General features: G+C 61.7%; 55 protein-coding genes and 3 tRNA genes (1 of these 58 running past the window's edge). 39 read left to right on the plus strand and 19 right to left on the minus strand.

Annotation, left to right across the window (positions count from 1 at the left end; all coding sequences use genetic code 11):
- Positions 1-23: 23 nt before the first annotated feature.
- The 5 genes from G0P99_RS01515 to acs all read right to left on the minus strand — a co-directional run bounded on the left by G0P99_RS01515 (position 24) and on the right by acs (position 6,863).
- Positions 24-1,847 carry a DUF294 nucleotidyltransferase-like domain-containing protein gene (locus tag G0P99_RS01515; protein WP_164127028.1) on the minus strand — a complete coding sequence of 608 codons (1,824 nt, stop codon included), beginning with the start codon at positions 1,845-1,847 and terminating at the stop codon, positions 24-26.
- A gap of 109 nt (positions 1,848-1,956) precedes the next feature.
- Positions 1,957-3,741 (minus strand): sodium:solute symporter family protein, encoded by a 1,785-nt coding sequence (locus tag G0P99_RS01520; protein ID WP_164127029.1) that lies wholly within the window; start codon positions 3,739-3,741, stop codon positions 1,957-1,959.
- Between the two features lie 6 nt (positions 3,742-3,747).
- Positions 3,748-4,032, minus strand: a complete 285-nt coding sequence (locus G0P99_RS01525) for a DUF4212 domain-containing protein (RefSeq protein WP_164127030.1) — start codon at positions 4,030-4,032, stop codon at positions 3,748-3,750.
- A 172-nt stretch (positions 4,033-4,204) separates the two neighbouring features.
- Complete coding sequence (locus tag G0P99_RS01530; protein WP_164127031.1) at positions 4,205-4,888, minus strand: adenylate kinase; 684 nt, start codon at positions 4,886-4,888, stop codon at positions 4,205-4,207.
- Positions 4,889-4,898: 10 nt separating this feature from the next.
- Positions 4,899-6,863: an acetate--CoA ligase gene (acs, locus tag G0P99_RS01535; protein WP_164127032.1), complete on the minus strand. Its 1,965-nt coding sequence runs from the start codon at positions 6,861-6,863 to the stop codon at positions 4,899-4,901.
- 463 nt (positions 6,864-7,326) lie between these two features.
- Here acs and dctP point away from each other — a divergent pair, with 463 nt between their 5' ends.
- The 6 genes from dctP (at position 7,327) to G0P99_RS01565 (ending at position 13,622) form a co-directional block, all read left to right on the plus strand.
- On the plus strand, positions 7,327-8,340 hold the full coding sequence (gene dctP / locus G0P99_RS01540) for a TRAP transporter substrate-binding protein DctP (RefSeq protein WP_164127034.1): 1,014 nt from the start codon (positions 7,327-7,329) through the stop codon (positions 8,338-8,340).
- A 72-nt stretch (positions 8,341-8,412) separates the two neighbouring features.
- Positions 8,413-9,048 (plus strand): TRAP transporter small permease subunit, encoded by a 636-nt coding sequence (locus tag G0P99_RS01545; protein ID WP_164127035.1) that lies wholly within the window; start codon positions 8,413-8,415, stop codon positions 9,046-9,048.
- Complete coding sequence (locus G0P99_RS01550) at positions 9,041-10,444, plus strand: TRAP transporter large permease (RefSeq protein WP_164127037.1); 1,404 nt, start codon at positions 9,041-9,043, stop codon at positions 10,442-10,444. The genes G0P99_RS01545 and G0P99_RS01550 overlap by 8 nt, the downstream gene beginning before the upstream one ends.
- Before the next feature lie 127 nt (positions 10,445-10,571).
- Positions 10,572-11,078: a sulfopyruvate decarboxylase subunit alpha gene (comD, locus tag G0P99_RS01555; RefSeq protein WP_164127039.1), complete on the plus strand. Its 507-nt coding sequence runs from the start codon at positions 10,572-10,574 to the stop codon at positions 11,076-11,078.
- Positions 11,075-11,629, plus strand: a complete 555-nt coding sequence (gene comE / locus G0P99_RS01560; RefSeq protein WP_164127041.1) for a sulfopyruvate decarboxylase subunit beta — start codon at positions 11,075-11,077, stop codon at positions 11,627-11,629. Before comD ends, comE begins: the two co-directional genes overlap by 4 nt.
- Positions 11,630-11,777: 148 nt before the next feature.
- Positions 11,778-13,622: an adenylate/guanylate cyclase domain-containing protein gene (locus tag G0P99_RS01565; RefSeq protein WP_164127043.1), complete on the plus strand. Its 1,845-nt coding sequence runs from the start codon at positions 11,778-11,780 to the stop codon at positions 13,620-13,622.
- A 42-nt stretch (positions 13,623-13,664) separates the two neighbouring features.
- Here the strand turns inward: G0P99_RS01565 and G0P99_RS01570 are convergent, their stop codons facing one another.
- The gene (locus G0P99_RS01570) at positions 13,665-13,937 is read right to left on the minus strand and encodes an NfeD family protein (RefSeq protein ID WP_164127045.1); all 273 of its coding nucleotides are present in this window, start codon (positions 13,935-13,937) and stop codon (positions 13,665-13,667) included.
- On the minus strand, positions 13,937-14,827 hold the full coding sequence (locus tag G0P99_RS01575; RefSeq protein WP_164127047.1) for an SPFH domain-containing protein: 891 nt from the start codon (positions 14,825-14,827) through the stop codon (positions 13,937-13,939). Before G0P99_RS01575 ends, G0P99_RS01570 begins: the two co-directional genes overlap by 1 nt.
- A 176-nt stretch (positions 14,828-15,003) precedes the next feature.
- Here G0P99_RS01575 and tgt point away from each other — a divergent pair, with 176 nt between their 5' ends.
- The 12 genes from tgt to G0P99_RS01635 all read left to right on the plus strand — a co-directional run bounded on the left by tgt (position 15,004) and on the right by G0P99_RS01635 (position 27,376).
- The gene (gene tgt, locus G0P99_RS01580; RefSeq protein ID WP_164127049.1) at positions 15,004-16,134 is read left to right on the plus strand and encodes a tRNA guanosine(34) transglycosylase Tgt; all 1,131 of its coding nucleotides are present in this window, start codon (positions 15,004-15,006) and stop codon (positions 16,132-16,134) included.
- A gap of 262 nt (positions 16,135-16,396) precedes the next feature.
- Positions 16,397-17,473 (plus strand): alkene reductase, encoded by a 1,077-nt coding sequence (locus G0P99_RS01585; protein ID WP_164127051.1) that lies wholly within the window; start codon positions 16,397-16,399, stop codon positions 17,471-17,473.
- A 308-nt stretch (positions 17,474-17,781) separates the two neighbouring features.
- Positions 17,782-20,193 carry an endopeptidase La gene (gene lon, locus G0P99_RS01590; protein ID WP_164127053.1) on the plus strand — a complete coding sequence of 804 codons (2,412 nt, stop codon included), beginning with the start codon at positions 17,782-17,784 and terminating at the stop codon, positions 20,191-20,193.
- 147 nt (positions 20,194-20,340) lie between these two features.
- Positions 20,341-20,844, plus strand: a complete 504-nt coding sequence (locus G0P99_RS24635) for an HU family DNA-binding protein (RefSeq protein WP_239059633.1) — start codon at positions 20,341-20,343, stop codon at positions 20,842-20,844.
- A gap of 19 nt (positions 20,845-20,863) precedes the next feature.
- Positions 20,864-20,938, plus strand: a tRNA-Val gene (locus G0P99_RS01600).
- A gap of 90 nt (positions 20,939-21,028) precedes the next feature.
- Positions 21,029-22,606 carry a DUF6538 domain-containing protein gene (locus G0P99_RS01605; protein WP_164127055.1) on the plus strand — a complete coding sequence of 526 codons (1,578 nt, stop codon included), beginning with the start codon at positions 21,029-21,031 and terminating at the stop codon, positions 22,604-22,606.
- Positions 22,607-22,692: 86 nt separating this feature from the next.
- A complete protein-coding gene (locus G0P99_RS01610; RefSeq protein ID WP_164127057.1) occupies positions 22,693-23,871 on the plus strand; it encodes a phage portal protein in 1,179 nt (392 codons plus the stop codon).
- Positions 23,868-24,173 carry a gene transfer agent family protein gene (locus G0P99_RS01615; RefSeq protein WP_164127059.1) on the plus strand — a complete coding sequence of 102 codons (306 nt, stop codon included), beginning with the start codon at positions 23,868-23,870 and terminating at the stop codon, positions 24,171-24,173. The genes G0P99_RS01610 and G0P99_RS01615 overlap by 4 nt, the downstream gene beginning before the upstream one ends.
- Entirely contained in the window at positions 24,173-24,856 is a 684-nt protein-coding gene (locus G0P99_RS01620) for a tail assembly protein (RefSeq protein ID WP_164127061.1), read from the plus strand. The genes G0P99_RS01615 and G0P99_RS01620 overlap by 1 nt, the downstream gene beginning before the upstream one ends.
- On the plus strand, positions 24,853-26,406 hold the full coding sequence (locus G0P99_RS01625) for a phage major capsid protein (protein WP_164127063.1): 1,554 nt from the start codon (positions 24,853-24,855) through the stop codon (positions 26,404-26,406). The genes G0P99_RS01620 and G0P99_RS01625 overlap by 4 nt, the downstream gene beginning before the upstream one ends.
- Before the next feature lie 62 nt (positions 26,407-26,468).
- Complete coding sequence (locus G0P99_RS01630) at positions 26,469-27,041, plus strand: hypothetical protein (RefSeq protein ID WP_164127065.1); 573 nt, start codon at positions 26,469-26,471, stop codon at positions 27,039-27,041.
- Entirely contained in the window at positions 27,038-27,376 is a 339-nt protein-coding gene (locus G0P99_RS01635; RefSeq protein WP_164127067.1) for an HNH endonuclease, read from the plus strand. The genes G0P99_RS01630 and G0P99_RS01635 overlap by 4 nt, the downstream gene beginning before the upstream one ends.
- Positions 27,377-27,378: 2 nt before the next feature.
- Here the strand turns inward: G0P99_RS01635 and G0P99_RS01640 are convergent, their stop codons facing one another.
- Positions 27,379-27,870 (minus strand): hypothetical protein, encoded by a 492-nt coding sequence (locus tag G0P99_RS01640; protein ID WP_164127068.1) that lies wholly within the window; start codon positions 27,868-27,870, stop codon positions 27,379-27,381.
- Between the two features lie 92 nt (positions 27,871-27,962).
- Here G0P99_RS01640 and G0P99_RS01645 point away from each other — a divergent pair, with 92 nt between their 5' ends.
- The 7 genes from G0P99_RS01645 (at position 27,963) to G0P99_RS01675 (ending at position 32,091) form a co-directional block, all read left to right on the plus strand.
- Positions 27,963-28,580, plus strand: a complete 618-nt coding sequence (locus G0P99_RS01645; RefSeq protein ID WP_164127070.1) for a hypothetical protein — start codon at positions 27,963-27,965, stop codon at positions 28,578-28,580.
- Positions 28,581-28,848: 268 nt separating this feature from the next.
- Positions 28,849-29,145 (plus strand): head-tail connector protein, encoded by a 297-nt coding sequence (locus G0P99_RS01650; protein ID WP_164127072.1) that lies wholly within the window; start codon positions 28,849-28,851, stop codon positions 29,143-29,145.
- Positions 29,132-29,566, plus strand: a complete 435-nt coding sequence (locus tag G0P99_RS01655; protein WP_164127073.1) for an HK97-gp10 family putative phage morphogenesis protein — start codon at positions 29,132-29,134, stop codon at positions 29,564-29,566. The genes G0P99_RS01650 and G0P99_RS01655 overlap by 14 nt, the downstream gene beginning before the upstream one ends.
- Positions 29,563-29,982, plus strand: a complete 420-nt coding sequence (locus tag G0P99_RS01660) for a DUF3168 domain-containing protein (protein WP_164127076.1) — start codon at positions 29,563-29,565, stop codon at positions 29,980-29,982. The genes G0P99_RS01655 and G0P99_RS01660 overlap by 4 nt, the downstream gene beginning before the upstream one ends.
- Positions 29,983-29,984: 2 nt before the next feature.
- Entirely contained in the window at positions 29,985-30,305 is a 321-nt protein-coding gene (locus G0P99_RS01665; RefSeq protein WP_164127176.1) for a phage head closure protein, read from the plus strand.
- On the plus strand, positions 30,302-30,691 hold the full coding sequence (locus G0P99_RS01670) for a phage terminase small subunit P27 family (RefSeq protein WP_164127078.1): 390 nt from the start codon (positions 30,302-30,304) through the stop codon (positions 30,689-30,691). Before G0P99_RS01665 ends, G0P99_RS01670 begins: the two co-directional genes overlap by 4 nt.
- 2 nt (positions 30,692-30,693) lie before the next feature.
- On the plus strand, positions 30,694-32,091 hold the full coding sequence (locus tag G0P99_RS01675; protein WP_164127080.1) for a terminase large subunit: 1,398 nt from the start codon (positions 30,694-30,696) through the stop codon (positions 32,089-32,091).
- A gap of 34 nt (positions 32,092-32,125) precedes the next feature.
- Here the strand turns inward: G0P99_RS01675 and G0P99_RS01680 are convergent, their stop codons facing one another.
- Positions 32,126-33,136 (minus strand): IS30 family transposase, encoded by a 1,011-nt coding sequence (locus G0P99_RS01680; protein WP_164127082.1) that lies wholly within the window; start codon positions 33,134-33,136, stop codon positions 32,126-32,128.
- 71 nt (positions 33,137-33,207) lie between these two features.
- Between G0P99_RS01680 and G0P99_RS01685 the strand changes: the two genes are divergently transcribed.
- Both G0P99_RS01685 and G0P99_RS01690 read left to right on the plus strand, forming a co-directional pair.
- Complete coding sequence (locus G0P99_RS01685; protein WP_370462677.1) at positions 33,208-33,477, plus strand: terminase TerL endonuclease subunit; 270 nt, start codon at positions 33,208-33,210, stop codon at positions 33,475-33,477.
- The gene (locus G0P99_RS01690; RefSeq protein WP_164127083.1) at positions 33,474-35,954 is read left to right on the plus strand and encodes a hypothetical protein; all 2,481 of its coding nucleotides are present in this window, start codon (positions 33,474-33,476) and stop codon (positions 35,952-35,954) included. Before G0P99_RS01685 ends, G0P99_RS01690 begins: the two co-directional genes overlap by 4 nt.
- 5 nt (positions 35,955-35,959) lie before the next feature.
- Here the strand turns inward: G0P99_RS01690 and G0P99_RS01695 are convergent, their stop codons facing one another.
- Positions 35,960-37,489 carry a hypothetical protein gene (locus tag G0P99_RS01695; protein ID WP_164127085.1) on the minus strand — a complete coding sequence of 510 codons (1,530 nt, stop codon included), beginning with the start codon at positions 37,487-37,489 and terminating at the stop codon, positions 35,960-35,962.
- 1,169 nt (positions 37,490-38,658) lie between these two features.
- On the opposite strand from G0P99_RS01695, the gene G0P99_RS01700 reads away from it, so the two are divergent.
- The 4 genes from G0P99_RS01700 (at position 38,659) to G0P99_RS01715 (ending at position 40,971) form a co-directional block, all read left to right on the plus strand.
- Complete coding sequence (locus G0P99_RS01700) at positions 38,659-38,865, plus strand: hypothetical protein (protein ID WP_164127087.1); 207 nt, start codon at positions 38,659-38,661, stop codon at positions 38,863-38,865.
- Positions 38,866-38,913: 48 nt separating this feature from the next.
- On the plus strand, positions 38,914-39,420 hold the full coding sequence (locus tag G0P99_RS01705; protein WP_164127089.1) for a hypothetical protein: 507 nt from the start codon (positions 38,914-38,916) through the stop codon (positions 39,418-39,420).
- A 98-nt stretch (positions 39,421-39,518) separates the two neighbouring features.
- Positions 39,519-39,923, plus strand: coding sequence for a hypothetical protein (locus tag G0P99_RS01710; RefSeq protein WP_164127091.1), 405 nt, complete (start codon positions 39,519-39,521; stop codon positions 39,921-39,923).
- Between the two features lie 160 nt (positions 39,924-40,083).
- Positions 40,084-40,971, plus strand: coding sequence for a hypothetical protein (locus G0P99_RS01715; protein WP_164127093.1), 888 nt, complete (start codon positions 40,084-40,086; stop codon positions 40,969-40,971).
- A gap of 275 nt (positions 40,972-41,246) precedes the next feature.
- On the opposite strand, the gene G0P99_RS01720 is transcribed toward G0P99_RS01715, so the two are convergent.
- Positions 41,247-41,960: a porin gene (locus G0P99_RS01720; protein ID WP_164127094.1), complete on the minus strand. Its 714-nt coding sequence runs from the start codon at positions 41,958-41,960 to the stop codon at positions 41,247-41,249.
- 272 nt (positions 41,961-42,232) lie between these two features.
- On the opposite strand from G0P99_RS01720, the gene G0P99_RS01725 reads away from it, so the two are divergent.
- Positions 42,233-42,970: a gamma-glutamylcyclotransferase gene (locus G0P99_RS01725; protein WP_164127096.1), complete on the plus strand. Its 738-nt coding sequence runs from the start codon at positions 42,233-42,235 to the stop codon at positions 42,968-42,970.
- 108 nt (positions 42,971-43,078) lie between these two features.
- Here G0P99_RS01725 and G0P99_RS01730 read toward each other — a convergent pair whose 3' ends face one another.
- From G0P99_RS01730 to G0P99_RS01760, 7 genes are all read right to left on the minus strand, one after another.
- Positions 43,079-44,224: an iron-containing alcohol dehydrogenase gene (locus G0P99_RS01730; protein ID WP_164127098.1), complete on the minus strand. Its 1,146-nt coding sequence runs from the start codon at positions 44,222-44,224 to the stop codon at positions 43,079-43,081.
- Positions 44,225-44,229: 5 nt separating this feature from the next.
- Positions 44,230-45,606 (minus strand): aldehyde dehydrogenase family protein, encoded by a 1,377-nt coding sequence (locus G0P99_RS01735; RefSeq protein ID WP_164127100.1) that lies wholly within the window; start codon positions 45,604-45,606, stop codon positions 44,230-44,232.
- 103 nt (positions 45,607-45,709) lie between these two features.
- Positions 45,710-47,065: a glutamine synthetase family protein gene (locus G0P99_RS01740; RefSeq protein WP_164127102.1), complete on the minus strand. Its 1,356-nt coding sequence runs from the start codon at positions 47,063-47,065 to the stop codon at positions 45,710-45,712.
- 91 nt (positions 47,066-47,156) lie between these two features.
- The gene (locus G0P99_RS01745; protein ID WP_164127104.1) at positions 47,157-48,191 is read right to left on the minus strand and encodes a TRAP transporter substrate-binding protein; all 1,035 of its coding nucleotides are present in this window, start codon (positions 48,189-48,191) and stop codon (positions 47,157-47,159) included.
- Between the two features lie 54 nt (positions 48,192-48,245).
- Positions 48,246-49,571 (minus strand): TRAP transporter large permease subunit, encoded by a 1,326-nt coding sequence (locus G0P99_RS01750; RefSeq protein ID WP_164127106.1) that lies wholly within the window; start codon positions 49,569-49,571, stop codon positions 48,246-48,248.
- 1 nt (position 49,572) lies between these two features.
- Positions 49,573-50,109 carry a TRAP transporter small permease subunit gene (locus G0P99_RS01755; RefSeq protein WP_164127108.1) on the minus strand — a complete coding sequence of 179 codons (537 nt, stop codon included), beginning with the start codon at positions 50,107-50,109 and terminating at the stop codon, positions 49,573-49,575.
- Between the two features lie 16 nt (positions 50,110-50,125).
- Positions 50,126-50,911 (minus strand): N-formylglutamate amidohydrolase, encoded by a 786-nt coding sequence (locus tag G0P99_RS01760; protein WP_239059634.1) that lies wholly within the window; start codon positions 50,909-50,911, stop codon positions 50,126-50,128.
- 104 nt (positions 50,912-51,015) lie between these two features.
- Between G0P99_RS01760 and G0P99_RS01765 the strand changes: the two genes are divergently transcribed.
- From G0P99_RS01765 to G0P99_RS01790, 6 genes are all read left to right on the plus strand, one after another.
- A complete protein-coding gene (locus G0P99_RS01765) occupies positions 51,016-51,888 on the plus strand; it encodes a MurR/RpiR family transcriptional regulator (RefSeq protein WP_164127111.1) in 873 nt (290 codons plus the stop codon).
- A 99-nt stretch (positions 51,889-51,987) separates the two neighbouring features.
- A complete protein-coding gene (locus G0P99_RS01770; RefSeq protein ID WP_164127113.1) occupies positions 51,988-52,926 on the plus strand; it encodes a pirin family protein in 939 nt (312 codons plus the stop codon).
- 21 nt (positions 52,927-52,947) lie between these two features.
- Positions 52,948-53,466 (plus strand): GNAT family N-acetyltransferase, encoded by a 519-nt coding sequence (locus tag G0P99_RS01775; RefSeq protein WP_164127115.1) that lies wholly within the window; start codon positions 52,948-52,950, stop codon positions 53,464-53,466.
- Positions 53,467-53,530: 64 nt separating this feature from the next.
- Positions 53,531-53,607 (plus strand) — tRNA-Asp (locus G0P99_RS01780).
- Between the two features lie 52 nt (positions 53,608-53,659).
- Positions 53,660-53,736, plus strand: a tRNA-Asp gene (locus tag G0P99_RS01785).
- Positions 53,737-53,851: 115 nt separating this feature from the next.
- Complete coding sequence (locus tag G0P99_RS01790; protein ID WP_164127117.1) at positions 53,852-54,739, plus strand: glycosyltransferase family 2 protein; 888 nt, start codon at positions 53,852-53,854, stop codon at positions 54,737-54,739.
- Positions 54,740-54,757: 18 nt separating this feature from the next.
- On the opposite strand, the gene G0P99_RS01795 is transcribed toward G0P99_RS01790, so the two are convergent.
- Entirely contained in the window at positions 54,758-56,149 is a 1,392-nt protein-coding gene (locus G0P99_RS01795) for a M20/M25/M40 family metallo-hydrolase (protein WP_164127119.1), read from the minus strand.
- Positions 56,150-56,461: 312 nt separating this feature from the next.
- Here G0P99_RS01795 and hemA point away from each other — a divergent pair, with 312 nt between their 5' ends.
- Positions 56,462-56,809, plus strand: the start of a protein-coding gene (gene hemA, locus G0P99_RS01800) for a 5-aminolevulinate synthase (protein WP_164127121.1). Its footprint extends 876 nt past the window's final position; 348 of the gene's 1,224 nt are visible here — the first part of the coding sequence; the start codon lies at positions 56,462-56,464; its stop codon lies off the right edge, out of view.

The following is a 56,809-nucleotide window of genomic DNA, read 5'->3' on the forward strand; positions in this document are numbered from 1 at the left end:
TCCAGCCTTCCGGTCCCCTCCGGTCAGCTCAACATGCCTTTGCCATGGCCCACGGCCGATTGCATCGTCTTTACCACCACGAAGGCGTCGCGCAGATGACTTCGCTCAAAGTCCGAGAGCGATGTGGGGGCCAGATAGTTGTCCGGCGCCTCAGCGCGCCGGACCAGCGCGGCCTGATGCTCCAGCCGGGTCTCGGCGATCAGGTCATAGGCGTCCTTGAGATCGCGCGCGCCGGACGGGCTGAGCACGCCCGCCGCCTCGGCGGCTTCGAGCCGGGCACGGGTGCCGACCTCGGTCAACTCGCCTTGCAGCGCATAGATGCGGCCCAGATCGACCACCGGCACCACGCCATTGTGTTTCAGATCGAGCGTGTTGCGGTGCTCGCCCGAACGGATGGTGGCGAAACCGCGCAACAGGCCCAGAGGCGGGGTGTGTTTCAGCGAGTTCGAGATCATATGGGCGACAAAGATAGAATTGGCGCGCGCAGCGCGCAGGGTTTCGGCCTGAAGATCGGTGAACAGCGCCTGATGCCCGCCGATCGGGCGCAGGTCGAACATCACGCTGGCCAGCATCTGTGCCTCGGGGTTCGGCCTGGCGATCCAGCCGCGGAAATAGTCGCGCCAGACCCTGACCGGCTGGCACCAGCGCGGGTTGGTGGCCATCATGTCGCCCGGGCAATAGACATAGCCGCAAGTATTCAGCCCGTCGCAGACGAACCGCGCCAGGTCCTGGAAGTAGGGCATCTGCGGCTCTGTCACCGCATCGTCCAGAAGCAGGCAGTTGTCTTGATCCGAGACGCCGGTCTGTTCCTGCCGGCCCTGGCTGCCGCAGGCAAGCCAGAGATATGGCACTGGCGGCGGTCCCAGCTTCTCCTCGGCCAGCGCTAGCAGGCGGCGGGTTGCGGTGTCGGCGATATCGGTGATCAGGCGGGTGACCACTTCGTGCCGGTTGCCGCCCGCCACCAGTTGCACCAGCAGGCGCGGGATCTCGGCGGTGACCTCGGCCATCTCACCGGCGCTGGTGGCGCGGGCGAGGCGGCTGACCAGCTCGGCGGAACTGACCGCCTGGAACCGGGTCAGGTCGGTCTGGGTGACCATGCCCACCAAGCGCCCGGCCTCGACAATCGGGATATGGCCGATATGGCGCTCCATCATCGCATGCAGCACGTCCGAGCCGATGGCCGAGGGGGCCAGCGTCAGGGGGGCAGGGGTCATCACCTGGGCCACGGGCGTGTCGGGGCTGCGCGCCTCGGCCACCACCTTGCCCGAAAGGTCGCGCTGGGTGAGAATGCCGACCAGCGCGTCCCCCTCGCAAACGCAGAGCGAGGAGATGCCGCGCGCGCGCATGTCCTGCGCGGCGGCCTGCACCGTGGTACCGGGCGCGCAGGTGGCCGGATCGCGGGCCATCAGGGTTTCGACCCGGCTGGTGGCGAGGCTCTGCACTTGCGGGCGGGGCGCGCGGGCGCGGTTGAAGAATTTCGCCACCACCGGATGGGCGGCCATGAGTTCGGAGAACAGTTCGGGCGGCAGCACCAGCAGAACCGAATGGGCATCGGCCCGGGCCGAGGTGACGGCGTGCCCGTCCCGCATCAGGCCGCGTTCGCCGAAGGAGTTGCGCAGGCCGAGGTGCGAGACCACCGCGTCGTTTTCATCGCGGATCTCGACCTGGCCCTCGTAGACGATGAAGAGGCCCGGCAGTTTCTCGCCCAGATCGTAGACGGCGAAATCGCGCTCCACCTCCCAGGCGTCGATGCGGGGGGCGATGCGTTCAAGCTCGGCCAGCGGCAGCGCGTCATAGGGGTGGACGGATTTCAGGAACCGGGTGATCTGTTCGGGCGAAAGGGGCATGGGGCACCAGTGTAGCGGAATTAAAAAGTCCCGCCAGGACAAGGCCTGGCGGGACCGTGGTCAGTAAGGGCGGCCCAAAAGAGGGAGGGAAGCAGGACCGCCCGTCAACTCAGTGATCCTGAGCTGCGCCTGCGCCTCGGGGGATGCGCACGCTTTCGACCAGGTCTTTGATCTCCTGCGGAGTTTCCTCGGTCATGCCGGCAACGATATAGGCGACCGCGAAGTTGACCAGGGCACCGATTGCGCCGAACGAGGTCGACTTGACCGTGCCCAGAAGCGGGTCGGCATCGGTGAAGGAGTTGGTGTCGGGAATGAACATCCAGCCCTTGTGCAGGAAGATGTAGACCAGCGTCACGATCAGACCGGCCAGCATACCGGCCACGGCGCCCCGGTTGTTGATCTTCTTCGAGAAGATCCCCATCATCAGCGCCGGGAAGATCGAGGCCGCGGCGAGACCGAAGGCGAGCGCCACTGTCTGGGCGGCAAAGCCCGGCGGGTTCAGACCCAGATAGGTGGCCACCGCGATCGAGACGGCCATGGCGATCCGGGCGGACAGAAGTTCACCCTTTTCCGAGATCGAGGGGTTGATCGAACCCTTGATCAGGTCATGGCTGACGGCCGAGGAGATTGCCAGCAACAGACCGGCGGCGGTGGACAGCGCGGCGGCGAGACCACCGGCGGCGACCAGACCGATCACCCAGCCCGGCAGGTTGGCGATCTCCGGGTTGGCGAGAACCAGGATGTCGTTGTTGAACTTGGTCAGTTCGTTGCCGGCCCAGCCCTTTTCGGCAGCCTTGGCCTGCATGGCCTCGGACTTGTCGTTGTAGTACTGGATCTTGCCGTCGCCGTTCTTGTCTTCCCAGCCCAGAAGGCCGGTCTTTTCCCAGGTTGCCATCCAGTCATAGCGCGGATCGGTTTCGATCTGCTCCAGCGAGACGGCTTCGGCGTCGGTGCCATTGGGCCACATCATGTCGGTAATGTTGAGCCGTGCCATGGCGCCCACGGCGGGGGCGGTCAGGTACAGAAGCGCGATGAACACCAGCGCCCAGCCCGCCGACCAGCGTGCGTCCGACACCTTGGGAACGGTGAAGAAGCGCATGATGACGTGGGGCAGACCGGCGGTGCCGATCATCAGCGACAGGGTGAAGAGCACCATGTTGAACGTGTCGCCGTTATGGGTGGTGTATTCGGCAAAGCCCAGCTCGCGCAGGATCGCGTCCAGCTTGGCCAGCAGAGGCTCGCCGGAAGCGGCATGGTCGCCGAACAGGCCCAGGCCCGGGATCGGGTTGCCGGTCAGTTGCAGCGAGATGAACACGGCCGGGATGGTATAGGCCATGATCAGCACGACATACTGGGCAACCTGGGTATAGGTCACGCCCTTCATGCCGCCGAACACCGCATAGGCGAAAACGACCACGGCGCCGATCAAGAGGCCGGTGGTGTTCGACACTTCGAGGAAACGGCCGAAGGCCACGCCGACGCCGGTCATCTGGCCGATCACATAGGTCACCGAAGCGACGATCAGACAGATCACGGCCACTAGGCGCGCGGTCGGGCTGTAGAAGCGGTCGCCGATGAATTCCGACACCGTGAATTTGCCGAACTTGCGCAGGTAGGGAGCAAGCAGCAGCGCCAGCAGCACATAACCGCCGGTCCAGCCCATCAGGAAGGTCGAGTTGTCATAACCGACAAAGGCGATGAGACCGGCCATCGAGATGAACGAGGCCGCCGACATCCAGTCGGCCGCCGTGGCCATGCCGTTCATGACCGGGTGCACGCCGCGACCGGCGGCGTAGAATTCCGATGTGGAACCCGCGCGGGCCCAGATCGCGATGCCGATGTAGAGCGCAAAGGAGGCGCCCACGAACAGCAGGTTGATGGTAAACTGATCCATGGGTGATTACTCCTCTTCCACGCCAAATTCGGCGTCGAGCTTGTTCATGCGCCAGGCGTAGAAAAAGATCAGTGCCAGGAACACCAGGATCGAACCTTGCTGGGCGAACCAGAAGCCCAGATCGGTGCCGCCCACGGCGATACCGCTGAGCATGGGGCGCAGCACGATGCCGAACCCGAAAGACACCAGCGCCCAGATGACGAGGCTGATGAGAATGATCCGCACATTGGCCTGCCAGTACCCTTTTTGGGCATCGCTGACCTGTGCGGAGGTTGTGGTATGGTCCGCCATCGCGGGTCCTCCTTGTTTCCTCCTGAGGCGCCCGGCTGCGGTCCGGGCGGTCTCACTCCTGAACCCCGCCGGTGGGCGGCGGGCATGACTCCTCCGATCCGCCAGGGCGGTCCGTCGGCATTCCATTTCGGGGGCAGGGGCGGCGCGGGCCGCGCGCCCCGGTCTTTCCCGCCTAGTCCATCGCCCCCTTGACGATGGTGGCGAGGCCCTGGGCGATCTCGTCGATCCCGCCCATGGCGTCGATCCGTTGCAGCACGCCATGGCCTTCGTAATAGGCGATCAGCGGCGCGGTCTGCGCGTGATAGGCCTCGAGCCGGCTGGCCACGGTTTCAGCATTGTCATCGGCGCGGCGCTTCATCTCGGTGCCGCCGCACTTGTCGCATTTGCCCGCCTGGACGGGCTGCTTGAACGTGTCGTGATAGCCCTCGCCACAGCCGCCACAGGTGTAGCGGCCCGAAATGCGGGTCACCATCTCGGCATCCTCGACCTCGAGGCTGACGGCGGCGTTGATGCGCTGACCGCTCTCGGTCAGCAGCGTGTCCAGCGCCTGTGCCTGCACGGTGGTGCGGGGAAAGCCGTCGAGGATCACGCCCTTGGCACAGTCAGGCTCAGCCAGCCGGTCGCGCAGGATGGCGATGACGATCTCGTCGCTGACCAGGTCGCCCGCCTCCATCACTGCCTTGGCCTGTTTGCCGGCGGGGGTTCCGGCGGCCACGGCGGCGCGCAACAGATCGCCGGTCGATAGCTGCACAAGCCCGAACTTTTCTTCCAGCATGCGGGCCTGGGTGCCCTTCCCGGCGCCCGGAGGCCCGAGAAGGATCAGAACGGCGGGGGTGGTCATCGTGGCAGCGTCCATGTCCATCCTCTTACTTGCTGGCGCGATTGGCGATCAGGTCATCGACGACCGAGGGGTCGGCCAGGGTCGAGGTGTCGCCCAGCGAGCCGAAGTCGTTCTCGGCGATCTTGCGCAGGATGCGGCGCATGATCTTGCCCGAGCGGGTCTTGGGCAGGCCCGGCGCCCACTGGATCACGTCCGGGCTGGCAATCGGGCCGATTTCGGTGCGCACCCAGGTGCGCAGCTCCTTCATCAGCTCGTCTGACGGCTCGCGGTCGTTCATCAGGGTGACGTAGCAATAGATGCCCTGACCCTTGATCTCGTGCGGGTAACCCACCACGGCGGCCTCGGCCACGGCGGCATGCGCCACCAGCGCGCTTTCGACCTCGGCGGTGCCCATGCGGTGACCCGAGACGTTGATCACGTCATCGACGCGGCCGGTGATCCAATAGTCGCCATCGGCATCGCGGCGGCAGCCGTCACCGGTGAAGTAATAGCCCTTGTAATCGGCGAAATAGGTCTTCTGGAACCGCTCGTGATCGCCCCAGACGGTGCGCATCTGGCCCGGCCAGCTGTCCTTGATGCAGAGCACGCCCTCGACCCCATTGCCATTGATCTCGACACCCGATTGCGGGTCGAGCACCACCGGCTGGATGCCGAAGAAGGGTTTCATCGCCGAGCCCGGCTTGGTCGCGTGCGCCCCCGGCAGCGGCGTCATCAGGTGGCCGCCGGTCTCGGTCTGCCACCAGGTGTCGACGATCGGGCATTTGCCCTTGCCCACCACCTCGTTGTACCAGTTCCAGGCCTCGGGGTTGATCGGCTCGCCCACGGTGCCAAGCAGGCGCAGGTCGCTCAGGTCGTGTTTTTCGACAAAGCCGGTACCCTGACCCATCAGCGCGCGGATGGCGGTGGGGGCGGTGTAGAACTGGTTGACCTTGTGCTTGGCGCAGACCTCCCAGAAGCGGCCCGCGTCAGGATAGGTCGGCACGCCCTCGAACATCAGCGTGGTGGCGCCATTGGCCAGCGGGCCATAGACGATATAGCTGTGGCCGGTGACCCAGCCCACATCGGCGGTGCACCAGTAGATGTCACCGTCGTGATAGTCGAAGGTGATCTCATGCGTCATCGCGGCATAGACCAGATAGCCGCCGGTGGTATGTACCACGCCCTTGGGCTGGCCGGTCGAGCCGGAGGTGTAGAGGATGAAGAGCGGATCCTCGGCGCCCATTTCGGCGGGGGCGCAGTAATCCGACGCCTCGAGCGCCATCTCGTTATAGTCATAGTCGCGGTCGGCGATCCAGGTGGTCTGGCCGCCGGTGCGCTTGACCACCAGGCATTTGACGCTGTCCTTGCAGTGCAGCAGCGCGGCGTCGGCATTGGATTTCAGCGGGGTCTTGCGGCCACCGCGCGGCGCCTCGTCGGCGGTGATCACCACCTTGGCGTCGCAGCCGTTGACCCGGGCCGCCAGCGCGTCGGGCGAGAAACCGGCGAAGACGATGGAATGGATGGCGCCGATGCGGGCGCAGGCCAGCATGGCATAGGCCGCTTCGGGGATCATCGGCAGGTAGATGACGACGCGGTCGCCCTTGCGCACACCCAGGCTCTCCAGGATGTTGGCCATCCGGCAGACCGAGCCGTGCAGCTCTTTATAGGTGATGTGCTTGGCGGGTTCGGTGGGAGAGTCCGGCTCCCAGATGATCGCGGTCTGGTCGCCCCGGGTGGCCAGGTGACGGTCGATACAGTTGGCCGCGACGTTCAGCGTGCCGTCGGCATACCAGTTGATCGAGACCTCGCCAAAGTTGTAGTTGACGTCCTTGACCTGGGTAAAGGGCTTGATCCAGTCGACCCGCTTGCCCTGCTCGGCCCAAAACCCCTCGGGATCGGCCAGAGAGGCCGCATACATCCGGTCATAGGTTTCCGCGTTCACATGCGCACGGGCCACCGTGTCGGCGGATGGCGCAAAGAGCTTGGTCTCGGTCTGAGCTGCTGGTGACATGGATGAGGCTCCTCCCTCTCACTGATTTCATTGCGACCGTTTTCACCCATCCCCATGGGTGTTGTCGATCCGCTTCCAACCCTGGGCGGATCATAGCTTAAACTGAAAATAATGGAATAAATTACTGGAATTCAAAGGATTGCTTGTAAAGAATTTTTTCAAAGCTGGAGTTTTTGTAAATGTTTGCGCCAAAACTACACAAAAAATGCAATAAAAACGCGGGGGATAGTGTCAACGAATTTTGCCTATGTTGCCTTTGCCCCGATCTGCCGGCAGGCGAGTTTGCGCTGTCGGGCTGCCGAAAAGGGTGTGACATAATGTTTCGGCAGGTGGTTGAATCGCGAAATCTTGCTGCGCTGCGGCGGCGGGCGACTCGCGGCTTGTGGGGTTGGCAGGGCCGGATGTTGGCGCTAGCTTGTCGGCAAGCGGCCGAAGACGGGTCGCCACAAAGGGAGAGACATTCATGAACAAGATGTTGAGTGGAGCGGTCGCGGCCGCCCTGACCGTTTCTTTTGCCGCCGAAGCCGGGGCCACCGAATGGAACGTGTCGGTCTGGGGCAAGCGGCGCGCGTTCACCGAACATATCGAGAAGCTGGCCGAGTTGGTCAGCGAAAAGACCGGTGGCAGTTTCACCATGAACGTCAGCTATGGCGGCCTGTCGAAGCCGAAGGAGAACCTGGACGGTATCTCGATCGGCGCCTTTGAAATGGCGCAGTTCTGCGCCGGCTATCACGCCGACAAGAACCGGGCCATCACCGTGCTGGAACTGCCCTTCCTGGGGGTCAACACTCTGGAGGAGGAAGTGGCGGTTTCGAACGCGGTCTATGCCCATCCGGCGGTGGCCGCGGAGATGGCGCAGTGGAACGCCAAGCTGCTGATGACCTCGCCGATGCCGCAGTACAACCTGGTGGGCACCGGCGACCCGCGGGACACGCTGGCCGAATACGAGGGCATGCGGGTGCGTGCGACCGGCGGTCTGGGCGATGCGTTCAAGGCGGTCGGCGGCGTGCCGACCTCGGTCCCGGCGACCGAAGCCTATAACGCGATGGAATCGGGCGTCGTGGACACCGTGGCCTTTGCCCAGCATGCACATCTGAGCTTTGGCACCATCAACAAGGCCGACTGGTGGACCGCCAACCTGAACCCGGGCACGGTGAATTGCCCGGTGGTGGTGAATGTCGATGCCTATGAGGCGCTGAGCGATGACGAGCGCGCAGCGCTGGACAGCTCGATCGAGGAATCGATCGCACATTATCTGACGAACTATGGCGAGCTGCTCAAGAAATGGGACAGCGTTCTGGCCGAGAAGGGCGTTGAAAAGGTAATGATCTCTGACGAGGTGCTGGCCGAGTTCCGCGACAAGGTGGCCGGGCCGATCAGTGCCAAATGGGTCGAGGACATGAGCGCCCAGGGCCTGCCCGCGCAGGAACTGCTGGATCTGGTGCATGCGACGCTGAAACAGGCGCAAGGCAGCTGATCGCCATTTGGGTCGGGCGCTGGTGCGCCTGGCCCGCTGTTGCCCCCGAACTGACTTGAGAGGAGTTCTGCGATGGCAGGACATGCATCCGTATTGGAGGATGACAGCCCGCTGAGCCGGGCGGACCGGGCCTTGTTACGGCTGGAGCGGTTTCTGGCCCTGCTGAGCGGTCTGGCGGTGTTTTCCCTGATGGTGCTGGCGGTGGTTTCGGTCGGTGGGCGCAATGCGTTCAATGCGCCGCTGCCGGGATATGTCGACTGGATCGAGCAGGCGATGCCGTTGATCGCCTTTATGGGTATCGCCTATGTGCAGCGCGACGGCACCCATATCCGGATGGATCTGCTGGTGTCGCGGCTGTCGGGCCGGACGCTGTGGCTGTTTGAACTGATCTCCGTGCTGCTGATCCTGTTGTTGATGGTGCTGCTGGTCTGGGGCAGCTGGGCGCATTTCCTGCGCGCCTTCGACATGAGCGCGCCGCTGTGGAGCCGCGACAGCTCGATCGACATCGGGCTGCCGCTGTGGCCCGCGAAGCTTTTGGCGCCGGTGGCCTTTTCGGTGCTATGTCTGCGCCTCTTGATCCAGGTCTGGGGCTATGGCCGGGCGCTGGTTCTGGGGCTGGAGACACCGGTGGCGGTGCCGCTGATCCAGGATGTCGCCGCCCAGGCGGCGGCCGAGGCCGAGCAGCTGGCGGGGCATGACAATGGATAGTATCGAGATCGGTCTCTGGGTCACTGGCGGGCTGCTGGTGACGGTGCTGCTGGGCATGCGGGTGGCCTTTGCCGCAGCCTTTGCCGGGCTTGTGGGCCTGATCTGGATCTTCTGGGCGAAGAAGGGCTATGACCCCGAGGATTTCGGCTGGGCGCTGACCGTGGCGGTCAAGACGGCGGGGCAGGTGCCCCATTCCAAGGTGGCAAGCCAGGCGCTGAGCCTGATCCCGACCTTCATCCTGATCGGCTATCTGGCTTATTACGCGGGCCTGACGCGGGCGCTGTTCGAGGCAGCCAAGCGCTGGATGGCCTGGGTGCCGGGCGGGCTGGCGGTCTCGACGGTGTTCGCCACCGCGGGCTTTGCCGCGGTGTCGGGCGCCTCGGTCGCGACCTCGGCGGTGTTTGCCCGCATCGCCATCCCCGAGATGCTGGCAATTGGCTACAACAAGCGCTTTGCCGCCGGCGTGGTGGCGGCGGCGGGGACGCTGGCTTCGCTGATCCCGCCTTCGGCGATCCTGGTGATCTATGCCATCATCGTGGAACAGGACGTGGGCAAGCTGTTGCTGGCGGGCTTTGTGCCCGGCGCGTTCAGCGCGGTGATCTATGTGGCGCTGATCGTGGGCATCGCGGTGGTGTTCAAATCGGTGGGCCCGCCGGTGACCGGCTTCACCTGGCGGCAGCGGTTTGCCGCGCTGCCGGGCGCGCTGCCCATCGTGTTTGTCGTCGTGATCATCATCTTCTTTGTCTACAACCCCTTTGGCGGCGATGCCTGGGGCACACCGACCGAGGGAGGGGCGCTGGGGGCCTTCGTGGTGTTCTGCATGGCTGTGTTGCGCGGCATGAAATGGGCCGAGTTCAAGAGCGCGCTGCTGGAGACCGCCAAGCTGACGGTGATGATCTTCACCATCATCTGGGGTGTGCTGATCTATGTACGCTTCCTAGGGTTTGCCGATCTGCCGGGGGCGTTTTCGGACTGGATCACCTCGCTTGCGATGTCGCCGATGCTGATCCTGATCTGTATCCTTCTGGCCTATGCGGTGTTGGGCATGTTCATGGATGCCATCGGCATGCTGCTGTTGACCCTGCCGGTGGTCTATCCGGCGGTGATGGCACTGAACGGGGGCGAGGCGGTCAACGCCGTCGACAGCGCCTTTGGCATGTCGGGGCCGATGTGCGCGATCTGGTTCGGTATCCTGGTGGTCAAGATGGCCGAGTTCTGCCTGATCACGCCGCCCATCGGGCTCAATTGCTTTGTGGTGGCTGGCGTGCGCCCGGACCTGAGCGTGCAGGATGTGTTTCGTGGTGTGACCCCGTTCTTTATCGCCGATGCGGTAACAATCGGGCTGCTGGTGGCCTTTCCCGGTATCGTTTTGTGGCTGCCGTCGCTGGCGGGTTAGGCCAGTTGTCGGAAAGCCAAACACGCGGATTGCGGGTTTGAAATCGGATCGAAACCGGGCGGGGGGCGCTTGTGCCGCCCGCCCGTTTCGTTAGCTTCGCCGCCACATGCCTGAAGGAGAGAAGCCAGTGTCGATAGACGCGAGGATAGTTGACGATCTTGTGGCCAACGGGATCGAGTTTGTCACCACCGTGCCCTGCAAGCAGTTGGCGGGGGTGATCGAGGAAGTGGACCGGCGCGACGGGATCTTTCACATTCCGTCCAACAAGGAAGACGAGGGCATGGGGCTTTGCGCCGGTGCCTGGATGGGCGGCAAGCGCCCGGCCATCATCATGCAGAACACGGCCATCGGCGTCACGATCAACACGCTGGCCACGCTGATCCAGTATTACCGGATGCCCTTGCCGATGCTGATCTCGTATCGGGGCGAACTGCGCGAGCCGGTGGCCTGCCAGGTCGAGATGGCGGTGCATACCAAGGCGCTGCTGGCACAGCTGAACATCCCTACCTACCATTTTCACCGGCAAAGCGATGTCGAGGAGCTCGACATGATCCTGAAATACACCTTCATGTGCTCGAAACCCGTGGCGATCCTGACCGACGCCAATTTCTGGGGAGGCTATGGCGACCAATGATCCGTTCCGAAATCCTGCGCGAGATCGCGCCCATCCTGCGGGACCAGCTTGTGGTCTGCAACATCGGCATTCCCAGCCAGGAGCTGCATGCGATCGACGACCAGCCCAGCAATTTCTACATGCTGGGGACGATGGGGCTGGCCTCATCCATCGGGTTGGGGCTGGCGCTGGCGCAGCCCAAGACGGTGATCGTGATTGATGGGGATGGCTCGGTGCTGACCAACCTGGGCACCCTGCCGACGATCGGCAACAATGCGCCGGGCAACTATATCCTGATGATCATCGACAACGGGTCCTATGGCTCGACCGGGGACCAGCCGACCTATACCGGCAAGAAGACCGATCTGGCCGGGATGGCGCGGGCGGCCGGTTGCGATAATGTCGTTGTTGTTCAGGATGTTGACACCGGACCCGCGCTGCAAAAGGCGATCGCGGGCGGGCGGGCCACGGTGCTGGTGGTGAAATGCGACAGCGGCAATGCCAAGATGCCGGTCATCACCATGGACCCCGTCATCATCCGCGACAGATTCATGAAGGCGGTCCGCGCCTGACAGGTCAGGATCGCGGCGCGGCGCGCCGCGTTCCTCCCGAATTGACCGTTTTGTACAGCTCTGACAGCGGCGATTGACCGTTTTGTACCCTGCGATCCGGGTCGATTGCGGCTGTTTGGTCTGCTAGGATCAGGCAAGAGAGGGGCGCATGGAACGACGGATCGCTGCCATTCTTGCTGCTGACATGGTCGGGTTCAGCCGCCTCGTCGAGGCTGACGAGATCGGCACGCTTGAGCGGCAGAAAGCCTATCGGCATGACCTGATCGACCCGCTGATCGGGCAGTTCCAGGGACAGGTTGTCAAACTGACCGGCGATGGGTTGATTGCCGAATTCTCCTCGGTCGTGGCTGCCGTGCAATTTGCGCTGACCCTCCAGCGTCAGGTCACGGCGCGGGAGCAGGGTCAACCGGAGGATCGCCGGATCAGGTACCGCTTGGCGGTCAACCTGGGTGATGTGATCTTTGACGAGGGCGATGTCTATGGCGACGGGGTGAACATCGCGGCCCGGATGGAGGAGATGGCCGAACCCGGTGGGATTGTCGTTTCCGGCACCGTCTTTGATCTGCTGAAATCGAATGTCGATGCACATTATGAACCGCTGGGGGAGAAGCGGCTCAAGAACATTGCGACCCCGGTCCGGGTTTACCGGGTGGTTCCGGGTCTGGCGCAAGGCGGCGCACGACCCGAGAAGGCGAGGCGGCGCTGGCCGCTGCTGGCGGTTTTTTGCGGCGCGGCCACGGCGATGGCGATCTCACTCTGGGTGATCTATGCCGCGCTGGCCGGAAAGCCGGCAGACCTTGCCCCCGGCAAACCGTCTCTGGCGGTTCTGCCGCTGGACAACCTGAGCGGCGACCCCTCGCAGGATTGGTTTGCCGACGGGCTGAGCGAAGATCTGACCACCGACCTGTCACGGCATCCGGGGCTGTTTGTCATCGCCCGCAACTCGGCCTTTGCTTCGGCGGAAACCGCGCGTGACCCGGTCGAGGTAGCGCGCATGCTGAAGGTGGCCTATGTGATCGAGGGCAGCGTTCGCCGGGTGGGCGAGACGCTGCGGATCAATGTGCAACTGGTCGATGCCGGTACCGGCGGGCATGTCTGGGCCGAAAGGTACGACGGCACGCCCGAGGATGTTCTGGCATTCATGGACGGTGTGTCCGACGCCGTTCTGGGGGCGTTGGATCTGGCCGATCCTCAGAATGGCAAGACCGTGTCCACCGGCGAAACCGGCAATGCCCGGGCATTCGATGCGTTTCTGGAGGGCTGGGGGCATTACAAGCAGTCCACTCCGACCGGTTTGCAGGCGGCGATCCCGTTATTTGAACGAGCGTTGGAGCTTGATCCGGATTACGGACGCGCCCATGCCGCGCTGGCGGCCACCTATTTTGCCGCATGGGAAAGATTCAGAGCCGCAGATCTGGGGTATGACATGGAGCAGCGTCGAGCCCTGATGGTGCTGTCCGAACGCTACCTGGAAAAGGCATTGTTGCATCCGACAGGTCTGGCCCATCAAGTTGCGGCGCAGATTCACCGGTTGAATGGTCGCCAGAAGGACATGTTGCGTTCGGCGCAGGCGGCGGTTGCGCTGGAACCGGGAGACCCCGAAGGCCATGCGGTCCTGAGTTTTGCGCTGGTTTTGGACGGGCGCGCGGCAGAGGGGCTGGAGGCGATTGAGACGGCAATGGCCATCGAACCTCTTTACCCGCCCAATTACCTTTTGGCGAAGGGTATCGCACTGTTTCAATTGGGGCGATATGAAGAGGCAGTTGAAGCGCTGGAGCGGACACGGGCACGGGATCCGGTCAATCAGGGCGGGCCGTTGTACTGGCTGGCTGCCGCCTATGGCCAATTGGACCGGCAGGACGAGGCGAATGCCGCGCGGGTGGCCAACAGGACACGGACAACCGTCGACGGGCTGAAGCTCTACCTTCCGTTCCGGCGCGCCGAAGACTGGAACCGCCTTGCGGAAGGGTTGCGCAAGGCGGGATATCAATAGGCGCGGGGTGCAGGCCGGACCTGTGCCCTTTCCAGTCCGGTCTCAGCCGTTGATGTCGTCCTTGAAGCGTTTCACCTGGCCATGGGGCAGGGCGAATGTCCGGCGCAGGATCAGCCAGGCGACGAGCGACAGGGCAGAGAAGATCAGCAGCAGCACCGGCAGCGACGGGGTCACCGCCAGTAGCATCAGCCCGGTCACCGCCGCGCCGATGGCGAAGCCCAGGAAGATGAAGCCGGGCAGCAGCATTTCGACCACCCCCAGCACCAGCGCTCCGGCGAGCCAGAGCCACCAGACGGACCAGAGCGCGTCAGGCATCATTTGCCTCCTTTTAGCAGCTTGAAGGCGTCGCCAAAGGCTTCGAGCGCGTTGGCGGGCAGGATGATGGTCTGTTTCCCGGCGCCATTGCCCAGGGCATTGAGCGCCTCGACCTGTTTCAGTGCCACCTGGTATTGCGCCGCCTCAAGCCCGTGGGCGGCGATGGCGCGGGCCACGACCTCGGTCGCATAGGCCTCGGCCTCGGCCTGGATGCGGCGGGCCTTGGCGGTCTGTTCGGCGGCATAAAGCTCGGCATCTGCGTTAAGCTCGACCGCGCGCTTGGCGCCTTCGGCCTTGGTCACCTGGGCGCGGCGTTCGCGCTCGGCGTTCAATTGTTGCAGCATGGCGTCGCGGGTGGCCTGGTCGAGGTTCACATCCAGGATCTCGGCCCGGGTGACCTCGATCCCCCAATCGTCCACCGCGTCCTCGACCGAGGATTTGATGGTGGAGATCAGCTGCGCCCGGTTCGATTGCACCTCGTCCAGGTCCATCTTGCCGATCTCGGCCCGCACGATGCCGGCCACGGTGGTGGAGATGGCGCCGTCGACATCGCGGATGCGATAGACGGTCTTTTCCGGTTCGGTGATGCGGTAGAAGACGGATGTGTCCACCTGCACCAGCACGTTGTCCTTGGTGATCGCGTCCTGGCTGGCGGTGGGGAGCTGGCGTTCGAGGATCGAGATCTTGTGCCGGACCACATCGAGGAAAGGCACGATGAAGTTGATGCCCGGCCCGAGCACCGCATGCAGCCGTCCGAAGCGTTCGACCACGAATTTCTCGGATTGGGGCACGATGCGGATGCCCTTGAGAATGACCACGACGATGAAGATCGCGGCAGCGAGATAGAAGATGTTCTGGGTGACGAGTCCGATGATCTGGTCTTCGGTCATGCTGTGCCCTCGTGCTTTGTGTACTATGGTATACATATGGGGCGTGTCTTGCCGCCGTTCAATACAGGTATGGGCTGTATCGCCCGCCGCGCAAAGGGGGAATTTGGGCGCGCGGCTTGCATTGCGGGCGCGCTTGGGGCAAAGCCTGCCCGGTTGACCCGAGCCGCGAGGATGAGATGAGCGAGCGTTTCTCTTTTGACCTGCATGCCCGTGATGGCAAGGCGCGGACCGGTGTGATCAAAACGCCGCGCGGCGAGGTGCGTACGCCGGCCTTCATGCCGGTGGGGACGGCGGCGACGGTCAAGGCGATGATGCCCGAAAGCGTGCGCGCGACCGGGGCCGATATCCTGTTGGGCAATACCTATCACCTGATGCTGCGGCCCACCGCCGAGCGGATCGACCGGCTGGGGGGATTGCACAAGTTCATGAACTGGGAGCGACCGATCCTGACCGACAGCGGCGGCTTTCAGGTGATGTCGCTTGCTGGCTTGCGCAAGCTGACCGAGAAGGGCGTGACCTTCAAATCCCATATCGACGGGTCCAAGCACGAGCTGACGCCGGAGAGGTCGATGGAGATCCAGCGGCTGCTGGGCAGCGACATCGTGATGTGTTTCGACGAATGCCCGGCGCTGCCTGCCGACCGCGACCGGATCGCCGAGTCGATGCGGCTGTCCATGCGGTGGGCCGAACGCTCGCGCGCGGCGTTTGGCGACCGGCCGGGGCATGCGCTCTTTGGCATCATGCAGGGCGGGCTGGAGCAGGATCTGCGCGAAGAAAGCGCCGAGGCGCTGAAGGCCATCGGGTTCGAGGGCTATGCCGTTGGTGGTCTGGCGGTGGGCGAAGGACAGGCGGCGATGTTCGACTGTCTCGACTATGCGCCCGGTTTCCTGCCCGAGGACAAGCCGCGCTACCTGATGGGGGTGGGCAAACCCGACGATATCGTCGGCGCCGTCAAGCGTGGCATCGACATGATGGATTGCGTGCTGCCGTCCCGCTCGGGGCGCACGGGGCAGGTGTTTACCCGCCACGGGGTTCTGAACATCAAGAACGCCCGCCACATGGATGACCCGCGCCCGCTGGACGCGGCCTGTACCTGTCCGGCCTGCCGCAATTACAGCCGCGCCTATCTGCACCACGTTTTCCGCAGTCAGGAGATCATCAGTTCGATGCTGCTGACATGGCACAACCTGCATTATTTCCAGGAGATCATGGCGGGGATGCGCGAGGCCATTGCGGCGGGTACCTTTGCCGCCTGGGAGGCGGATTTCCACGCGGGCCGGGCGCAGGGCGATATCGAACCGCTCTGACGGCGCGGGCCATGCCCGGGGGGCATGGCGGGGTTGCGCAAAGAACCCTGTTCCGCTGGCCGGGGGCTCTGGCGGGAGGATTTCCCTGCATGAGCAGAGATGGAACAAAGCTGCGGTGATCGTGGCAATGGGGTGATGTCTTCCCTGACGTCCTGTGCCGGTATGGTCCGGCCGGGGTTGCGCATCGCCTGACAGGGCTTAGCTCTGGCTGAACCGGTTGCGGTGCCGATGCGTGCGGCCGGACGATGACAGGAGACCTATCGTGACCGAGACACTGTTTACCCCCCTGAAGGCTGGCGATATCGCACTGAAGAACCGGATCGTGATGGCGCCGCTGACGCGGAACCGGGCGGATGACACCACCGGTGTCGTGTTCGATCGTCATGCGGAATATTACGCCCAACGTGCCAGCGCCGGGTTGCTGATCACCGAAGGTGCCCAGATCAGCGCCGAGGGCAAGGGCTATATCCAGACGCCGGGTATCCATACGCCCGAGCAGGTGGCCGCCTGGCGCAAGGTGACCGATGCGGTCCATGCAAGGGGCGGCAAGATCGTGATCCAGCTGTGGCATGTGGGGCGGATTTCGCACAGCTCGCTGTTGCCGGGCGGGCAGGCGCCGGTCTCGGCCTCGGCGATTGCAGCGAAGGCCAAGACCTTTACCCATAACGGGTTCGAGCACACGTCGGAGCCGCGCGCGCTGGAGACGGATGAGATTGCCCGTGTCGTGGCCGATTACGCCCATGCCACCCGCTCTGCGCGCGAGGCCGGGTTCGATGGTGTCGAGATCCATGCCGCCAACGGCTATTTGATCGAGCAGTTCCTGAAGGATGGCAGCAACCGGCGCGCAGATGAATATGGCGGATCGGTGGAGAACCGGGCCCGGTTCCTGTTCGAGGTGCTGGATGCCGTCGTAGGCGCCTGGGATGCCGCCCATGTCGGTATCCGGCTGTCGCCGTTTACCACGGTGAACGGGATTTCCGAGAGCGATCCGGTGGCCACCTATACGCCGGTCATCGAAAGGCTGGATCGCTATGGGCTGGCCTATCTGCACATGATCGAGGGCCAGACCGGCGGCGCGCGCGAAGGCGCGTTTGACGATCTGCGCAAGCTCTGGACCGGGACCTATATGGGCAACAATGGCTATGACCGGGCCAGCGCGATTGCGCGGGTGCGCTCGGGCGCGGTGGATCTGGTGGCCTTTGGCAGGCCCTATATTGCCAATCCCGATCTGGTCGAGCGGCTGGCCGCCGACGCGCCGCTGAACGCGGGGGATACCGCCACTTATTACGGCGGTGGCGACGCAGGCTATACCGATTACCCGGTGTTGCAGACGGCCTGATCTGGTCGTCTCGTGCCCGGCTGGGCCTTGTTCCGGGCTGATGGGGCGGGGCGGCGATACGGCGCTCCTGCGCGGGGGCGCAGATCGCCCCGCCCGCCGTCCCGCAGGAAATTGCCGCCGGAATTCTTCGAGTCGGGTTTTGCGCTCTTGCGGTCGCCGGATACTCGCGTCATGCTGCGCGACACCAATCCGTTTGAGCGGTTGAAAAAGGGGGGCGGGCGCCCCACCTTTACACCCCGAGACAGGAGATGGCCGGGGGTCGCCTATGACAGGGACCAGTGCCATCTTGCCAATGATAAGGATAGAGCATGCAAGAGCCTCTGAACGCCTCTTACCCCGTCCTGCCGCTGCGCGACATCGTCGTGTTTCCGCATATGATCGTGCCGCTGTTCGTGGGCCGCGAGAAATCGGTGCGGGCGCTGGAAGAGGTGATGCAGGACGACAAGCAGATCCTGCTGTCGAGCCAGATCGACCCGGGCGTCGACGACCCCACCATCGACGGTATCTATCGCGCCGGTGTGCTGGCCAATGTGTTGCAGTTGCTGAAACTGCCCGATGGCACGGTCAAGGTGCTGGTCGAGGGCCAGGCGCGGGTGAAGATCACCGAATTCCTGACCAACGACGATTTCTTTGAGGCGCGCGCCGAGTATCTGACCGAGATTCCGGGCGACGTGACCACGACCCAGGCGCTGATCCGCACGGTGGGCGACGAGTTCGAACGCTATGCCAAGGTGCGCAAGAACATCCCCGAGGAGGCGCTGTCGGCGGTGGGTGAGACCACCGAGCCCGCCAAGCTGGCCGATCTGGTCGCCGGGCATCTGGGCATCGATGTGGGCCAGAAACAGGACCTGCTGGAGACCCTGTCGATCAGCGAGCGACTGGAGAAGGTCTATGGCCTGATGCAGGGCGAGCTGAGCGTTCTTCAGGTCGAGAAGAAGATCAAGACCCGCGTCAAGTCGCAGATGGAGAAGACCCAGCGCGAGTATTACCTGAACGAACAGATGAAGGCGATCCAGCGCGAGCTGGGCGACGGCGAAGAGGGTGCCGGCGAGATCGCCGAGCTGGAAGAGAAGATCGGCGCCACCAAGCTGTCGAAAGAGGCGCGCGAAAAGGCCGAGGCCGAGCTGAAGAAGCTCAAGAACATGTCGCCCATGTCGGCCGAGGCCACGGTGGTGCGCAACTATCTCGACTGGCTGCTGTCGATCCCGTGGGGCGTGAAGAGCCGGGTCAAGAAGGATCTGGGCCGCGCCGAAGAGGTGCTGGACGCCGATCACTATGGGCTGGAGAAGGTCAAGGAGCGGATCGTCGAGTATCTGGCGGTGCAGCAGCGCAGCCAGAAGCTGAAAGGCCCGATCCTGTGCCTTGTCGGCCCGCCGGGCGTGGGCAAGACCAGCTTGGGCAAGTCGGTGGCCAAGGCCACGGGCCGCGAGTTCATCCGCATCAGCCTGGGCGGGGTGCGCGACGAGAGCGAGATCCGTGGCCATCGCCGGACCTATATCGGCTCGATGCCGGGCAAGATCATCCAGTCGCTGAAGAAGGCCAAGACCACCAATCCGCTGATCCTGCTCGATGAGATCGACAAGATGGGGCAGGATTTCAGGGGAGACCCGGCCAGCGCGATGCTGGAGGTTCTGGATCCGGAACAGAACAGCACCTTTGTCGACCACTACATGGAAGTGGAATACGACCTGTCGAACGTGATGTTCCTGACCACGTCCAACAGCTACAACATGCCCGGGCCGCTTCTGGACCGGATGGAGATCATTCCGCTTGCCGGTTACACCGAGGACGAAAAGCGCGAGATCGCGCATCGTCACCTGCTGCCGAAGCAGACCAAGAACCATGGTCTGAAGGCGAAGGAGTTCGAACTGACCGAGGCGGCGCTGACCGACATCATCCGCTATTACACCCGCGAGGCCGGGGTGCGGAACCTGGAGCGCGAGATCGCCAAGATCTGCCGCAAGGCGCTGACCAAGATCCTCAAGAAATCCGCCGAACGGGTCGAGGTGACCCCGGCGAACCTGGAGGATTTCCTGGGTGTGCGGCGGTTCAAGTTCGGGCTGGCGGAAAAGGACGACCAGATCGGCGTGGTGACCGGGCTGGCCTGGACCAGTGTCGGCGGCGATCTGTTGTCCATCGAGGCGCTGCGCCTGCCGGGCAAGGGCCGGATGAAGACCACCGGCAAGCTGGGCGACGTGATGAAGGAATCGATCGACGCGGCGGCGTCGTACGTGCACTCGATCGCGCCGTCGATCGGGGTGAAACCGCCGCGGCTGAACCGGTGGGACATTCACGTGCACGTGCCCGAGGGGGCCACGCCCAAGGACGGCCCCAGCGCCGGTATCGCGATGGTGACCTCGATCGTGTCGGTCCTGACCCAGATCCCGGTGCGCAAGGATATCGCGATGACCGGCGAGGTCACCCTGCGTGGTAATGTGCTGGCCATCGGCGGGCTCAAGGAGAAGCTGCTGGCGGCGCTCAGGGGCGGCGTCAAGACGGTGCTGATCCCGGCCGAGAACGAAAAGGACCTGCCGGAGATTCCGGACAATGTGAAGGAAGGGCTGGAGATCATACCGGTCGCCCATGTCTCCGAGGTTCTGAAGCTGGCGCTGGTGCGGCAGCCCGAGCCGGTGGAATGGGACGAGGTGGCCGAGGAAGAGGCCGCCGCCGCGAAGAGCGTTGTCTCGGGCGGCGAAGGGGCATCGGCCACTGCGCATTGATCAGCGGCACAGACGATGGGAAAGGCGGGCGCAAATGCCCGCCTTTCTTGTATTCTGGGAACAGGTTTCAACTATTTGTTCGGACACTGTAGCCACATTGGCAACAGTTGAGTAACTTGACGCAAAACGGAACCAAGAGGCGAGATCATGGCAAAACGCACGACCCGGACGCCGAGCACGACCCGGAAAACCACCGCCCGCAGCCCGCGCAAGGCGCCGGTTGCGTCGAAAGAGACCGACACGCAGGACCCCGCCGAACAACTGGCAAGGCCGCTGCCCGAAGTCATCCGTGGCCTTGCCGAAAGCGATGTGCAGGAGGCCGAGCCGGTCGATGCCGATGCCGAGGACGTTGATGTCGGAGACGACGGCAACGAGTTGCGCAAACGCGAGCTGATCGACCTGGTTGTTGCCCGTTCGGAGGTGAAGAAGAAATTTGCCAAACCGGCGGTCGAGGCGATGTTGGCCATTCTGGGCGAGGCAATCTCGGACGGGCGCAGCCTGAACCTGTCGCCGATGGGCAAGCTGAAGGTGAACAGGTCCACCGACAAGGGCACGGGACAGGTGATTATCTGCAAGCTGCGGCGCAGCACGCAAGACAGCGCGCCGGTGGAAAAACTTGACCAGGACCCCCTTGCAGAGCCTGCCGAGTAACGCTAATAACCGGCCTCACGGGTGATTAGCTCAGTGGTAGAGCGCTTCGTTCACATCGAAGATGTCAGGAGTTCAAATCTCTTATCACCCACCATCCTACCCCTTTGTATCTAAAGAAAAACCTTGCAAACAAAGGGCTTTGCCCGTTTGAAGGTAACAAACTTGGTTACAAACGGGGTTTGTTATGGCCGGTAAGGTTCGTCACCTAGTCACCCGATCCGGGCGTTATCATGCTCGGCTGGTGGTGCCGAAAGATTTACGCGGAATTGTCGGGAAGACAGAGCTTCGCACCCCGCTAGGTGGCGACTATCGCCAAGCGCTCAAGCTGTTGCCCGGTGCGGTGGCCCAGCTTCAACACCAGATCGCACAGGCGGAGCAGCAAGCCGGGGCAGGGCAGCGCCAAACCGGCCCGTCGCGCTATCCACTTGCCCCCGATCAACTCGCCCATAGCCTCTATGCGCAGCGCCTCGCCTTTGATGATGAGATACGTAATAGCCCGGCTTATCCGGCTGTTGGGCAGATCGGGATTGATGACCTGCTTGTGCAGCGCCTGCGCGATGCGATTGCGGGGAAGGCAAACGACGCAGAGCTAGGCGCACTGGTGGGCGCGCAGATCGAGCGTTTCCGGGCCGCTGGCAACCTTGATGCAGAACCCGGCTCCGAAGCTTGGCGCGAGATTACCCGTGCCCTGTGTCATGCTGAGCTAGAGGCACTGGCACGTGTCGTAGAGCGCGACGAAGGCGATTTCAGCGGCACCCCTAGCGCGCCGATCATCAAGGACGCCCAACCCCCAGAGAAAGCCCCCGAACCGATCAGCCTTAAGAGGCTCTGGACTGACTATGTGACCATGCGCCAGCAAACCGGCTCTATGCGAGATGGGGGCAAGCAGTTGGGCTTAGCTGTCGAGAAGTTGCGCGAGTTTGTGCGGCATGACGATGCTGCCCGGCTTACGAAAAAGGACATCATGGCGTGGCGCGACCAATTGTTGAAATCCCTGTCTGCGCAGACCGTGAGTAGCAAATACCTGTCAACGGTGCGTTCGGTGTTGAATTGGGCCGTGGAAAATGACCGGCTTCCTGAAAACGTCGCCGCGACTGTCAGGCAGGCCAAGCCCAAGCGAGTGAAGGCGCGAGAAAAGGGCTTCACCGACGCAGAGGCATTGAAGATCCTCAAGGTGTCACGCTCATATGAGCCGCACAAGGACGAGACGGGGCGCATACGCGAGACGCAACACATGATAGCTGCAAAGCAGTGGGTGCCTATCCTTGGAGCATTCACCGGCACCCGTGTGACAGAGATTACCCAGCTTCGAAAAGAAGATATTCGCCTAGAGGGTGACCAGTGGGTTGCCCGGCTGACGCCGGATGCTGGCACGATCAAAACAGGTGAGTATCGCGACGTGCCGCTGCATCCTCAGATTGTTCAAGAAGGATTTATAGAGTTCGTGGAAAACGCCGCTTCCGGCCCATTGTTCCACCACGGCACAGACCCAGCACAGTTTGACAGGAAGGCTACTCAGATTTCTAACCGCCTGTCCGAGTGGTTGCGTGAAAAGGAGCTTGTTACGGATATGAGGGTGCGCCCAACCCATGCATGGCGGCACCGTTTCAAAAGCCAGTGTATCGAGTTGGATATTCAAACCCGTGTCTATGATGCAATTCAAGGACATGCCGGGAAAACGGCGTCTGAGAACTATGGCGACGTGAGCTTGAAAGCGAAGATTGACGCAATCAACAAGCTGCCCTTCTACGACCTGAAATAGCCAGAAAGTTACGCATGTAACTTTCTCCTTCCGCCGTGAATCCAAGTGTGTTATTTTTGCAACACTTGGATTTCACGGCGGAACGCATGGCCTTTCAGAAGATCAAAAACGCACTTGGGTTTCGCGCCGATCAAAAGGCGCTGACCCTGACCGACCCCGACGCCCTGAGCCTGTTCGGGGTGCTGCCTACTGAAACTGGCCTTTCCATCGGCCCCAGCACCGCCATGCGCGTTCCTGCCGTGGCCTGTGCAGTCGGGCTTATCTCTGAGACCATCGGGGCGCTGCCGTTCAAGCTCTATGAGCGCACCACCAAGGAAGCGCTAACCGGTCACGCGGCCTATCGTCTGGTGCATGATGAGGCGAATGAGTGGACAAGTGCCGGTGATCTGCGTGAGCAACTAACCCTTGATGCTTTGATGCACGGGGCAGGCCATGCGCAAGTGATCCGCCTTGCCGATGGCACCCCCTATGAGCTGCACCGGCTGGAACCGGGCAAGGTGCAAGCCGATCAGGAACCGGACGGCGAACCCTTCTACCGCGTCAGCACCGATGCCGGGCAGGTTCGACTTTCCTATCGTGACGTGCTGCGCATCGAAGCCTTTGGCGGCGTGTCACCTATCACGCTGGGCCGGGAAGCTATCGCGCTTGCCCTGACGTTCGAGAAGTATATCAGCCGTTCGCTAAAGAACGGCACCCGGCTTTCCGGGGTGGTCGAACACCCGAACAAGCTTGATGCCACGGCCAAGCTCAACTTTCTGAAGGACTGGAAGGCGACCCATTCCGGGGAGAACACCGGCAACCCGGCGATTGCCGACGAAGGTGCCAAATTCGTTCCTATGGCAATGACGCTTGCCGATGCCGAATTTGCTGAAAACCGCCTTGAGCAAGTCCGGGAGATCGCCCGTATCTTCCGGGTGCCGCCGACCATGCTCTTTGAGCTATCGCGTGGCACTTGGTCCAATACCGAAGAAATGGCCCGGCAGTTCTTACAGATCACGCTTAGGCCGTGGCTGAAACAGTGGGCATGGTCCTATGCACGATGCCTGTTGACCCCCGAAGAACGCAGGGAAGCCTATCTTGAGGTCGTTACCGACGATCTGTTGACCACTGACACCGCAGCCCGTGCAACCGCCTACGGCCAGTATCGCAGCATGGGTGCGCTTACCGCGAACGAGGTGCGCGCCGGGTTGAACCTGCCGCCCAAGGACGGCGGCGACACGCTGGAAAACCCCTACACCACCACTGCCAAGGACAAGGCCGCATGACCCTGACCCACACCGCATTTTTCGGTGACGGTGAACACACGTTCGCGCTTACCGACGACATGATTGCCGAACTTGAGCGCCTTGCCGATCTGGGCATTGGCGCGCTCTACCTGCGCGCCGTCAACATGCAGTTCATGCTTGCCGATCTGATTGAGGTGATCCGTCTTGGCCTGATCGGTGGCGGCACCACCCCGGAGAGGGCCGCGCAGCTTACCGACACCTACGCCCGGAACACGCCGATTGATGCGCTGTATCCGCTGGCGCTGGACGTGCTGGACGCGCGCTGGGGTGGGGCCGCCTAATGCGCAAAGTCCATTTGCATGGCAGCCTGACCAAATACGGCAAGGTGATCGAACTGAATGTTCTAACCGCCAGCGAGGCCATTGCTGCCCTTAACGCAAACTTCCCCGGCTTTCTGGGTGATCTGGCGTCGGGGTCTTGGGTGATCCTGCGTGGCGACCCTGAAAGCGGCATGGTTCTGGACGAAGACGCGGTTGCTTCCATGCGGCTGGGCAATGCCGATCTTCATATCATGCCCGAGGTTCTTGGTGCGAAGAATGGCAACGGCACAATCAAGGCCATTCTTGGTGTTGCGCTGATTGCTATCACGGCAGGCGGTGCCGCACCGTTCCTTGCAAACCCGATCATCGCCGGGGCCACATCCGGTGCGACATGGGGCAACGCAATTGGCCAGATGGGTCTTGCAATGGCCCTGACGGGCGTTTCTTCGATGCTCGCCCCCGAGAGCGCCAGTGCCGAGGATGAAAAGAGCTACCCCCTTACCGGTCCGGTATCGAGCTATGGCGAAGGTCATGCCGTTCAAATCATCTACGGCGGCCCGATCATCACGGGCGGCATGCTGATTTCCGGCGGTATCGACGCGAACGGACTGGAAAGCGTGACACCGGCTCCTGTGGAGACACCTGATGCGGATGCGGTTGAGAACGACCCCCTGAATGACTGGGAACTCGAGGGTGGAAGATGACCGACCGTATTGAGATCAAGGCGGCGCTAGCCGTCAATGACGCCGGAGAGATCACCGGTCTTGCTTGGCCCTTTGGTAGCCCCGACCGCGTGGGCGACGTGATTGAAAAGGGCGCTTTCACCGCGCCCGGCACACTTCCGATGCTCTTTGCTCATGATCAGGCGCAGGTGATCGGCGTTTGGGATGAGATCGCCGAAACCCCCGAGGGCCTTACCGTCAAAGGCCGCTTGCTGGTGGATGATCTTGAGCGCGCGCGCGAGGTGCGCGCCATGATCCGCAGCAAGGCCGTGTCGGGCCTGTCCATCGGCTTTGTCACCAAGAAGGCGCAACGCCACGCCAAAGGCCGCACCATCACCGCCGCAGAGCTGCACGAAATTTCTGTTGTCGCTGTTCCCGCGCATCCGGGCGCGCAGATCATTTCCATCAAATCGGATGCACCCCAGACCCCCAAGCCCCTCAAGGAGACCCCCGAAGTGGAAAACGAGGAAATCGAAACCGAAAAGAAGGCCGCAACCCCGGCCAATGACACGCCGCAGGTGCCGCAGATCGACACCAAGGCGTTCAACGACATCAAAGCCCGGCTGGACCGGCTGGAAGCCAAGGGCAACCGCCCCCAGATTACCGGCCCGGCAAGCCCGGTCATGGGCGCGGAAGAGGTGAAGGCATTCACTCACTACCTTTCGACGGGTGAGAAGAAATCGCTGACCACGGCCAGCGACACCGACAACCATATCCTTGCCCCCGAGGACGTCAGCGGCGAGTTCATCCGCAATCTGGTGGAATACAGCCCCATTCGCGGCATTGCCGATGTGCGCACCACCGGCGCGGCAAACATTATCCTGCCGAAGCGCACCGGGATCACCAATGCCGCATGGGTTGGCGAGACTGACGCGCGGACGGGCAGCGAACCGACCTTCGCTCAGTCCGCTATCGCGACCAAGGAAATCGCCACCTTTGTGGATATTTCGCTTCAGCTTGCCGAAGACAGCGCCAATGTGCTGAGCGAGGTCAATCTCGCCCTTGCCGAAGATTTCGGCCAGAAAGAGAACGTTTCGTTCGTCAGCGGCAACACCGCGCTTGAGCCTGCCGGGTTCATGGTCAACGCAAACATTGCTGAGACCGTCGCAGCCGCTACCGCTGCCATTTCCCCGGATGAGCTGATTGCGCTTATGTATGCCCTGCCGGCCACCTACCGGAACGCAGGCACCTGGGTGATGAACGGCCAGACGCTTGCCGCCCTGCGCACCCTGAAAGACGGTCACGGCAACTACCTGTGGCAGCCGTCCTATCAGGCAGGCCAGCCGGAAACGATCCTTGGCCGCCCCGTGGTTGAAGCCGTTGACATGGCGGACATCGGCGCGAATGCAGAACCGATCATCTTTGGCGACTTCAAGCGCGGCTACCGCATCTATGACCGGCTGTCGCTGGCCGTGCTGGCAGACCCCTACACCCAGCGTGCCAATGGCCTGATGCGCTATCATGCGCGCCGCCGGGTGGGTGCTGGCGTGGTTCGCCCCGATGCGTTCCGCAAGCTGAAAATGGCCGCGTAACCCAGACCATGAAACCGCAGCTCGCATATGACGCAATCGCACTGGAATACGGCGGCAACGCCGTGTTCCTGCGTCCGTCTTTGCGGGCTGCAATCCATCTTGAGCGGTTGCATGGTGGGTTCCCTGCATTGCTGCGCAAGATCGAAGAATTTGACACGCTGACCATCTGGCGGGTGATCACCGCTGTTGCTGGTATGACGGCCACCGAACCGCTGTTTGCCTATGTCGCAAAGCATCCCCTCAAGGACTTCCAGAGGGCTGCGCAGGGGGCATGTTTTGAGCTGGTGGCCGCGTTCTTCCCTGAGACCCCGGAAACCACCGACAAGCAGCCCAGCACGACCAAGGCAACCCCGTGGGCCGATCTGTTCAAGGAGCTATACGGTTTCGCTACCGGGTGGTTGGGTTGGACCCCGGAAACGGCATGGAACGCCACGCCGCAGGAGATCACCGACGCAATCACCGCCCATTTTGCCATGCTTAAGGCCATTCATGGTGGGGCAGAAGATACAGACACCGGCCCGAGCGAGGAACAGCGCAAACAGAACACCGATATGGGCCTTGATCCTGACTTTGACCGGGCGGGGCTGTCTGCCCTGAAAGAGCTATCGACACTGCGCGAGGGGATGACCGTATGAGCAAGCCCCCGCATATCTGCACCTGTGGCCAAATCGTGCCCCATGGTGAGCGTTGCGCCTGTCAGATCGCGCGCACCCGTGCCCGGAACAAGCGCCACGACGCGAACCGCCCGAGCGCGGCTAAGCGCGGCTACAACCGTGCATGGCGCGCAGCCCGTGACGCTTTCCTTAAGCTGTTTCCCACATGTCGCAGGTGCGGCGAACTTGCTACCACGGTTGACCACATCACGCCTCACCGTGGCGATGATCGTTTGTTTTGGGATCGCACAAATTGGCAGTCGCTTTGCACGTCCTGTCACAACCGCCACAAGCAACGGCAGGAGTGCGGAAAGTGACGTTAAAAATCGCCCATTCTCACTTGGCGTGCTGGCGGCATCTTTTCAAATCTAAAACCGTGTTTCCCATCGGTTTGGCATGTCTTGTAGTAACCGCCAGAAACGAAACTGATCAATTTGTCGCGGTTCAAGCAAACCGGACAAATGAAGTGTATCGGCTGCCCATTGGCGGCGTCTTCTCTAAGACGAAAAACGATATCTTTTTGGCTCGTTTCGATAAGCTCATACCGGGCTTTCTCTTTCTCGAAATCGTCTTGCCGTTGGAGTTCTTGGCTCAGCGCCCTGAGCGCGTCGCTAAGTTGAACATTCATCATGTTGGCAGACGTCAATTCAGCGGCAAGTGTGTTCAAGAGTCGCTGCACCTGTTCGTTGTCTGGCGTCTTCCCGCCCTCAAAAAGCGCTTTGATGCTAACGATAGTATCAGATGCTTTCCCAGTGAGTCCTACGGCGCTGGTAGCAAGGCCGATGTATTCTCCGATTTGCCCGATATCCATAGCTCTGTTCCTTATGTGTTCTTACTTGGATCATCGTTACCGCTGAGCCTTCAATTGATCAACTCTCGCGTGCAACGACAGGAGCGCAGCCAATGAGCTACAACCCTGAAAAGACGCTCTGGCAAGAAGTCCTTCTTAGGCAGGTAGAGGATGCCCTGCATGGTCCGACCGGCGTGAGCGGGCAGCACAACCGCATTGCCAAGGTGCGTAGCGCGCGCACCTTCCTGACCACTCCGAACGACAGCCTTGTAACCGTCTGTTCGCTGGCCGGACTGGACCACGAAGCAGTTATCAGCCGTATGCGCAAGCAGATCGCCAACGCCCCTAGCCCGGAAGACCTGACCACTAAGCCCAGAGCGCACCGCGCATCCTTCACCGCCAGACCGGAGAAGCCCAAGGCCACGCTGACCAAGTATGTTGACCGGCTGCTTACCTTCGATGACACCACACTGACCATGCAACAATGGGCAGACCGCACCGGCCTGACTGTTACCCAGATCGCATCCCGCCTTCGCCAGCATTGGACCATCGAACGCGCACTTACGCAGCCAATGCGTAAGCGCAATCGCGGATGGGGGGCGACTGGTGCGGCTAGTGGCACAGATGCACCGGGGTTGGGTTCGGACTTTCGCCCCCTAGAGGGGACCGGCGCGGGGAGGTCCGCACAAGACAGACCGAATTTAAGTTTTTCGGAAAGGGTCTTGAATTGACAGCTTCATTTGCTCCGAGTTTGCTCACGGTAGCGGCGTATCATAGCGTCCATTTCAATATCGTGTGCTTCGCGACCGCCTGCGCTTCCAAGTTGGCGCTTGCGCAGTATTTCACGCGATTCAGGGCAACCGCACGTTCTTGTGTTACCTGGACAACCACAACCCGCACAGATCACACCGTCTGCCATCGCGTCCGACCATTCACCCATTTTTGCAATCCTTGGCTTAGAAAACGTCCCTCTCTTTGGACGCAGTATGAGGCGATAATATGACCGCAACGACACCCGTTAGCCTGCTGAAATCGCAGCTTAACCTTGACTACGATCTTGACGACGCCCTGCTTGCGCACAAGCTGGACGCCGCCGAAATCTGGATTGGTAACTACACCGGCTATCCGTTTGAGGCGGGAAATGCGGTGCAGACCGAAGCCGCATTGCAGCTTGCGGCCTATTGGTATGAGGTCCGCGAAAGCGCCAGTGACGTAACCATGCGCCCGGTTCCGTTCGGCGTTTACGAGCTGTTGGCCCCCTACGTTAAGCAGGTGACGGGCTATGTCGCGGAATAAGAGCCTGTCCGAACAATCGCGCATCCTGAGTGAGCGCCTGAAAGCCATTCCCGAGGCCGTTGTCCGGGATGTGCGGCCTGCTTTGATCAAGGGTGCCGAAGAAATCGCAGCCGCGCAGCGCGCCCTTGTGCCGGTGGATGAAGGCGACTTGAAAGAGTCTATCATCGTGACCGCACCCGGTCAGACAACCCCGGCCTATGCAAAGGGCGGCGGCAAGCGCACCGCTGGTGAAAATCAGGCTCTTGTAACCGCTGGGAATGAGACGGTGCGCCACGGCCACCTTCAGGAGTTCGGCACCGTAAAGCAGGAGGCCCAGCCGTTCATGCGCCCCGGTGCCCGGCTGGCGATGCCCAAGGCCAAGCGCCGGATCAGCCGCGCAATCGGGCAGGCAATCAAGAAGGCGGCAGAGGGTGACGCATGATTGACCCTAGCCTTGAATTCCAGACCGCAATTCGGGCGCAACTGATTACAAATCAGTATGTCAGCGCCCTTGTGCCCGCTGATCACGTTCGGGCTGGTTCGACGCGCCCGGACAAGCTGCCGACGATCATCTTGGCAAACCCCCAGACGATCAACCTGGGCCGTGCAAGCGGTGGCCAGTATCTCACGCGCGTTTTCTTCGACCTGCATATCTGGGCCTTGGAAGACGGGGCGGATATGGCCCGGCAGATCGGCACGGCTGTGTCTGTCGCTCTTTGGGATGCCCCGACAAGCGCCACTGTGGGTATTGATGCCTATGAGCGCCCCAGCTTCACCTACATGCGCGACCCTGACCCGGAAAAGGCATACTGCCATGGCGTCGGCACCGTCGAAGGCGTGATCCGGTGGCGAGTGTGAGTATGATCAGGGCAGGCAAGCTTGATCGGCAGATCACCATTGAACGGAAGGTCGAGACCATTGCCGCGTCGGGTTCTGTCACGTCTGAATGGTTGCAGGTTGCAACCATCCGGGCAGAGCTGGTGCAGCGCAGTGCCGACGAATACCTGGCCGGGTTCGGTGAGGCCGAGGCAGGTGGTGCGGTGTTCCGCGTCCGGTATCTGGCCGGGATCACAACCGCAGACCGCGTGACCTTCGACGGCGTGGCCTATGACATTGACGAAATCGCAGAGCTTGGCCGCAAACGCGCCCTTGAGCTGCGTTGTTCAAAGGTGGCGGTATGAGCGTTCATTCGCGCGGTGTGAAGCCTGCCCTTGCCCCCGATAGCGATGCCCTGACCAAAGCGCCGCCGGTGCCGAAATACCTTTCGGCCCATGCCAAGGCGGAGTGGAGGCGGATCATGCCGCAGCTCATTGCCCGGCAGGTGATCACCAAGGCGGATTTGGCCGGGGTGGAAAACTACTGCGCGGCGGTAGGGGCTGCGCGCACCATCGCTGACACTATGAGCGCCGGGGGCATTCCCGATCTGAAACTTGGCGGCCTGCAAATTCGCTACATGACCACCGCGCGCCAGCTTGCCGCCGAATACGGGCTGACCCCGACTAGCCGCGCCCGGATCGGGGCAGGGGTGGCGGATGATGATGACGCCGACAACCCGCTGGCGGTGTGATCATGAGCGCGGCCAGCACATACCCGGCATGGATTGATGACGGCAGCACCATCCCCGACCCGCTGGGGCATGGTGAGCGCGCCGTCACGTTCCTGCGTCGGCTGCGACACCCGGCGGCGGTGAATGATAATCGCGCGCCCAAGGCCGCGAACATCAACCATCACCCCCGTGCTTTTCAGCTTGCACCGTTTCAGGAACGCATCGTGCGGCGCATCTATGGGCCGCGCCACGAAGACGGGCGGCGGATCGTCAAAACTGTGTTCTTGATGCTGCCCCGTGGGAACCGGAAAACGAGCTTGGCCGCTGCCCTGTCATTGCTGCATGTGATCGGCCCCGAGAAGGTGCCTGCCGGGCAAGTGATCTTTGCCGCGTCCGATCGGGAACAGGCCGGTATCGGCTTCCGGGAAGCCGCAGACATCATCCGCGAAGACAAGCGCCTTGTGGCGGCAACACGCATTCACGACGCCTTTAACAGCGCCAAGCAGATCACCGACCTTAAGAGCGGTGCGCGGCTGCGCGCCGTGTCCAGCGATGGCCGCGCGCAGCACGGTACCACCCCGGCTTTTGTGCTGGCCGATGAAATACACGCATGGGCCGGGCGGGATCTTTGGGAAGCTCTGAAATCCGGCCTCGCCAAGACCGACAGTAGTCTTATGGTGATCGCCACTACGGCAGGCCGGGGCCATGAAACGCTTGCCGCCGAACAGTATGACTATGGCCGGCGTGTCGCCCTGGGTGAGATCGAAAACCCTGAGTTTCTGCCGATCATCTTTGCCGCCGAACCGGATGACGATTGGCAGAGTGAAGATGTTTGGAGCCGAGTGAACCCCGGCCTTAAGCACGGCTTCCCCAGCCTGTCGGGCCTGCGCAGTCTGGCAAAAGAGGCCAAAGACCACCCGGCGGAGCGCTACAGCTTCCAGCAATACAACCTGAATATCTGGTTCGGGAACAGCCGCGACCCGCTGTTCAGCATGACGACCTATGACGCCCGGCGCTTCGATGATGACGAAACCGACCTTGAGGCACTGCCGTGCTGGGTGGGTGTGGATATGGCCCTGTCCGGTGATACCGCCGCAGTGGTGGCCGCGTGGCGGCACCCTGACGGGCAGATTACCATCAAGCCTTGGTTCTTTGTGCCCGGTGATGATCTGAAAGGGCGCAGCGAACGCGACGGGGTGCCTTATGAGCGCTGGCGCGATGAAGGGCTGATCACGGCCACGCCCGGCCCGATCATCGACCCCGAGGCGGTAGAGGATCACTTGCACGAGCTGGCCGCGCGCCACGATGTGCGCGAGATCGCTTTTGACCCCCACCTTGCCCGGCAGATCATGCAGCGGCTTTATAGTGACGGGCTGCCGGTGGTTGAATTGCGCCAAGCGCCCCTGAGTATGGGTGTGTGAACTCACGGTGAAGTGCAATTTCTGATATGTTGTTTTATTCCAGACGGTTCTGGATTTCCATCAGCTTGGTTTCGAAAATCTCGGCGGGCGTGTGGTAGCCGAGGCATTTGCGCGGCGTCGAATTGAGGCGATGGCAAATCGACCTCAAATATCGATTTGTCAGCGCCGTCGGTTCGGTCGAGCGGGGCAGGTATTTCCGCAGCCTGTTGTTGGTATTCTCAACCGTGCCTTTCTGGTACGGCGCTTGTGGATCGCAAAACCACGCATCCGCACCGAGCCCGACCTTGAGGTGCCGCCAGGCCGAGAATTCGGTGCCTCTGTCGAACGTAATCGACTGGCGCGCGTCGGCGGGCAGGGGAGCCAGTCCCTGGATCAGTGCCTCCATGATCGGTTTGGACTGGCGGTCTTCGTTGCGCATCACGACCGCATAGCGGCTCACGCGCTCGACGAGGGAGGTCACGTTGACCTTCCCATGCTCCTTGCGGAACATCATCAGATCGCATTCCCAGTGACCGAACTCTGCGCGCTCTGAGATGCGGTCAGGCCTGCGTGAAAGGCTTTGGGCGTCGAAAATGTGTGTTCGGTTGTGTCTGCGGTGGCCGCGCGGTCTGCGGCGTCTTCTGTGTTCGGGCAGGTGTCGATAGAACTGCTCGTCACGACCGTCCTTGGAATAGGCGAAGCGATAGATCGTCTCGTGGCTGACGCGGACCGGATGGCGCTCCAGCCGCATCCGGCCTGCAATCTGTTCGGGAGACCAGCCCGCCTTGAGCCGATCTTCGATGGCGGTTTTGAGGTCAGGGTGCATGATCATCTTTCGATGGATCGCGCGGCGCTTCTCGTACTTGGCTTGTGCCGTGATGCAGTAGTAACCGTTCAGGTCTGGCAGTTCCCGGTCCTCATAGGTGTTCCGCTTCAGCTCGCGATAAATCGTCGATGGCGCACGACCTAGACGATCCGCAATCTCAGGAACCGGCATTTTGGCTTCTCGCCACTTGTCGATCTTACGGCGTTCTTCCAAACTCAGGTGAGGGTAGCAGCGTCCCATTCACAAGCCTCCGTGCAACGTTCTGTTTTGATACAGAATTTGCACTTCGGATGTGAATCCACCGTGTTGCGATTGGCGACCTTGAGCGCACCGTCAACGGCCAGATGATCCGCCACAACGGCCACCCCGTCTTGCGCCACCACTTCGATAGCGTAGTTGCCAGCCGGAACGAAACCACCGGCCTTGTGCGGATGCACAAGGGCAAGAAAACCGACCGCATTGACGGGGCGGTTGCGTCAGCAATGGCGGTTTCCCGCGCCGTGGCCGGTGAAAGCAACAAATCGCATTACAGCGACCCGAATTTCAAATCCCTCGCCGATCTAATGGAGGAAGCGGCATGAACGAAGTAACGATGCCCGGCTTGATCGTCCCGCTTGAAGCGAGGGTCGATAAACTTGAAAAGGGCCTTGAGCGCGCCAACCGGGCGCAGCGCCGGGCTGCGCAGAGCATGGAACGTCGGGCCGCACAGTCGGCAGACCGGATCAACAGCACCTATGGCAAGATGGGTGAAGCGATGGCGGGTGCCTTCAAACGCATGGCGTTGCCGGTGCTTGGTGCTGCCGGGCTGGGCGGTATCGCCAAGGCATCCTTTGAGACCGCTAAAGGCGTTGCCCAGATCGGCGACGAAGCCAAGCGCGCCGGTGTGCCGCTGAAGGACTTTCAGGAATGGAAGTTCGTCGCGGAACAGAACCGCATTGGCATTGATGCGATGATTGACGGCTTGAAAGAGCTGAACTTGCGCGCTGATGAATTTGTTGTCACCGGCAAGGGACCGGCTGCCGAAGCGTTCGCACGGCTGGGCTACGGTGCCGACGAGCTGCGCGAGAAGCTCAAGAATCCGTCCGAGCTGTTGCTTGAGATCATGGGCCGGATGCAGCGCCTGAACGTGGCCGCGCGCATCCGCGTGGCCGACGAGCTGTTCGGCGGCACCGCAGGCGAGCGGTTTGTCGAGCTGGTGGAGCAGGGCGAAGACAGCCTGCGCCGCACGGTGGACCGCGCGCACGAGCTGGGCCTTGTCCTGAGTGACGATGTGGTTGCCAGCGCCGACGAAGTGTCGCGCAAATTCGATGAACTGACTGCACGCATTTCCACTTTCGGCAAGCGCGTGGCGTTGGCTGTCGCAGAAGGGATTGCCGAAGCCGCAGACCTGCGCGCCAAGCTGGACGAGATTTTCAAGGATGAAGCACAGGGCCGGGCGGTGCTGGGGGATGATCTGTATGACGCCCTTGCCGACAATCGCGACGTTGTGAATGCGCAGGAACAGGACATTGGCGCGTTGCGCAAGTCGTATGATCAGCTTGCCGATTCCGTTCACATTACTTCCGCCCAGCTCTTGCAGGCGTCTAATCTCGCCCGGAGCTGGGGCTATGACGAAGCCGCAACCGAGCTGGCAGGTGCTGCGGCGGAGATGGTCACGCTGGCCGATGAATTCGTCAACGGCACTCGGACGGGTGAGGATTTCGCGCAAAAGCTGGGCGAGGTGCAGACGGCGGCGGCTGGTGCATTCAACACGCTGGACGAAGCCGACCGGGTGGATTTCAGCAACGCGATTGCACAGGTGGCGAGCCTGGGCGGCGTTTTGCAGACCGTGCTTGGGCTAGCGTCGTCGCTCAAGGGCGCTCTGGCCAATGCTGCCGGGATGGATGCCCCCAAGACGCCCATGCAGACGTTCCGGGAAGCTGACGCCGAATCCGTGCGCAACTGGCAGGCTGAGAAGGCCAAGCTGGATGAGTTTCTTGCCGGGGAGGCGGAGCGCAACGCCATGTCGCGCGAGCGCCTGACCCTTGAGCGCGAAATCGCAACTGTGATGAAGCGCGCCGCAGAGGATGGTATAACCCTGACCCGTGAACAGGCAGAGGCTGCCGCCACGGCCAAGATCGCCGCCGATGCCGCGCGCAGCAATGCCGGGAAGGGTGGCGGTGGCAGCGGTGACGCCTTTGGCCGGGCGGTGCAGTCGATCATGGACGAGACGAGGGCGCTTGAGCTGGAAACCGCCGCGATGCTGGCAGCGGCTGCCGCTGGCCGCGACTATGAGACCGCAATCGAGATCGCCCGGCGCGAAGCGGAGCTGCTACTCTCAGCGCAGATGCAGGGCTTGTCCGTCACCCCAGCACTGCGCACCGAGATTGCGAAGCTGGCGCAGGCATATGTGGACAGCGCCCGGAAATCCGAGCAGGCCGCAGAAGGGCTGCGCCGGATCGACGACGCTAAGAACCACATCGCCAACTCTGCGGCCAATGCCTTCGCCGGGCTGATCGACGGCACCATGTCCTTCAAGGCCGCTATGGCGAGCCTGATGAAAGACCTGGCGCGCTACGCGGCACAGAAGTTCATCCTGCGACTGCTGGGTGGGCTTGCCGGTGGTGGGCAGGGGTGGCTGAACAGTTTCGCGACCATGCTGGGCGGGTTCGCGGATGGCGGCTACACCGGCGACGGCTCGAAGTATCAACCTGCCGGGATTGTCCACAAGGGTGAGTATGTTCTTTCAAAAGAGGCCACCCGCCGGATTGGCGTCGGCAATCTGGAAGCGCTGCACAGCGCCGCCAAGAGGGGTTATGCGTCTGGCGGCTACGTGGGTGGCCCGGAACCCCTTAGACCCCGCTCAGAGGTGCGCACAGAGTCTCTGGGCGACTCGGGGCAGGTGATCACCATTCATGCGCCGGTGACGGTGAACGGATCGGCGGGAACGCCGGAACAGAACACCGACCTTGCGAAGCGTATGGCGCGTGAGATGGAAATGACGATGCGTGGTGTGGTGGTGGATGAAATCCGTCGCCAGATGCGCCCGGGCAACATGATGAATAACGGGAGACGCTAACCTTCCTACAACCAGCCGAGCAACGCCATAGGTATCGCCAAGATGAAACCCGCAGTTGCCATCGGCGCTCTTAAAACTATGCGTTTGAAACGATTGGTTTGCGACACGGCCCGTGAATAGATCAACGTCGTCACTGCCATCAAGATGATTGCCGCATAAAACAGAAAAGTGGGTAACAAACTGGTGATTAGAAGGGTGTTGTATGGAGCAATTCGATCATTCAAATCCCGGCCTATTGTGCTCAAGTCACGTGAAAGCGCCCAATGCCAAATGAACTCCACGGCAATAACTTCTTCACACACGGAAAAGTCGTGAATCACTTCGGAAGATAACAAAATGCGTATTGCGCCCCCGTTTTCAAGTAGGCAAAGCGCTACAGGATTATTCCCCAGTTCCGCTGACGCTGTTTCGGACACAAATCGAGTCAGGGGGACGATTTCGAGATTTGAAAGCGAAACCGGGAAAGCGTCTTCAAGGAAGTCCGTTCGAGAAAAGGTTGCCGTATACGCTGCAGACAAGGAACTGGCCTTTACAACGGATCCATCAACTACAAAATCGGCCGCCTCAAACGCACGTGCGTCGCCCTCTTGTTGTTCGCCCCCATCCTCCGGTGGTTCTACAGTGTCCCTATAGCCCAATTCGTCGCGCAGTTGGGTGGACGCCAGTTCTACCAATGTCCCGCCGTTCTCCTTGTTGAGTTCAGAGAACCCGGAAGAAAACTCCACGTTCAATCTTGGTAGTGTCGTTAGAAGAAGTGGCTGAATATCTGCCGCATTGGGTTTGAAGGTTGAGTAATAGTATATTGTGACTTCTTCGTGATCTTTCGCATCCATGTCAGTTGCAACGATTGCGCTGAAGTTCCCCCAATAGGTAATTCTGTTTGCTAGTTCGTCTGCCCCAGCTTTCAACAAGAATTCCGGTGGTTCTTCGATTTCGAACAATTCACCGGTCGTTTCTTTCTCACGCGCAAAAATCAAATCCACTTCCGGTGCAAGGAAGAATTGCACAACGGCCAACACAAAGGCGGCATAGAACAGAATGAACGTGTTCATTGTCACTATCAGGTCCGAGGCAATGAACAAAACGGAGCGAAAGATACTCTTCGCCGAAAGAGACGCTTCGATGAAGATTTTTGTCTGCACAATGGTGAAGTAATCGAAAAAGACGTTAAAGGTTACAAATGCAGCAATCACAAGGTATTGCGTGGCATCAAAGCGGACTCCCGAAATCGCTGCTGGGTTCATGTAGACTTGAACGGCTGTTACCAACGAAAATGAAACCAGAGAAATTACTAGAGCAGAGAGAAAGAAAGAACCTGATAGAAGCTTGGCCGAGAAAAACCTACCAAATACAACAGTGTGAGATAGCGTGAGGAAACGGAGAAACTTCTCTGTCAGGGAGGAGGGATCAGCGTTTGCTTCCAGATAGTTGGAAATCTTCTCACGCTCTTCTTTTCCGATCAAAACTTGATCGAAGAACAGACCCAAGCCGGTCAGCGTCATAACATCTGTGACGAACTCGGAAAAAACGCTCAAGGTAGTCCACCGTTTTCTACTTCATATGCTCTGGCAAGCGGTCGTGCACACATCATACAGTGTAGCAGTCGGTTGAAAAGCGTCCTTGTCGCTTGCCATAGCAGCGCTCAGGCAAGAGTGCGCATTCGCCTTGAACCTATCGAGGATTCCGAGTATGTTAAGGTTGCCGGAAAGGCAGCACAAAGCACCAGCTTACAAAACAGTCAGGTTCGAGCCGATACTTTCTATTCCGCTCACCGACACCTTGATACCAGCCACACAATCAACGCCAGCGCCGGGAACATGACCGGGCAGCGAGTCGCCTAGCTGGAAGGTGCAGGAAAGATCGCTTTGGATCGCTCCCCGGTGGAAACCACCGGACGCCCCAAGCGGTTGCCGCCGGTCTCAGGACGAAATGGCACAGAAAGACGGTTGCAATGTGCGGTGGGCTTCGGCCCTGGGTCACAACAACCGATCACGTCTAGGTTGGAGGAAAGCCGGGCGTGATGCTCAGCCGAAAGGCTGTAACCGCTTGGCTGAAAGGCCGGGATCGGGGCGCTGCTAGGTCAATGGAAGCCACCTAGTGTTAGAAGCCCTTCACCACCTGTTATATGCAGATCATCCCCCTTGGACATCACAGATTAGGTTTTGTGCTGTCCAAGGGGGAAAGTCCTATTTCTGCAGGGATTATTGATAAACATTCATTCTGTGCGTTTCACATAATCTTCCGGCTGAGAGAATAGAAACAGAGGGCGCGAAGCGCCCGCAAGCGAGCGTCAGCGAGCGCGCAGGAGTGATGATGAGATTGACGGCACGAACTCTGCTTGAAGCACTTACAGGTTCTTGGCCCAAGCTATCCGGCAACGGCGGTAGTCCGAATGATCTGGGGAAGTTGCCGCCGGAACTTCTCTGCCTGGCAAAAATCGCCCGGACGCGAGACGAATTGCTTGAGCACCTGACGAAAAAAGTGTTATACTATAACAAGTAAGGGCTGGCTTCCAACTATGCCCTGAATAGACCCCGCGCCGGATCATCGTTGCAGATGTAAGTCACCCGGCGCGGGGTCTTTATTTACTTAAGTAAGCACTTACTTTCAATGAAAACAATAACTTATGTAGTTTTACCTCTTGTGCTTGGATTCTGCTTGCGAGAATCTGGCAGGGCAAATCAACCCATAGAGGACCACGACCATGCAGGCACAGACCGCCCCTGTAGACACCTACCTTGATGACGCCACCTATGCCCGGCTCCGGGCGGAGCTGGTGCGCTTGATCAGCGAACAGCCGTATGACTCGGATACAGCCGTGGTTACAGCTTTGGGCGAGCTGGGCGGCGTGTGGCCTCTGAGCGTTCGGGAAGATGCCGAGCGTGAAGAAAAAATCGCAGATGCCGCTTGAGATTCGTCAACGTCAAAGCTACATTGACGATGACGAAAGGAGAATCCAATGGCGAAGTCATCAACTGAACGAATGCGCGAGAAGAAAGAGCGCGATGAGGCTGCGCGTCGGGCATTGGGTGATGCTACCTACCCATACCTAAGAGAAACCTTCTCGCAGTTCCTCGGCCACGAGGGAAACTACTCGAATGTTGAGATCGCACTGGGGTTGGCGGGGATTGAAGCACCTCAGATTGAAGACGAACGCGACCCAGAGGCTTTCGCCATAGAAGAAGTGATAGCAGGTGTTGAAGACCCCTTTCCGGGCGCGAAGGGCGCAATTGGGCGCGCAGAGGTGATGATTGATTGCTACATCGACGCAGCCATTGAGCTTGCCGGGGTGGTCAACAATTACAAACGACAGGAAATCGAAGCGCGTCTTTCAGAGTTGGAAAGCTCAGATACGGCAGACAAGGCGACGGCCATGAAAGAGGCCGTGCGGCTCAACAAGATGCTGGATCAACTCAACAAGCAGGTCCGCAGGTCATTCCCGCAGTGGAAGGTAACGGGCGCTTAGCCCGATCAAAGAACGAAAGGCGGCGATATCCTCAGTTCCTACGCCGTGGTGCCGCCCCTTTCATCCATCATGAAACCCCAAGTGAAAGGAAGCCTCATATGGTTATCGAGAATACCACCACCACCCCGGCAGGGGCAACGAAAATACCCGAGTGGAATGGGCGCGTTGATCAGAACGACCCCGCCGCGATGATCAAGTTCTTGTCCTCAATGCCCAACGCCAAGACTATCACGCACGACGAATTGGGTAGGATCGTTGAGGGTGCGGTCACTCACGCTGTCCTTGGAACCACACAGATTTCAATGAAGGACGGCATCCTTGTGGTTGAACAGGCCGCGCTTGAAGGGGATTGGTGTTATTGCATCGGCGGCACTCACGCGAGCTACGGTAACTTCGCCGTGTTCTGGTCAGTGCGCGGCCCCGGCAATGGTCCGCGTCCCCGGTCTTGCTTCATGTTCTGGGATGATGAGGCAGTGATGCTCAATCCGGGCTACGCGGCATAGCCTAACGAAATCTCAGAAATGACGGACCCGCCGGTGTGAACTGGCGGGTTCTTGTGTGAAATGTCCGACCGGTCAGGCTCGACTTCAACTATGATTTTTCGTTTAGTGCAGGTGCGCATGAGATTGCCAATTTCAGCACTAAGACGAGGTAACGTGCCGGTTGCGGATATTTGATAACTATTGGATCGCAGAATTCGTTGAGCGCCTGAGTGTCGCGCTCAAGTGGGATAAACTTGGCGCAATTGGCCGCTCGAATATCGGTCGCTTGACGATCTTGATACCGTTTGTTGGCTATCTGATCATCTTCAACCCTTCATTTGTTAGCTTTTTCAGGCAAGAACTGCCGGGTGGTATCCCTAATACATACGAGTGGTTCTCGGAGCTTCATGAGCTTCGATTGATCTTCCTCTATTTCGGATTGTTGTTTCTGGGGGTGGGTAACCTTCTGTTCATCCTCCTAGCTCCAGAAGCTCTAAGGCGACATTCGGATGTCTCTGGGTATGTCGCTGAGATGGAAGATGTTGCTTCGCCGTCGCTGATTGCGAGTAAGCTGGATGAGACCATCGCCAGATTTCAGCAAGTGAACCAAGGTGAAGCGGCTAGCCCGTTGTTTTCAAGCCAATCACCGTCCTTCCCCTCGGATGCTTCTCAACACCTACATGACTTGATTGCAAGCCTTTGGAGGGACATTCCCCAAGAGGGTCTTCCCGACGTGACCGAGCAGGATGAACCTCTTGGAAGCCTATACGAGGGTTCGCCATACACTGTGTATTCCGGTTCCGGATACCTTCTCACAGACAACGTCATGGACATGATGACTGCCGGGGGCCGTGCGGCGCTGGCCTTCCAGTTCTCGATGCATCAAGCCGCCTTTGGTAGATCGAAGGAGGTATTTTTTGTTGAGTTCTTCTCGCTTGGGTATGCAAGGTTTGTGGTCAGAACTGTCATTGGTTTCTTCTTTTTGATTGGCTTCCTGGCTCTGATCGTCCCGACACTGACCACCTCAATCCTAGTGCTGCTCACCGCATTTCAGAGTCCGGTCATGTAGTGGCACGGTCGGATTAGCCTAGCTGACGTCGCGTCACATGGTCCATTTCGCAGCCGGTTACATGGTTACAAAAAGTCATTTAAGTCATTGATTTCATTTTATAACCACAAATTTCAAATCTCTTATCACCCACCAGATTTCAGGACCGCCAGGTGAAAACCTGGCGGTTTTTCTTTGTGCCGCGGGCGGTTGCGTCGGGTAGTTGATGTAGCCTGGCAAAGGAAGTGGCCCCCGCTGAATTGTTCAGAAGGGGCCATGTGCAGGGGGGTGCCGGATCAGAGGCCGGGCAGGCGGTCGAGCAGGGCGCGGCGGCCGAATGTCGTGCCGGGGCGGTCGCCAAGGTCGAACCGCAGGCCGACGCCGACAAAGGCGTCGTTGCTCTTGAAATTCGCCACGCGGGCATTGCCGGTGCCCAGTTCGCCATACAGGTTGACGCCGCTGCCCAAGCCATAGTCGGCGCCGATGGCCATTCGGGTCATGTCCGAGCCGACCTTGTTGTCCATGTAATCGACGCTGGCGTTCAGGCTGAGGGGGCCGTTGCCGACATCGCTGCTGATCTTGGCTCCGAGCAGGGTGGCGTTGCTGCCCTGGACCCGGCCACGGGAGAAGTAGCCTTCGAGCCGGATGGTGGTGAAGTCATAAGCGCCTTCGAGGCCATAGAAGTTGCGGTCGATGCCGCCACCATCCTCGGTGCCCCAGAACCCGCCCACTGCGCCGCCATAGCCGAACTGGTAGATGCCGTGCAGCGTGGCGCTGCGGCCGCTGCCGCCGATCTGGTCGAACTTGTAATAGCCAAGGTCCAACTGGGTCGAGACCGAGGTGCCAAGCGCCAGTTCGAACGAGCCTTGCAGCGCCTGGCGCGCGCCCTTGGATTTGCTGGTGAACTGGTAATGGTTGACGTCGACATTCGCGCCGACCAACCCCTGTGCCGACAGGCCAGCGGGCATCAGGCCGATAGCCAATGCCGCCGCAACCGCGCGGAGTTTCATGTTTCTGCTCCTTTGCCTGATGCGCGTGACCGCGCGGGCGCTTTTCGCGCTCTCTGGTCCGCAGAATAGCTGAGCCGTGGAATCAGGTAAAGGCTCTTGATTCAAAAGACGGAATCTTGTGTGGACCCAACATCGGAACAGCGTGGCGGATACGGGGCCCCGGTGGCATCATCGGCCGGAGGGGGACGGCCCGTCGCATCGACAAGCGGGAAGATCGGATTTCGGTCAGATCCCCTCTGTTCCCCCGGCCGAAAACATGGCTAACTCCGGCCATGCCCTTTCCGCACCATGTCTTCCGCCATACTCCGGCGCTTCGAGGTCTGATCACGCCGCCAGACGAATCCGAATTGCGCTTTGGCCTGGATCGTTTTGCCGAGTTGGATATCCAAGCGGAAAAGGAGGGCTGGCCGCCCGGTTGGCGGATGGAACATGACGCCAGAGAAGCGAACCGGCTTGGCGTTCTAGAGGGACGTATGGTGCAGGATCTCTGGGTCTTTGCCTATGGCTCGCTCATCTGGGACCCGGCGGTTCAGGTGGAGGAATACAGGTACGGCACCTTGCCGGGGTGGCGGCGGAGCTTCTGTATGCGGCTCGAAGGTGGGCGCGGCAGTTTTGCGCGGCCCGGGCTGATGGCGGCCCTGGACGAAGGCGGGCATTGCGACGGCGTCGTGATGCGCATTTCCGGGCCGCTGGTCGATCAGGAAACGCAGTTCATGTGGCATCGCGAGATGTTTTCCGGTGCCTATCGACCATTGTTTCTGGAGGTGGCCACGCCTCAGGGCCCGGTAGAGGCGCTGACCTTTGTAATGGATCGGGACAATCGTCGATATATGCCGGATCTGCCCGAGGACGACGCCGCGCGGATGATCGCTGTGGCGGAGGGCAATCTTGGTCCCAATTTTGCCTACCTGGATTCGCTGGTTCGGCATCTCGACGAGCTTGGTATCGCGGATGACGACATGCATCGGCTTCACGCGCGCGCGCAAAGTTACCGCCTGGGAGCGACGTAAACGCGGCGCAGAGGCGTATGTTCCTTGGGGTAGGCCGGTGGTGTCGTGAATTCGGGTGTCAGTGGGTTGACCTGTGCCCGGCGCGATGAGACGCGCCGGGCAGTCGGGTCAGAGCAGCGCTTCGAACAGCTTGCGGGTGTTCTCGGCGGTCATCTGGACAGGGTTGCCACCGGTCGAGGGGTCGTTCAGCGCGTCGCGCACCAGGATGTCGAGGTTCGGATCCTTGACGCCCAGGTCTGTCAGGGTTTTCGGGATGCCGAGCGACGTGTTCAGATCATCGACATAGGCCGCGAACCCGTCGAACCCGCCCGCGATGCCCAGATAGGCAGCGGCCTCGGCCAGCACGCCCTCGGCCGCAGGGCGGTTGAATTGCAGCACGGCGGGCATGCAGACCGCGTTGGTGGTGCCGTGATGGGTATGATGATGTGCGCCAATGGGGTGGGACAGTGCATGGATGGCGCCCAGCCCCTTCTGGAAGGCGGTGGCGCCCATGGCGGCGGCCGACATCATATGCGCGCGCGCCTCAAGGTCCGACCCGTCGGCATAGGCGCGGGGCAGGTATTCCTTGACCAGCCGCATGCCTTCCAGCGCGATGCCCTGGCTCATCGGGTGGTAATGGGGCGAGCAATAGGCCTCGACACAATGGGCAAAGGCATCCAGGCCGGTGCCGGCGGTGATGAATTTCGGCATGCCCATGGTCAGTTCCGGGTCGCAGATCACCACCTTGGGCAACATCAGCGGGTGGAAGATGATCTTTTTCTCATGGGTGTCCGAATTGGTGATCACGCCTGCACGGCCGACCTCGGACCCGGTGCCAGCGGTGGTGGGCACGGCGACGATCGGGTGAATGCCTGCCGGGTCGGCGCGGGTCCACCAGTCGCCGATATCCTCGAAATCCCAGAGCGGGCGGGTCTGGCCCGCCATGAAGGCCAGCGTCTTGCCCAGATCCAGCCCCGAGCCGCCGCCAAAGGCGACGACGCCGTCGTACCCGCCGTCGCGATAGACCTTGAGCCCCGCCTCGACATTGCGGTCGGAAGGGTTGGGGTCGACATCCGAGAACATCGCCCGGCCAAGGCCCGCGGCCTCCATCAGGTCGAGCGTGCGGGTGGTGATCTCCATCGCGGCCAGCCCCTTGTCGGTGACCAGCAGCGGCTTGGAGATACCGGCGGCCTTGCAGGCCTCGGCGATTTCGGCGATCCGCCCCGCGCCAAAGCGGATGGCGGTGGGATAGGACCAGTTTCCAACAAGTTTCATGGGCCTCAAGCCTTTTTCAGGTGGTAGGATTTGGGACGGGTCAGGGCGTGGAAGCCCAGCACGGACAGGCCCGCGCCGCGGCCGGTATCCTTGCAACCGGTCCAGCAGAGCGCCGGGTCAAGGTAATCGCAGCGGTTCATGAACACGGTGCCGGTTTCCAGCCGCTTGCCAATCTCGTCGGCGCGGGCGGTGTCGCGGGTCCAGATCGAAGCGGTCAGCCCGAACTGGCAATCGTTCATCAACGCAATCGCCTCTTCGTCATCGGCGACCGGCATGATGCCCACGACGGGCCCGAAGGTCTCTTCGCGCATGATCTCCATGTCATGGGTGACATTGGTCAGGATCTGCGGCGTCAGATAGGCGCCGCCGTCATCCTGCGGGAACCGTTCGATATGGGCGGTCGCGCCCTTGGCGATGGCATCCTCGATCTGGTCGCGGGCGACCCGGGCAAAGCGGACATTGGCCATCGGCCCGATGGTGGTCTCGGAATCCAGCGGGTTGCCCAGCTTGTAGCTGTTCACCAGCGCCACCGCCTTGTCGACAAAGGCGTTGAACAGGCTCGCATGCACATAGATCCGCTCGATCCCACAACAGCACTGGCCCGAGTTGAACATGGCCCCGTCGATCAGCGTCTCGACGGCGGCGTCCAGATCTGCGTCGGCGCGGACATAGCCCGGATCCTTGCCGCCCAGCTCGGTCGAGACGGGGATGAAGGTGCCGGCGGCGGCGCGTTCCATCGCCTGGCCGCCCCGGACCGAACCGGTGAAGTTGACGAAGTTCACCTTGCGGCCGGAAATCAGCTCGGCGGTGGTGTCGTGGTCCAGCACGATGTTCTGGAACACGTCCTCGGGGATGCCCGCGGCATGAAACGCCTCGGCCATCCGCTCGCCCACCTGCAAGGTCTGGGCGGCATGTTTCAGGATCACCGTATTGCCCGCCATCAGCGCGGGCGCCACCGTGTTGATCGCGGTCATATAGGGATAGTTCCAGGGCGCCACCACCAGCACCACGCCAAAGGGCTCGCGCTCGATCTTGCGCAGAAAGGCGTCGCTGTCTTCGACCACCAGCGGCGCCAGCGCGCTTTCGGCGATTCCGGCCATATAGGTGGCACGCTCCTCGAACCCGCGGAACTCTCCGCCATAGCGGACCGGGCGGCCCATCTGATGGGCCAGTTCCACCGCCATGCGGTCGGTGGTCTTGCCCACCTCGGCCACCGCCGCCAGCACCAGCGCCACGCGCTCGGCCAGGGGGCATGCCGCCCATGCGGCTTGCGCAGCACGCGCGCGGTCGGCCGCGTCCATGGCCGCCTCTCGCGTGGCCACCGGCCGCTCCAGATAAACCGATCCGTCGATCGGCGAGATGCATTTGACTGTCTGAGCCATCACGATCCTCTTGGCGCCCTTGCGCCCTTCCTCTTGCCCGAAATATCCCGGGGGTGAATGCCGCGCCAGCGGCAGAGGGGGCTGGCCCCCTCCTTGTCTGGCCTTAAGCCTTTTCGAAACCGCGGGCGATTTCCCAATCGGTCACCACGCGGTCAAACTCCTCCTGCTCCCATTCGGCGCAGCGGGTATAGTGGTCGACCACCCAATCCCCCATCGCGGCGCGCAGCATGGCAGAATTGCGCAGCGTCTCGGTCGCGGCGCGCAGGGTGCGGGGGATCTCGCCGGCATCGGCATTGTCATAGACATCGCCGCTTGTCGCAGGCGCCAGTTCGAGCTTTTCCTCCAGTCCTCGGATACCGGCGGCCAGCAGCGCGGCCTGGGCCAGATAGGGGTTCAGGTCGGCGCCGCCGATGCGGCATTCCATCCGCACGCCCTTGCTGCCTTCCCCGCACAGGCGGAATCCTGCGGTGCGGTTGTCCACCGACCAGACGGTCTTGGTGGGGGCAAACGTGCCCTTCATGAAGCGTTTGTAGCTGTTCACGTAGGGCGCAAGGAAGAACGTGTAATCGGGAGCATACTTGATCATCCCGGCGCAGAACTGGCGCATCAGTTCGGACATGCCGTGCGGCGCGTCCTTGTCATAGAAGGCCGGTTCCGATCCGCGCCAGAGCGACAGGTGCACGTGGCTCGACGAGCCGACGCGGGTATGGTGCCATTTCGGCAGGAAGCTGGCGGCATGGCCGTGCTGGTCGGCGATATCCTTGGTGGCCATCTTGGCGATCGTGTGGTGATCGGCGTTTGCCAGTGCATCGGCATAACGGACGTTCAGCTCGCCCTGGCCGGCCTCGGCCTCGCCCTTGGTGCATTCGACCTGGATGCCGGCGGCATAGAGATGGTTGCGCAGCGGGCGCATCACATGCTCTTCACGGGTGGTGGCGAGGATGTGGTAATCCTGGTTGTAGCCGCCAAAGGTGGCGAGATCGCGGAAGCCCGACTTGCGGATCTCGGCAAAGCTCTTCTCGAACATGAAGAATTCAAGCTCGGTCGCCATCATGGGCGTCAGGCCCATCTCGGCCAGACGCGCGATCTGGGCCTTGAGAACCTGGCGGGGCGAATGCGGTACCGGTTCGTGGGTGTGGTGGTCGAGCAGGTCGCAGAGCACCATCACCGTGCCTTCGAGCCAGGGCATCGGGCGCAGGGTCGAGAGGTCGGGCTTCATCACATAGTCGCCATAGCCCGCCTGCCAGCTGGTCGCCTGGTAACCGTCGGGTGTGGCCATTTCCAGATCGGTGGCCAGCAGGTAATTGCAGCAATGGGTTTCCTGCCAGGCGCTGTCGAGGAAGTTCTGCGCGTGGAAGCGCTTGCCCATCAGGCGGCCCTGCATGTCGACGGCACAGACCAGAACCGTATCCACCGAGCCGTCGGCAACCTGAGCCTTGAGTGTTTCGAACGTGAGCATGTGCGACCTTTGAGTTGGAGAGAGAATTTTCGGCGAAAATTCCCGGGCATGTGGAGGCCGGTCCGCGACTGTCGCGGACCGGCGGTTTGAATCAGCCGTAGCGGTAGGGGCGTCCGGCCTTGGCCATGTCGGCGTTGTACTTCTTGAAGATCTCGACGACCTTTGCCTTGGTTTCCGACTCGGCCGCGATCTCGTCCCAGAACTTGATGGCGGCGGCTTCGACCTGGTTCCATTCGCTGTCGGGGATGGAGGTCAGCTGCATCTTGGTGCCGTTGACGCGCAAGGATGCCTCGCCGCCCCAATACCACCACTGACGGTAGTAGTGCGACTGCTCGCAGCAGAGTGTGAACAGCGCCTTGAGGTCTTCGGGCAGTTCGTTCCAGCGGTCCATGTTGGCAAAGAAATGGCCGATCCAGGCGCCCGAGATGTTGTTGGTCAGGAAGTAGTTGGTCACATCGGCCCAGCCGACGGTGTAATCCTCGGTGATGCCCGACCAGGCGATGCCGTCGAGCTCGCCGGTCTGTACCGCGACCTCGATATCCTCCCACGGGAGCGTCACCGGCACCACGCCGAACTGCGACAGGAAGCGGCCCGCGGTGGGGAAGGTGAAGACGCGCTTGCCGTTCAGGTCGGCCAGGCTGTTGATCGGGTCCTTGGTGGCGAAATGGCAGGGATCCCAGGATCCGGCCGAGACGTGCTTGACGCCGACCTTGGAATATTCCGCATCCCAGATCTCGTTCAGGCCATACTGGTTGAACAGCACCGGCACGTCGAGGGAGTAGCGCGAGGCGAAGGGGAAATAGCCGCCGAACACGGTGACCTCGGTGGGCGAGGCCATGGAGTCGTCATCGGACTGCACCGCGTCGATGGTGCCGCGCTGCATGGCGCGGAACAGCTCTCCGGTTGGCACCAGCTGATCGGCAAAGAAGAGCTCGATCTGCATGCGGTCACCGGCGATCTGGTTGAACATGTTGATGGCGGGCACCACGACATGTTCGGCCAGGGCGGCACCGGCATAGGTCTGCATCCGCCACTTGATGGTCGATTGCGCCAGTGCGGGGGTGGCCAGCGGCGCGGCCGCCGCACCGACAGCGGCAGTGGTCAGAAACTTGCGTCTTGTGGTCATCGGTTGTCTCCCAGTTGCAAAAAGGTGGATTGAAAGCCCCGGTTCACTCCGGGATCACTTGTTGTAGACATATTCGGGCAGCCACAGCGCGATCTGTGGAAAGACCATGATGATCGTCAGGGCCAGCACCATCACCAGCACGAAAGGAAGGATCGAGCCGTAGATGTCGCGCAGGGTGATCTCGGGCGGAGCCATGGCCCGCATCAGGAACAGGTTATAGCCGAATGGCGGTGTCATATAGGCGATTTGTGTCGTGATGGTATAAAGCACACCATACCAGATCAGGTCGAAGCCAAGCGCGCCCACCAGCGGCACATACAGCGGCGCCACGATCACCAGCATCGCGGTGTCGTCCAGGAAGGTGCCCATCACGATGAAGCTGAGCTGCATTAGGATCAGGATCATCCAGGGGTTGAGGCCCAGTTTCTCGGTGAAGAGGTTCTCGATCGCCTTGACCGCACCCAGCCCGTCGAACACCGCGCCAAAGGCCAGTGCGGCCAGGATGATCCACATGAACATGCAGGAGATGCCCAGGGTGGAGCGGACCGAAACCTCGAACACCTGGCGGGTCATCCGGCCCTTGAACACGGCGGCCAGAAAGGCCGTGAGCGCGCCGATGGCCGAGCTTTCGACGAGCGAGGTCCAGCCGTTGACAAAGGGCACCATCATCGCCGCGAAGATGCCCAGCGGCAGCAGGCCCGCGCGCAAGAGACGCAGTTTCTCGGCCATGGGCACGTCACGCTCCTCGGGCGAGAGGGCGGGGCCGAGGGAGGGGTTCAGCTTGCAGCGGATCGCGATGTAGAGAATGAACATGGCAGCCATCATCAGGCCCGGCAAAACGCCCGCCAGCCAGAGCTGGCCCACCGGTTGGCGCGCGATCATGGCATAGAGCACCAGTACCACCGACGGCGGCACCAGAATCCCCAGGCTGGACCCGGCCTGAATGACGCCTGTCACCATCTTCTTGTCATAGCCGCGTTTGAGAAGTTCCGGCAGCGCGATGGTGGCACCAATGGCCATGCCCGCGACAGAAAGTCCGTTCATCGCCGAGATCAGGACCATCAACCCGATGGTGCCGATGGCCAACCCGCCGTTCAGGCCGCCCATCCAGACATGGAACATCTTGTAGAGGTCGTCGGCGATCTTGGATTCCGACAGCACGTAACCCATGAAGATGAACATCGGCAGCGTCAGCAGCGGATACCATTTCATCAGCTTCATCGCCGCCGAAAAGCCGATGTCATAGCCGCCCCGGTCGCCCCAGAGGAGCAGCGAGGCCAGCACCGCGACAAAGCCGATGGCGCCGAACACCCGCTGGCCGGTCATCAGCATGATCATCATCGTGCTGAACATCAAAATGGCGATCAGTTCATAGGACATGTCAGATCACCTCGCGCGGGATGTCTTCGCCGCGGATACGCAGGATGTCCTTGGCCAGTTCGGAAAGGGCCTGCAACAGCATCAGGAGGATGCCCAGACACATGATCACCTTGATCGGCCAGAGGACCGGGCGCCAGGCGGTGGGGCTGCGCTCGCCATATTGGAAAGAATAGCTGAGGCTGTCATAGCCGCCATAGAGCAGCACACCGAGATAGAAGATCAGGAACAGGACAGAGAAGGCATCGGTCCATGCCTTGCGCTTTTCCGACCACTCGCCATAGAGCAGGTCCATCCGCACGTTCGAGCCCATCTGGATCGAATAAGGGCCGCCGAGGATGTAATAGGCGACCATGGCGAATTGCGCCATTTCCAGCGTCCAGAGCGAGGGGTTGATGTCAAAACCCAGATCGCTGCCGACCTTGGAGAAGCTGGACCAGAGCAGGATGCCCATCATCGCGAAGATGCCATACATCACGATCCGGCCGATCCGGCGGTTCATCCGGTCGACCGCTGTCACATAGGCGCGTAGCGCGTTCATGCCTTTACCTCTGTTGTCATGTCCGGTCTCCCGCAGGGGCCAGTTCGTTTATGGTGGCGGCCAGCATCGGCGCCAGTAGCCCGGCCAGGCGGTTGACGCCGGCGGGCGTGTCGATGAGGTCATTCTTGACCTCGATCATCACGTTGGGAAGGCCGCGCGCGATGGCATGTTCCCGCAAGGTATGGGTGACGCCGTCGGTGGCGGAGTAAGGCTCGTTCAGCGCAGCCCGCAGGCCCGAGCCCTCGGCCGCGCGCAGCAGGAGCTGCGCGGCGCGGTCGTCGCTGTCATGCAGGATGCCCAGTTCGACGTCGCGGGTCTTGCCCTGGTAGATTGGGGTGAAGCTGTGGATGGTGATCAGAACGGTTGGGCCCGGGCGGGCCTCCAGCGTATCGGCCAGAAGCTGGCGGAACGGGTGGTAGACGTCGCGGGCGCGCCGGTTGCGGTCGGCCTCGCTCAGGCCTGTGTTGCCGGGAATGGCAAAGACCTCGCTTTGCGCGGGCATCGCGTCGGGGCGGTGCGGCGGGCGGTTGCAGTCATAGACCAGACGGCTGACGCGGGAATAGACCAGCGGCGCATCGAGCGCGCCCGAGAGTTCCACCGAAAGTTCCATCGCGCCGATGTCCCAGGCCGCGTGAGAGCGGGCGGCGGCGGCGTCCAATCCCAGACCGCCGAGCGCGGCGGGAATGAACCGGCTGGCATGTTCGCACACCAAGAGCGCGGCCGCAGCCCCGCGCGGGTTCAGCACACGGGCGGCGGGCCCTTCGATTTGGGACAGCACAGGGGAATCGGGTTTAGTGATCATGTGTAGCATTGGTTACATAACGGACAGGGCTGTCAAGAAAGTTTCTGTAGACATGATTACAGATTGGGGTACGCTGAAACAAATGCTAGAGAAAAGGCCCGCGCGTGCCCCAGACAACGAAACTGGTCAAACAGCGAATTCAGGACGAGACGGAGCAGCTGACCCGTTCGGAGCGGCAGCTCGCATCGGTTCTGTTGCAGGATTATCCGATGGGCGGGCTGCAATCGATCACCAAGCTGGCCGCTGCCGCCGGTGTGTCGACGCCGACGGTGATCCGGATGGCGCGCAAGCTGGGGTTCGACGGGTTTCCCGACCTTCAGGACGCGCTGCGCGACGAGGTGGCAGCCCAGATCAAGAAGCCGATCTCGAAACGCGACGGATGGGTGGTGGACGAGGGGGCGGAACACCCGCTGATGCGGTTTGCACAGGTGGTCTGGGCCAATATGCGTCATACGCTGGAGCGGATCGACACCGCGATGTTCGACAAGGTGGCGGCGATCCTGGCCGATACCGGGCGGCATCTCTATGTGGTGGGTGGGCGGATCACGCGATCGAACGCGGATTACCTGTTCAACCACATGCAGATCATCCGGCCCAATGTCACCATGCTGGGCAATTCCGCCAACGTCTGGCCGCAATACCTGCTGGATATGGACGAAGGCTCGGTCCTGGTGATCTTTGACATCCGCCGTTACGAGGCGCATCTGGAGAAGCTGGCGCAGATCGCCAGCGAGCGGGGGGTTACGGTGATCCTGTTCACCGATCAATGGGGTTCTCCCATCGGGCGGGTGGCGAACCTGACCTTTAACGGGCTGGTCGAGGCGCCGTCGAGCTGGGACAGCACCATCGCACTGCAACTGATCGTCGAGGCGCTGATCGCCGAGGTGCAGGGCGCCCGCTGGGAGGAGAGCAAGGAACGGATCGAGGAGCTGGAGGCGATGTTCTCTTCGACCCGGCTGTTCCGCAGTCCGACCTAACATTGTGCGTTTACGCACATTAAATCGCAATTTCTTTCCAATTGTGCGATTTCATGTGGGTGCTACCTTTGTCTCGTCACACGCGAACGGAGGACTGAGATGAGCTGGAACCCCTTGTTGGATACCCATGTGCCGATTGGCGATGCCGTGGATGCCATCGAAACGGTGATCGTGCCGCGCGCCCGCGATCTGGGCGGCTTCGAGGTGCGCCGCGCCCTGCCGGCGCCGCGCCGCCAGATGGTGGGGCCGTTCATCTTTTTCGACCAGATGGGGCCAGCCGAGTTCCTGACCGGGCAGGGGATAGACGTGCGGCCGCATCCCCATATCGGGCTGGCCACGGTGACCTATCTCTACAAGGGTCGGCTGCACCATCGTGACAGCCTGGGCACCGATCAGTGGATCGAGCCCGGCGCGGTCAACTGGATGGTTGCGGGCAACGGGGTCACCCATTCCGAACGCACCGACGACGAGGCGCGCAAGGCCCCCTTGCAGATGTTCGGAATCCAGACCTGGGTCGCGCTGCCGGAGCATCTGGAGGAGACCGGGGCAAGCTTCGAGCACACCCCGGCCGAGGCATTGCCGGAGCTGGAAGGTGAGGGCAAGCGCGTGCGGCTGATTCTGGGCGATGCCTGGGGCGCGGCGGCGCCTGTTTCCACCACCTCCGAGATGTTCTATGCGGACGCGGTTCTGCAACCGGGCGCGGCGCTGCCGCTGCCGGACAATCACGAGGACCGGGGCGTCTATGTCGTGGGCGGCTCGGTCGAGGTGGCCGGGCAGGTCTTTGACACCGGGCGCATGATGGTGTTCCGCCCCGGCGACCGGCTGAGCCTGAAGGCGGGGCCGCAGGGGGCGCGGCTGATGCTGCTGGGCGGCGCCACGATGGGCGGTCCGCGTCATATCTGGTGGAACTTCGTGGCCACCAGCAAGGACCGGATCGAGGCCGCCAAGGAAGCCTGGCGCGCGGGCGACTGGATGCATGGCCGGTTCCGTCTGCCGCCGGGAGACGATCAGGAGTTCACGCCCTTGCCTGCGCGGTGAGAAACTGGCAGGGGACGGGCCATGACCATACGACCTGCTACAGCCCGCGACCTGCCCGCGATCCGCGACCTGCATCTTGCCAACTGGCGTGCCTCATATGCCGGTGCCTTGCCGGAGGCGTTTCTGGGCGCGCCGGTGGCGCAGGAGATGGCCGCGCGCTGGGCGGCGCTGCCGCCGGTGGGCGATATCCTGCTGGTGGCGGGCGCGGGTGAGGGATTCGTCCTGGTGCGCCCGGGCCACCCGGAGGGGCCGCTGATCGAAAGCCTGCATGTCGCGGCCGAGGCGCGCGGCAGCGGTCTGGGAGAGGCGCTGTTGCGTGCGGCGGCGGCAGAACTGGATCGGCGCGGGCACCGCGCCATGTGGTTGGAAGTCTTGGACGAAAACACCGCCGCGCGCCGGTTCTACAAGCGTATGAGTGGCGTCGAAGGGCCTGTTTTTGCGGACGAAATCTGTGGCAACCCGGTACCGGCGCGCAAGATCCACTGGGCGCGGTTGGACAATTTTCCGGGTGCGGGCGAAAAAAATGCGAAACCTGCTTGACGATGCCGGAGCGGGGCCATAATACACCCAAACGTTCCGCAGGGAACGCCATATCACGCAGCGCGCGGTTGTAGCTCAGTCGGTTAGAGTACCGGCCTGTCACGCCGGGGGTCGCGGGTTCGAGCCCCGTCAACCGCGCCACTGCCTGACCTTTCCAGGGGAACTGGACCGGCCCGGAGGGCGACATAGATGCGCGGTTGTAGCTCAGTCGGTTAGAGTACCGGCCTGTCACGCCGGGGGTCGCGGGTTCGAGCCCCGTCAACCGCGCCACTTCTCCCACAGTTCGATGTAATTTCCGGGTGATACCCGCTCTGCGCCCAGCAGCCTCTTGCCGGTGCGGCGCGCTTTCCTGTATTCGCATGGAAAACGGGCAGGGGTATTTCAGGTGAAGGTGGATGCGAATACGGCGGTTTTGACGATCTGTCGGGACGATGCCTATTTCCTAACGCGGTTCGTGCAGTATTACGGCGGGCTTTTCGGCCGCAACAACCTGTATATCATCAGTCACGGGGACGAGCCGCTGGTGCGCGAACTGGCGCAGGGCTGCAATATCTTTCCGGTGCCCGCGATCGAGACCAGCCAGTTCACCATGCTGCACTGGCGCACCAAGAATTACCTGAAGAACGCGCTGCGCCAGTGGTACAAGCATGTGCTGATCTGCGATGTGGACGAATTTGTCGTGGTCGATCCCGCCACCGGCATGAACCTGCGCACCTGGCTGGACAAGGCGCCGGGGCGCACGGTTTATACCGCGATGGGGCTGGAGATCGTTCATCTGCGCGACCGGGAAAAGGAGGATATCGGCGGCGGTATCCTGGGGCCGCGCCTGCATGCGCAGGTGGCGCTCCATTATGCCAAGCCATGTATCGTCTCGCGCCCCGCGAAGATCGGGCGTGGCGGGCATTATGCCGAATATGAAAAGCTGAACATGCCCGAGTTCCTGTACATGTTCCACATGAAGTATTGCGACTATGGGCTTTATGTAGAAACACTAAATCGCCGGAACGCCTTTATCGAGAAGCAGAAGGAGGTGGCCGCCGGAGGCGCCGTGCGCACCAACCCGAAATGGTTCGCCGAGGGGCGCAACGATGACGAAGTGTTTTCGGCCTTCGAGGCGCGACCGGTGGATGAGAGTTTCGATCTGGAGCATGTGCGCCAGGTGATGCACGCCACCTGGGAACAGCGCGGCGATGGCTTATGGCATTTCCATCGCCCGGAATACGAGGAGCTTTACAAGCTGCCCGACCGGTTTGACGGGGCCGACCGGGCCTGAGGCCCGGCCGGCGGTCGGTTACTTCGCCGTCAGCGCATCGAGGATGCGTGCCCAGGAGCGGATGCCCTTGTGGAAGCTCTGGACGTCGTATTTCTCGTTCGGGGAGTGGATTGCGTCGTCTTCGTTGGCGTAGCCCACCAGCATCGAATCGAGGCCCAGGATCGACTTGAAGAAGCCGACCACCGGGATCGAGCCGCCCATGCCGGTGAACACCGCCTCGCGGCCCCATTCGTCGGAGAGCGCGGCGCGAGCGGCCTCCATCTCGGGGCGGGCGATGTTCATCACCGAGGCTTTGGAGCCTTCGAGATCGTTGTCCCAGATCACCTTAGCGTCGGGGCTGAGGCGGGATTCGACATGTTTGCGGATCGCGATACGCAGCTTGTCGGGGTCCTGATCGCCGACCAGGCGGCAGGTGATCTTGCAATGGGCCTGGCTGGGGATCACGGTCTTGGATCCGGCGCCGTTATAGCCGCCCCAGAGACCGTTGACCTCGAGCGTCGGGCGCGCCCATTGCTGTTCCAGGGTGGAATAGGCCTTTTCCCCGTGTGCCCGCGAATAGCCGACCGAGGTGAGGTAATCCTGTTCGTCAAAGCCGCAGTCCTGCCATTGGCGCAGCTGGTCGGCGGGGACCTCGTGCACGCCTTCGTAGAAGCCTTCGACCGCGACGCGGCCGGTGTCCTGGTCGTAGAACGAGGTGACGATGCGTGACAGCTCGCGCAGCGGGTTCAGGCCGGGGCCGCCGTAATGGCCGGAATGCAGGTCGATGCGGGGGCCGACGATGGTGAACTCGTCCTTGAGCATGCCACGCAGCTGCGCCGCGATCGACGGCACGCCACGTGCCACCATCGAGGTGTCGCAGACCAGCGCGATGTCGGCCTTGAGCTCGTCAGCATGCGCCTTGAGGAAGGGGACCAGCGAGGGCGAGCCCGATTCCTCTTCACCTTCGAAGAAGAAGGTGATCCGGCAGGGCAGGGAACCATGCACCGCTTTCCAGGCGCGACAGGCCTCGACAAAGGTCATCAACTGGCCCTTGTCATCCGACGAACCCCGGCCGCGGATCACTTTGCCGTTGGCGGTGTCCTCGATCACAGGCTCGAACGGCGGGCTGGTCCACAGGTTCAGCGGATCGACCGGCTGTACGTCATAATGGCCGTAGAACAGCACATGCGGGGCATCGGCACGGTCGGCCGCGATATGGCCCACCACCATCGGACGGCCGGGGGTGACACGCTTTTCAGCAGTGATGCCGATGCTGGCCAGATCGGCGACCAGCCAGTCGGCGGCGCGGTCGCATTCAGCCGCATAGGCGGGATCGGTGGAGATCGAGGGGATGCGGATCAGCTCCATCAGCCGGTCGATGGCCGTGGGCAGGTCCGCGTCGATGCGGCCCAGAACGTCGTCGAGTGACATGGGGTTTCCTTTGCTAGGTCTTTTGCTCGCGCGAGAGCCTAGCAGCGCGCCCGGCACTGTCCAGAGGGCGCGGCGCGACGCGTATCGGAAACACCGGCATCCACCCCGCGCCGCATTGTGAAGCCGAAGCGGCGCAGGGCGGGTTGTGACAACCCGATTGCGGCGGTATTTGACCCAGATCAAGGCTGCGACACCGATGCAGGATGTAGGCGGTTGAAAAAATGATGTGCCAAAGATATGCATTCAAGACCGTGAATGCGGCGCAGAACCCAGAATTGCCGGCATCGGGCCGGATGACCTATGGAGGACCCGGTGGACCATATCGCGCAACTCGACGCCGCCATCCAGAAACTGCATGACGAAGGCCGCTACCGGACCTTTATCGATATCGAGCGGGAAAAGGGCAATTTTCCCCATGCGGTCTGGACCCGCCCCGATGGCAGCAAGCGGCCGATCACGGTATGGTGTGGCAACGATTATCTGGGCATGGGTCAGCACCCGGTCGTGTTGCAGGCGATGCACGAGGCCATCGACGCCACCGGCGCCGGGTCGGGCGGTACGCGCAACATCTCGGGCACAACGGTCTATCACAAGCGGCTGGAGGCGGAACTGGCCGACCTGCACGGTAAGGAAGCGGCGCTGCTTTTCACCTCGGCCTAT

This window comes from Ruegeria sp. PrR005, assembly GCF_010500245.1.
GTDB lineage: Bacteria > Pseudomonadota > Alphaproteobacteria > Rhodobacterales > Rhodobacteraceae > Ruegeria_B > Ruegeria_B marisflavi.

Bases quoted from the DNA above. Each gene is read 5' to 3' on its own strand.
- G0P99_RS01650 (WP_164127072.1), top strand. From the start codon at position 28,849: ATGACCGCAACGACACCCGTTAGCCTGCTGAAATCGCAGCTTAACCTT.
- G0P99_RS01670 (WP_164127078.1), top strand. From the start codon at position 30,302: ATGAGCGTTCATTCGCGCGGTGTGAAGCCTGCCCTTGCCCCCGATAGC.
- G0P99_RS01550 (WP_164127037.1), top strand. From the start codon at position 9,041: ATGGATAGTATCGAGATCGGTCTCTGGGTCACTGGCGGGCTGCTGGTG.
- G0P99_RS01770 (WP_164127113.1), top strand. From the start codon at position 51,988: ATGAGCTGGAACCCCTTGTTGGATACCCATGTGCCGATTGGCGATGCC.
- G0P99_RS01635 (WP_164127067.1), top strand. From the start codon at position 27,038: ATGAGCAAGCCCCCGCATATCTGCACCTGTGGCCAAATCGTGCCCCAT.
- G0P99_RS01525 (WP_164127030.1), bottom strand. From the start codon at position 4,032: ATGGCGGACCATACCACAACCTCCGCACAGGTCAGCGATGCCCAAAAA.
- G0P99_RS01575 (WP_164127047.1), bottom strand. From the start codon at position 14,827: ATGACCGAAGACCAGATCATCGGACTCGTCACCCAGAACATCTTCTAT.
- G0P99_RS01735 (WP_164127100.1), bottom strand. From the start codon at position 45,606: ATGGCTCAGACAGTCAAATGCATCTCGCCGATCGACGGATCGGTTTAT.
- G0P99_RS01725 (WP_164127096.1), top strand. From the start codon at position 42,233: ATGCCCTTTCCGCACCATGTCTTCCGCCATACTCCGGCGCTTCGAGGT.
- G0P99_RS01680 (WP_164127082.1), bottom strand. From the start codon at position 33,136: ATGGGACGCTGCTACCCTCACCTGAGTTTGGAAGAACGCCGTAAGATC.
- G0P99_RS01665 (WP_164127176.1), top strand. From the start codon at position 29,985: ATGATCAGGGCAGGCAAGCTTGATCGGCAGATCACCATTGAACGGAAG.
- G0P99_RS01755 (WP_164127108.1), bottom strand. From the start codon at position 50,109: ATGAACGCGCTACGCGCCTATGTGACAGCGGTCGACCGGATGAACCGC.
- G0P99_RS24635 (WP_239059633.1), top strand. From the start codon at position 20,341: ATGGCAAAACGCACGACCCGGACGCCGAGCACGACCCGGAAAACCACC.
- G0P99_RS01660 (WP_164127076.1), top strand. From the start codon at position 29,563: ATGATTGACCCTAGCCTTGAATTCCAGACCGCAATTCGGGCGCAACTG.
- G0P99_RS01645 (WP_164127070.1), top strand. From the start codon at position 27,963: ATGAGCTACAACCCTGAAAAGACGCTCTGGCAAGAAGTCCTTCTTAGG.
- G0P99_RS01775 (WP_164127115.1), top strand. From the start codon at position 52,948: ATGACCATACGACCTGCTACAGCCCGCGACCTGCCCGCGATCCGCGAC.
- G0P99_RS01570 (WP_164127045.1), bottom strand. From the start codon at position 13,937: ATGCCTGACGCGCTCTGGTCCGTCTGGTGGCTCTGGCTCGCCGGAGCG.
- G0P99_RS01640 (WP_164127068.1), bottom strand. From the start codon at position 27,870: ATGGATATCGGGCAAATCGGAGAATACATCGGCCTTGCTACCAGCGCC.
- G0P99_RS01745 (WP_164127104.1), bottom strand. From the start codon at position 48,191: ATGACCACAAGACGCAAGTTTCTGACCACTGCCGCTGTCGGTGCGGCG.
- G0P99_RS01545 (WP_164127035.1), top strand. From the start codon at position 8,413: ATGGCAGGACATGCATCCGTATTGGAGGATGACAGCCCGCTGAGCCGG.
- G0P99_RS01515 (WP_164127028.1), bottom strand. From the start codon at position 1,847: ATGCCCCTTTCGCCCGAACAGATCACCCGGTTCCTGAAATCCGTCCAC.
- G0P99_RS01615 (WP_164127059.1), top strand. From the start codon at position 23,868: ATGACCCTGACCCACACCGCATTTTTCGGTGACGGTGAACACACGTTC.
- G0P99_RS01530 (WP_164127031.1), bottom strand. From the start codon at position 4,888: ATGGACGCTGCCACGATGACCACCCCCGCCGTTCTGATCCTTCTCGGG.
- G0P99_RS01610 (WP_164127057.1), top strand. From the start codon at position 22,693: ATGGCCTTTCAGAAGATCAAAAACGCACTTGGGTTTCGCGCCGATCAA.
- G0P99_RS01690 (WP_164127083.1), top strand. From the start codon at position 33,474: ATGAACGAAGTAACGATGCCCGGCTTGATCGTCCCGCTTGAAGCGAGG.
- G0P99_RS01730 (WP_164127098.1), bottom strand. From the start codon at position 44,224: ATGAAACTTGTTGGAAACTGGTCCTATCCCACCGCCATCCGCTTTGGC.
- dctP (WP_164127034.1), top strand. From the start codon at position 7,327: ATGAACAAGATGTTGAGTGGAGCGGTCGCGGCCGCCCTGACCGTTTCT.
- G0P99_RS01720 (WP_164127094.1), bottom strand. From the start codon at position 41,960: ATGAAACTCCGCGCGGTTGCGGCGGCATTGGCTATCGGCCTGATGCCC.
- G0P99_RS01710 (WP_164127091.1), top strand. From the start codon at position 39,519: ATGGTTATCGAGAATACCACCACCACCCCGGCAGGGGCAACGAAAATA.
- G0P99_RS01675 (WP_164127080.1), top strand. From the start codon at position 30,694: ATGAGCGCGGCCAGCACATACCCGGCATGGATTGATGACGGCAGCACC.
- comE (WP_164127041.1), top strand. From the start codon at position 11,075: ATGATCCGTTCCGAAATCCTGCGCGAGATCGCGCCCATCCTGCGGGAC.
- tgt (WP_164127049.1), top strand. From the start codon at position 15,004: ATGAGCGAGCGTTTCTCTTTTGACCTGCATGCCCGTGATGGCAAGGCG.
- acs (WP_164127032.1), bottom strand. From the start codon at position 6,863: ATGTCACCAGCAGCTCAGACCGAGACCAAGCTCTTTGCGCCATCCGCC.
- G0P99_RS01620 (WP_164127061.1), top strand. From the start codon at position 24,173: ATGCGCAAAGTCCATTTGCATGGCAGCCTGACCAAATACGGCAAGGTG.
- G0P99_RS01795 (WP_164127119.1), bottom strand. From the start codon at position 56,149: ATGTCACTCGACGACGTTCTGGGCCGCATCGACGCGGACCTGCCCACG.
- G0P99_RS01740 (WP_164127102.1), bottom strand. From the start codon at position 47,065: ATGCTCACGTTCGAAACACTCAAGGCTCAGGTTGCCGACGGCTCGGTG.
- G0P99_RS01565 (WP_164127043.1), top strand. From the start codon at position 11,778: ATGGAACGACGGATCGCTGCCATTCTTGCTGCTGACATGGTCGGGTTC.
- G0P99_RS01750 (WP_164127106.1), bottom strand. From the start codon at position 49,571: ATGTCCTATGAACTGATCGCCATTTTGATGTTCAGCACGATGATGATC.
- G0P99_RS01655 (WP_164127073.1), top strand. From the start codon at position 29,132: ATGTCGCGGAATAAGAGCCTGTCCGAACAATCGCGCATCCTGAGTGAG.
- G0P99_RS01520 (WP_164127029.1), bottom strand. From the start codon at position 3,741: ATGGATCAGTTTACCATCAACCTGCTGTTCGTGGGCGCCTCCTTTGCG.
- G0P99_RS01625 (WP_164127063.1), top strand. From the start codon at position 24,853: ATGACCGACCGTATTGAGATCAAGGCGGCGCTAGCCGTCAATGACGCC.
- G0P99_RS01705 (WP_164127089.1), top strand. From the start codon at position 38,914: ATGGCGAAGTCATCAACTGAACGAATGCGCGAGAAGAAAGAGCGCGAT.
- G0P99_RS01760 (WP_239059634.1), bottom strand. From the start codon at position 50,911: ATGATCACTAAACCCGATTCCCCTGTGCTGTCCCAAATCGAAGGGCCC.
- lon (WP_164127053.1), top strand. From the start codon at position 17,782: ATGCAAGAGCCTCTGAACGCCTCTTACCCCGTCCTGCCGCTGCGCGAC.
- G0P99_RS01605 (WP_164127055.1), top strand. From the start codon at position 21,029: ATGGCCGGTAAGGTTCGTCACCTAGTCACCCGATCCGGGCGTTATCAT.
- G0P99_RS01700 (WP_164127087.1), top strand. From the start codon at position 38,659: ATGCAGGCACAGACCGCCCCTGTAGACACCTACCTTGATGACGCCACC.